62 protein-coding genes and 1 tRNA gene (2 of these 63 only partly in view) are annotated in these 53,385 nt (G+C 62.1%); 29 read left to right on the plus strand and 34 right to left on the minus strand.

Annotated features, from left to right (window positions below; genetic code table 11):
- From ACI5KX_RS05475 to leuC, 8 genes are all read right to left on the minus strand, one after another.
- Positions 1–218 carry the beginning of an NUDIX hydrolase gene (locus ACI5KX_RS05475; RefSeq protein ID WP_406809667.1) on the minus strand. The gene continues 571 nt to the left of window position 1, outside the view, so only the first 218 of its 789 coding nucleotides appear in the window; its start codon is at positions 216–218; the stop codon falls past the left edge of the window.
- Positions 219–622: 404 nt separating this feature from the next.
- Positions 623–955 carry a Grx4 family monothiol glutaredoxin gene (gene grxD, locus ACI5KX_RS05480; protein WP_406809668.1) on the minus strand — a complete coding sequence of 111 codons (333 nt, stop codon included), beginning with the start codon at positions 953–955 and terminating at the stop codon, positions 623–625.
- Between the two features lie 39 nt (positions 956–994).
- Positions 995–1,228: a BolA/IbaG family iron-sulfur metabolism protein gene (locus ACI5KX_RS05485; protein WP_406809669.1), complete on the minus strand. Its 234-nt coding sequence runs from the start codon at positions 1,226–1,228 to the stop codon at positions 995–997.
- A gap of 4 nt (positions 1,229–1,232) precedes the next feature.
- A complete protein-coding gene (locus ACI5KX_RS05490) occupies positions 1,233–1,556 on the minus strand; it encodes a DUF1476 domain-containing protein (protein ID WP_406809670.1) in 324 nt (107 codons plus the stop codon).
- Positions 1,557–1,629: 73 nt separating this feature from the next.
- The gene (locus ACI5KX_RS05495; RefSeq protein ID WP_406809671.1) at positions 1,630–2,628 is read right to left on the minus strand and encodes an NADPH:quinone oxidoreductase family protein; all 999 of its coding nucleotides are present in this window, start codon (positions 2,626–2,628) and stop codon (positions 1,630–1,632) included.
- A 14-nt stretch (positions 2,629–2,642) separates the two neighbouring features.
- A complete protein-coding gene (leuD, locus tag ACI5KX_RS05500) occupies positions 2,643–3,242 on the minus strand; it encodes a 3-isopropylmalate dehydratase small subunit (protein WP_406809672.1) in 600 nt (199 codons plus the stop codon).
- 10 nt (positions 3,243–3,252) lie between these two features.
- Positions 3,253–3,420 carry an isopropylmalate isomerase gene (locus ACI5KX_RS05505; RefSeq protein WP_406809673.1) on the minus strand — a complete coding sequence of 56 codons (168 nt, stop codon included), beginning with the start codon at positions 3,418–3,420 and terminating at the stop codon, positions 3,253–3,255.
- A 41-nt stretch (positions 3,421–3,461) separates the two neighbouring features.
- The gene (gene leuC / locus ACI5KX_RS05510; protein WP_406809674.1) at positions 3,462–4,892 is read right to left on the minus strand and encodes a 3-isopropylmalate dehydratase large subunit; all 1,431 of its coding nucleotides are present in this window, start codon (positions 4,890–4,892) and stop codon (positions 3,462–3,464) included.
- Between the two features lie 121 nt (positions 4,893–5,013).
- Here leuC and ACI5KX_RS05515 point away from each other — a divergent pair, with 121 nt between their 5' ends.
- The 3 genes from ACI5KX_RS05515 to ACI5KX_RS05525 all read left to right on the plus strand — a co-directional run bounded on the left by ACI5KX_RS05515 (position 5,014) and on the right by ACI5KX_RS05525 (position 6,786).
- A complete protein-coding gene (locus ACI5KX_RS05515; RefSeq protein ID WP_406809675.1) occupies positions 5,014–5,418 on the plus strand; it encodes an acyl-CoA thioesterase in 405 nt (134 codons plus the stop codon).
- Between the two features lie 76 nt (positions 5,419–5,494).
- Entirely contained in the window at positions 5,495–6,292 is a 798-nt protein-coding gene (locus ACI5KX_RS05520; protein ID WP_406809676.1) for a fatty acid desaturase, read from the plus strand.
- Positions 6,289–6,786 (plus strand): sterol desaturase family protein, encoded by a 498-nt coding sequence (locus ACI5KX_RS05525; protein ID WP_406809677.1) that lies wholly within the window; start codon positions 6,289–6,291, stop codon positions 6,784–6,786. Before ACI5KX_RS05520 ends, ACI5KX_RS05525 begins: the two co-directional genes overlap by 4 nt.
- Here ACI5KX_RS05525 and ACI5KX_RS05530 read toward each other — a convergent pair whose 3' ends face one another.
- From ACI5KX_RS05530 to ACI5KX_RS05590, 13 genes are read right to left on the minus strand one after another with little or no spacing between them, the layout of a single operon-like run.
- The gene (locus ACI5KX_RS05530) at positions 6,787–7,134 is read right to left on the minus strand and encodes a YbaN family protein (RefSeq protein WP_406809678.1); all 348 of its coding nucleotides are present in this window, start codon (positions 7,132–7,134) and stop codon (positions 6,787–6,789) included. It lies immediately after the preceding gene.
- Between the two features lie 13 nt (positions 7,135–7,147).
- Positions 7,148–7,558: a SufE family protein gene (locus tag ACI5KX_RS05535; protein ID WP_406809679.1), complete on the minus strand. Its 411-nt coding sequence runs from the start codon at positions 7,556–7,558 to the stop codon at positions 7,148–7,150.
- A 50-nt stretch (positions 7,559–7,608) separates the two neighbouring features.
- Positions 7,609–7,866, minus strand: coding sequence for a hypothetical protein (locus ACI5KX_RS05540; RefSeq protein ID WP_406809680.1), 258 nt, complete (start codon positions 7,864–7,866; stop codon positions 7,609–7,611).
- Entirely contained in the window at positions 7,863–8,192 is a 330-nt protein-coding gene (locus tag ACI5KX_RS05545) for a hypothetical protein (protein ID WP_406809681.1), read from the minus strand. The genes ACI5KX_RS05540 and ACI5KX_RS05545 overlap by 4 nt, the downstream gene beginning before the upstream one ends.
- Positions 8,189–8,464 (minus strand): hypothetical protein, encoded by a 276-nt coding sequence (locus ACI5KX_RS05550; RefSeq protein ID WP_406809682.1) that lies wholly within the window; start codon positions 8,462–8,464, stop codon positions 8,189–8,191. Before ACI5KX_RS05550 ends, ACI5KX_RS05545 begins: the two co-directional genes overlap by 4 nt.
- The gene (locus tag ACI5KX_RS05555; protein ID WP_406809683.1) at positions 8,464–8,766 is read right to left on the minus strand and encodes a hypothetical protein; all 303 of its coding nucleotides are present in this window, start codon (positions 8,764–8,766) and stop codon (positions 8,464–8,466) included. Before ACI5KX_RS05555 ends, ACI5KX_RS05550 begins: the two co-directional genes overlap by 1 nt.
- Positions 8,766–9,131 carry a hypothetical protein gene (locus ACI5KX_RS05560; RefSeq protein WP_406809684.1) on the minus strand — a complete coding sequence of 122 codons (366 nt, stop codon included), beginning with the start codon at positions 9,129–9,131 and terminating at the stop codon, positions 8,766–8,768. Before ACI5KX_RS05560 ends, ACI5KX_RS05555 begins: the two co-directional genes overlap by 1 nt.
- Entirely contained in the window at positions 9,128–9,451 is a 324-nt protein-coding gene (locus ACI5KX_RS05565; protein ID WP_406809685.1) for a hypothetical protein, read from the minus strand. The genes ACI5KX_RS05560 and ACI5KX_RS05565 overlap by 4 nt, the downstream gene beginning before the upstream one ends.
- On the minus strand, positions 9,451–9,777 hold the full coding sequence (locus ACI5KX_RS05570; protein WP_406809686.1) for a hypothetical protein: 327 nt from the start codon (positions 9,775–9,777) through the stop codon (positions 9,451–9,453). Before ACI5KX_RS05570 ends, ACI5KX_RS05565 begins: the two co-directional genes overlap by 1 nt.
- 31 nt (positions 9,778–9,808) lie before the next feature.
- Positions 9,809–10,183: an envelope stress response membrane protein PspC gene (gene pspC, locus ACI5KX_RS05575; RefSeq protein ID WP_406809687.1), complete on the minus strand. Its 375-nt coding sequence runs from the start codon at positions 10,181–10,183 to the stop codon at positions 9,809–9,811.
- Positions 10,180–10,482 (minus strand): envelope stress response membrane protein PspB, encoded by a 303-nt coding sequence (gene pspB / locus ACI5KX_RS05580; RefSeq protein WP_406809688.1) that lies wholly within the window; start codon positions 10,480–10,482, stop codon positions 10,180–10,182. The genes pspC and pspB overlap by 4 nt, the downstream gene beginning before the upstream one ends.
- Positions 10,483–10,485: 3 nt before the next feature.
- Positions 10,486–11,451 carry a phage shock protein PspA gene (pspA, locus tag ACI5KX_RS05585; protein WP_406809689.1) on the minus strand — a complete coding sequence of 322 codons (966 nt, stop codon included), beginning with the start codon at positions 11,449–11,451 and terminating at the stop codon, positions 10,486–10,488.
- Between the two features lie 8 nt (positions 11,452–11,459).
- Complete coding sequence (locus tag ACI5KX_RS05590; protein WP_406809690.1) at positions 11,460–11,660, minus strand: hypothetical protein; 201 nt, start codon at positions 11,658–11,660, stop codon at positions 11,460–11,462.
- Positions 11,661–11,845: 185 nt separating this feature from the next.
- Here ACI5KX_RS05590 and pspF point away from each other — a divergent pair, with 185 nt between their 5' ends.
- From pspF to ACI5KX_RS05650, 12 genes are all read left to right on the plus strand, one after another.
- On the plus strand, positions 11,846–12,898 hold the full coding sequence (gene pspF / locus ACI5KX_RS05595; protein ID WP_406809691.1) for a phage shock protein operon transcriptional activator: 1,053 nt from the start codon (positions 11,846–11,848) through the stop codon (positions 12,896–12,898).
- A gap of 91 nt (positions 12,899–12,989) precedes the next feature.
- Entirely contained in the window at positions 12,990–13,304 is a 315-nt protein-coding gene (locus tag ACI5KX_RS05600) for a hypothetical protein (protein WP_406809692.1), read from the plus strand.
- A 265-nt stretch (positions 13,305–13,569) separates the two neighbouring features.
- Complete coding sequence (locus tag ACI5KX_RS05605; protein WP_406809693.1) at positions 13,570–14,718, plus strand: S8 family serine peptidase; 1,149 nt, start codon at positions 13,570–13,572, stop codon at positions 14,716–14,718.
- Between the two features lie 168 nt (positions 14,719–14,886).
- Positions 14,887–15,735 carry a hypothetical protein gene (locus tag ACI5KX_RS05610; RefSeq protein ID WP_406809694.1) on the plus strand — a complete coding sequence of 283 codons (849 nt, stop codon included), beginning with the start codon at positions 14,887–14,889 and terminating at the stop codon, positions 15,733–15,735.
- A gap of 195 nt (positions 15,736–15,930) precedes the next feature.
- The gene (gene rimP, locus ACI5KX_RS05615; protein WP_406809695.1) at positions 15,931–16,509 is read left to right on the plus strand and encodes a ribosome maturation protein RimP; all 579 of its coding nucleotides are present in this window, start codon (positions 15,931–15,933) and stop codon (positions 16,507–16,509) included.
- Positions 16,509–18,167 (plus strand): transcription termination factor NusA, encoded by a 1,659-nt coding sequence (gene nusA, locus ACI5KX_RS05620; protein ID WP_406809696.1) that lies wholly within the window; start codon positions 16,509–16,511, stop codon positions 18,165–18,167. Before rimP ends, nusA begins: the two co-directional genes overlap by 1 nt.
- On the plus strand, positions 18,148–18,933 hold the full coding sequence (locus ACI5KX_RS05625) for a DUF448 domain-containing protein (RefSeq protein WP_406809697.1): 786 nt from the start codon (positions 18,148–18,150) through the stop codon (positions 18,931–18,933). Before nusA ends, ACI5KX_RS05625 begins: the two co-directional genes overlap by 20 nt.
- Positions 18,934–18,950: 17 nt before the next feature.
- Positions 18,951–21,467 (plus strand): translation initiation factor IF-2, encoded by a 2,517-nt coding sequence (infB, locus tag ACI5KX_RS05630; protein ID WP_406809698.1) that lies wholly within the window; start codon positions 18,951–18,953, stop codon positions 21,465–21,467.
- A gap of 12 nt (positions 21,468–21,479) precedes the next feature.
- A complete protein-coding gene (locus ACI5KX_RS05635) occupies positions 21,480–21,920 on the plus strand; it encodes a PaaI family thioesterase (protein WP_406809699.1) in 441 nt (146 codons plus the stop codon).
- Positions 21,920–22,465: a DUF1697 domain-containing protein gene (locus ACI5KX_RS05640; protein ID WP_406809700.1), complete on the plus strand. Its 546-nt coding sequence runs from the start codon at positions 21,920–21,922 to the stop codon at positions 22,463–22,465. The genes ACI5KX_RS05635 and ACI5KX_RS05640 overlap by 1 nt, the downstream gene beginning before the upstream one ends.
- Positions 22,466–22,469: 4 nt before the next feature.
- Positions 22,470–22,880 carry a 30S ribosome-binding factor RbfA gene (gene rbfA / locus ACI5KX_RS05645; RefSeq protein ID WP_406809701.1) on the plus strand — a complete coding sequence of 137 codons (411 nt, stop codon included), beginning with the start codon at positions 22,470–22,472 and terminating at the stop codon, positions 22,878–22,880.
- Positions 22,873–23,364, plus strand: a complete 492-nt coding sequence (locus ACI5KX_RS05650) for a GNAT family N-acetyltransferase (protein WP_406809702.1) — start codon at positions 22,873–22,875, stop codon at positions 23,362–23,364. The genes rbfA and ACI5KX_RS05650 overlap by 8 nt, the downstream gene beginning before the upstream one ends.
- A 4-nt stretch (positions 23,365–23,368) precedes the next feature.
- On the opposite strand, the gene ACI5KX_RS05655 is transcribed toward ACI5KX_RS05650, so the two are convergent.
- Positions 23,369–23,956, minus strand: a complete 588-nt coding sequence (locus ACI5KX_RS05655; protein ID WP_406809703.1) for a YceI family protein — start codon at positions 23,954–23,956, stop codon at positions 23,369–23,371.
- A gap of 76 nt (positions 23,957–24,032) precedes the next feature.
- The gene (locus ACI5KX_RS05660) at positions 24,033–25,625 is read right to left on the minus strand and encodes an AbgT family transporter (protein ID WP_406809704.1); all 1,593 of its coding nucleotides are present in this window, start codon (positions 25,623–25,625) and stop codon (positions 24,033–24,035) included.
- Between the two features lie 176 nt (positions 25,626–25,801).
- Between ACI5KX_RS05660 and ACI5KX_RS05665 the strand changes: the two genes are divergently transcribed.
- On the plus strand, positions 25,802–26,377 hold the full coding sequence (locus ACI5KX_RS05665; RefSeq protein ID WP_406809705.1) for a thymidine kinase: 576 nt from the start codon (positions 25,802–25,804) through the stop codon (positions 26,375–26,377).
- 32 nt (positions 26,378–26,409) lie between these two features.
- On the plus strand, positions 26,410–27,129 hold the full coding sequence (locus tag ACI5KX_RS05670; protein ID WP_406809706.1) for a site-2 protease family protein: 720 nt from the start codon (positions 26,410–26,412) through the stop codon (positions 27,127–27,129).
- On the opposite strand, the gene galK is transcribed toward ACI5KX_RS05670, so the two are convergent.
- Genes galK through ACI5KX_RS05690 form a run of 4 tightly spaced genes read right to left on the minus strand, consistent with a single transcriptional unit; the run spans position 27,126 to position 32,845 of the window.
- Positions 27,126–28,166, minus strand: coding sequence for a galactokinase (gene galK / locus ACI5KX_RS05675; RefSeq protein WP_406809707.1), 1,041 nt, complete (start codon positions 28,164–28,166; stop codon positions 27,126–27,128). The two genes, ACI5KX_RS05670 and galK, sit on opposite strands and share 4 nt — an antisense overlap.
- Positions 28,159–29,229: a galactose-1-phosphate uridylyltransferase gene (locus ACI5KX_RS05680; RefSeq protein ID WP_406809708.1), complete on the minus strand. Its 1,071-nt coding sequence runs from the start codon at positions 29,227–29,229 to the stop codon at positions 28,159–28,161. Before ACI5KX_RS05680 ends, galK begins: the two co-directional genes overlap by 8 nt.
- Entirely contained in the window at positions 29,226–30,716 is a 1,491-nt protein-coding gene (gene glpD / locus ACI5KX_RS05685) for a glycerol-3-phosphate dehydrogenase (protein WP_406809709.1), read from the minus strand. Before glpD ends, ACI5KX_RS05680 begins: the two co-directional genes overlap by 4 nt.
- Complete coding sequence (locus ACI5KX_RS05690) at positions 30,713–32,845, minus strand: alpha-galactosidase (protein WP_406809710.1); 2,133 nt, start codon at positions 32,843–32,845, stop codon at positions 30,713–30,715. The genes glpD and ACI5KX_RS05690 overlap by 4 nt, the downstream gene beginning before the upstream one ends.
- A 62-nt stretch (positions 32,846–32,907) precedes the next feature.
- Here ACI5KX_RS05690 and ACI5KX_RS05695 point away from each other — a divergent pair, with 62 nt between their 5' ends.
- The 6 genes from ACI5KX_RS05695 to ACI5KX_RS05720 all read left to right on the plus strand — a co-directional run bounded on the left by ACI5KX_RS05695 (position 32,908) and on the right by ACI5KX_RS05720 (position 40,149).
- On the plus strand, positions 32,908–34,401 hold the full coding sequence (locus tag ACI5KX_RS05695; RefSeq protein ID WP_406809711.1) for an SLC5 family protein: 1,494 nt from the start codon (positions 32,908–32,910) through the stop codon (positions 34,399–34,401).
- Positions 34,398–35,321 carry a tRNA pseudouridine(55) synthase TruB gene (truB, locus tag ACI5KX_RS05700; protein WP_406809712.1) on the plus strand — a complete coding sequence of 308 codons (924 nt, stop codon included), beginning with the start codon at positions 34,398–34,400 and terminating at the stop codon, positions 35,319–35,321. Before ACI5KX_RS05695 ends, truB begins: the two co-directional genes overlap by 4 nt.
- A gap of 12 nt (positions 35,322–35,333) precedes the next feature.
- Positions 35,334–35,603 carry a 30S ribosomal protein S15 gene (gene rpsO, locus ACI5KX_RS05705; RefSeq protein ID WP_406809713.1) on the plus strand — a complete coding sequence of 90 codons (270 nt, stop codon included), beginning with the start codon at positions 35,334–35,336 and terminating at the stop codon, positions 35,601–35,603.
- Between the two features lie 381 nt (positions 35,604–35,984).
- Positions 35,985–38,261: a polyribonucleotide nucleotidyltransferase gene (gene pnp / locus ACI5KX_RS05710; protein ID WP_406809714.1), complete on the plus strand. Its 2,277-nt coding sequence runs from the start codon at positions 35,985–35,987 to the stop codon at positions 38,259–38,261.
- A 69-nt stretch (positions 38,262–38,330) separates the two neighbouring features.
- Complete coding sequence (locus ACI5KX_RS05715; protein ID WP_406809715.1) at positions 38,331–39,011, plus strand: spermidine synthase; 681 nt, start codon at positions 38,331–38,333, stop codon at positions 39,009–39,011.
- 79 nt (positions 39,012–39,090) lie between these two features.
- Positions 39,091–40,149, plus strand: a complete 1,059-nt coding sequence (locus tag ACI5KX_RS05720; RefSeq protein ID WP_406809716.1) for a methyltransferase domain-containing protein — start codon at positions 39,091–39,093, stop codon at positions 40,147–40,149.
- Positions 40,150–40,161: 12 nt separating this feature from the next.
- Here the strand turns inward: ACI5KX_RS05720 and ACI5KX_RS05725 are convergent, their stop codons facing one another.
- From ACI5KX_RS05725 to ACI5KX_RS05735, 3 genes are all read right to left on the minus strand, one after another.
- On the minus strand, positions 40,162–41,091 hold the full coding sequence (locus ACI5KX_RS05725) for a YdiY family protein (RefSeq protein ID WP_406809717.1): 930 nt from the start codon (positions 41,089–41,091) through the stop codon (positions 40,162–40,164).
- A 1-nt stretch (position 41,092) separates the two neighbouring features.
- Positions 41,093–41,620: a DUF1993 family protein gene (locus ACI5KX_RS05730; RefSeq protein WP_406809718.1), complete on the minus strand. Its 528-nt coding sequence runs from the start codon at positions 41,618–41,620 to the stop codon at positions 41,093–41,095.
- 69 nt (positions 41,621–41,689) lie between these two features.
- Positions 41,690–42,376, minus strand: coding sequence for a GcrA family cell cycle regulator (locus ACI5KX_RS05735; protein WP_406809719.1), 687 nt, complete (start codon positions 42,374–42,376; stop codon positions 41,690–41,692).
- Positions 42,377–42,453: 77 nt separating this feature from the next.
- Between ACI5KX_RS05735 and ACI5KX_RS05740 the strand changes: the two genes are divergently transcribed.
- Positions 42,454–43,353 carry an ABC transporter permease gene (locus ACI5KX_RS05740; protein ID WP_406809720.1) on the plus strand — a complete coding sequence of 300 codons (900 nt, stop codon included), beginning with the start codon at positions 42,454–42,456 and terminating at the stop codon, positions 43,351–43,353.
- A gap of 12 nt (positions 43,354–43,365) precedes the next feature.
- Here ACI5KX_RS05740 and hspQ read toward each other — a convergent pair whose 3' ends face one another.
- Positions 43,366–43,746 (minus strand): heat shock protein HspQ, encoded by a 381-nt coding sequence (gene hspQ, locus ACI5KX_RS05745; protein WP_406809721.1) that lies wholly within the window; start codon positions 43,744–43,746, stop codon positions 43,366–43,368.
- Positions 43,747–43,928: 182 nt separating this feature from the next.
- Between hspQ and ACI5KX_RS05750 the strand changes: the two genes are divergently transcribed.
- The 4 genes from ACI5KX_RS05750 to ACI5KX_RS05765 all read left to right on the plus strand — a co-directional run bounded on the left by ACI5KX_RS05750 (position 43,929) and on the right by ACI5KX_RS05765 (position 51,045).
- Positions 43,929–44,018, plus strand: a tRNA-Ser gene (locus ACI5KX_RS05750).
- Between the two features lie 299 nt (positions 44,019–44,317).
- On the plus strand, positions 44,318–45,979 hold the full coding sequence (locus tag ACI5KX_RS05755; protein WP_406809722.1) for a BCCT family transporter: 1,662 nt from the start codon (positions 44,318–44,320) through the stop codon (positions 45,977–45,979).
- Between the two features lie 359 nt (positions 45,980–46,338).
- Complete coding sequence (locus ACI5KX_RS05760) at positions 46,339–49,005, plus strand: TonB-dependent receptor (protein WP_406809723.1); 2,667 nt, start codon at positions 46,339–46,341, stop codon at positions 49,003–49,005.
- A gap of 78 nt (positions 49,006–49,083) precedes the next feature.
- Positions 49,084–51,045 (plus strand): sulfotransferase, encoded by a 1,962-nt coding sequence (locus tag ACI5KX_RS05765; protein WP_406809724.1) that lies wholly within the window; start codon positions 49,084–49,086, stop codon positions 51,043–51,045.
- Here the strand turns inward: ACI5KX_RS05765 and ACI5KX_RS05770 are convergent.
- Positions 51,042–51,380, minus strand: coding sequence for a tRNA-binding protein (locus tag ACI5KX_RS05770; RefSeq protein WP_406809725.1), 339 nt, complete (start codon positions 51,378–51,380; stop codon positions 51,042–51,044). The two genes, ACI5KX_RS05765 and ACI5KX_RS05770, sit on opposite strands and share 4 nt — an antisense overlap.
- A gap of 68 nt (positions 51,381–51,448) precedes the next feature.
- Between ACI5KX_RS05770 and ACI5KX_RS05775 the strand changes: the two genes are divergently transcribed.
- A complete protein-coding gene (locus tag ACI5KX_RS05775) occupies positions 51,449–52,675 on the plus strand; it encodes an MFS transporter (protein WP_406809726.1) in 1,227 nt (408 codons plus the stop codon).
- 56 nt (positions 52,676–52,731) lie between these two features.
- On the opposite strand, the gene ACI5KX_RS05780 is transcribed toward ACI5KX_RS05775, so the two are convergent.
- The gene (locus ACI5KX_RS05780; RefSeq protein WP_406809727.1) at positions 52,732–53,070 is read right to left on the minus strand and encodes an ArsR/SmtB family transcription factor; all 339 of its coding nucleotides are present in this window, start codon (positions 53,068–53,070) and stop codon (positions 52,732–52,734) included.
- A protein-coding gene (locus ACI5KX_RS05785; RefSeq protein WP_406809728.1) for a peroxiredoxin crosses the window boundary here: on the minus strand, positions 53,067–53,385 show its 3' portion. Its footprint extends 338 nt past the window's final position; the window shows 319 of its 657 coding nt (coding positions 339–657); its start codon lies off the right edge, out of view; its stop codon occupies positions 53,067–53,069. The genes ACI5KX_RS05780 and ACI5KX_RS05785 overlap by 4 nt, the downstream gene beginning before the upstream one ends.

Genomic DNA, 53,385 nt, shown 5'->3' on the forward strand with positions numbered 1-53,385 from the left:
GGTGTCATCGCATCGGCAAATTCGCCTGCAACTTTCTGTCCCAGCTCGAAATCCGCCGGATCCACCCGGCCACCGGGAAAGACCGCCATCCCGCCCGCGAACACCATGTCGCGCGAGCGCACTGTCATCAGCACTTCGGGCGGACCGCCCGAGGTTGCGTTGCGGAAAATGACGATGGTTGCGGCGGGAATCCCTTCGCGGGCGGGTTCACTAGACATAGGGCAATGTGATGCCGCTTGGGCGAGCGCTTGCCAAGTGGGTTTCGAGTTGAAACTGCTGGTCTGTGCCCTGTCGGGCTACTTTACACCTTTGGAAGTTTTTACGTTCCATAAACCATCGAACCCCTTGGATTTGCTGAATTCCGGCAGTTTGGCACGGGTAGTGCATCGCATTGGGCAGCCCAAGTGGTCTTCGAAACGAGGTTTGGCCTTCCTGGTCTCTGGGTCCGACCTCCCCGTAATAAAGAACCGCCCTGCCTTGGTCAGCAGGGCGGTTTCTTTTTGGGTGTCTCATTTTTCGCATCCGGTCCGGGGTGCGATTTCTTGGCTCATGCGATCTGAAGGTCGCATCGCAGCAAGCGGGCGGTCGCCCTTGCCGCTTCTGCACAGCCGATTGCCCGAAATTAGCTCTCCGCTTTGGCGACGCCCTGTTCATCGAGCATCTGTTGCAATTCGCCGGCTTCGAACATTTCCATCATGATGTCGCTGCCGCCGACGAACTCGCCTTTGACGTAGAGTTGCGGGATCGTCGGCCAATCGGAATAGCTCTTGATCCCCTGACGGATTTCCATGTCCTGCAGCACGTCGACGCTCTCGTAAGCAATGCCGCAATGGTCGAGGATCGCGACTGCGCGGCTCGAAAAACCGCATTGCGGGAACAGCGGGGTGCCCTTCATGAACAGGACGACATCGTTGTCGCCGACGAGGGTGGAAATACGGGTGTTGGTGTCAGCCATGATTTGTGCGGCCTTTGGTATGATTCATCTGCTGGAGAGTTACGTGGGAACCACGGTGGTGACTTGCAAGGCGTGCAGTTCGCCGCCCATGCGCCCGCCGAGCGCAGCATAGACCAGCTTGTGCTGCTGGACGCGGTTCTTGCCAGCGAATTGCGGCGCTTCGACCCGGACGGCCCAGTGATCGTCGTCACCGGCCAGATCGGTCAGTTCGACCACCGCGCCGGGCAGTGCCTCGGCGATGGCGGATTCGATATCGGCTCGCGACATCGGCATCGGATTAGCTGTCGCTCATGAATTGGCGCTTGGCCTCGATGTTCATCTCTTCGAGCTTTGCGCGAATGTCGGCTTCGGACACGTCGCACTCGGAAGCGGTGAGGTCGCCGAGCAGCTTGCGGATCACGTCTTCATCGCCCGCTTCCTCGAAATCGGCCTGCACGACCGCTTTCTTGTAGGCTTCGGTTTCCTCCGGGGTGAGGCCCATCAGGCCCGCAGCCCATTCGCCGAGCAACCGGTTGCGGCGTGCGGCGACCTTGAAAGCGGTCTCTTCGTCCATGGCGAACTTGGCTTCTTCAGCGCGTTCGCGATCCTTGAAATCGGTCATCTATGTCCCTCCGAAAATGCTACCCTCGAAATAGGGTCCGGGTGCGCGCCGGGCAACCCGACATGCGAGCAATTTAATCCATGGTGACGACGAGTTTGCCGACGGCCTGGCGGTTTTCGAGCTTGGCGATGGCATCGCCGGCGCGTTCGAGCGGGAAGGTTTCCGACACCAGCGGATCGATCTTTCCCGCTTTCATCAGGTCGAACAGCTCGACGACCTGCTCGCGGAACTTCACCGGCTCGCGCGCGGTGAAGGCGCCCCAGAAGACGCCGCAGATGTCGCAGCTCTTGAGCAAGGTGAGGTTGAGCGGCATCTTCGCGATCCCGGCGGGGAAACCGACCACGAGGAAGCGACCCTCCCAAGCAATCGAGCGCAGCGCGGGTTCGGAATACTGCCCGCCAACGATGTCGTAGACGATGTTCGCGCCTTCGGGGCCGCACGCGGCCTTGAAGGCGTTGGCGAGTTCTTTCGAGGCGGCTTTGTCCATCTCGCCCTTGGGATAGATCACGACGTCGTCCGCGCCCGCCTGCTTGGCAACCTCACCCTTTTCCTCGCTCGAGACGGCCGCAATGACGCGTGCGCCGAACGCCTTGGCGAGTTCCACGGCAGACAGGCCAACGCCGCCTGCCGCGCCGAGGATCAGGACGGTATCGCCTTCCTTGATGTGGCCGCGGTCCTTGAGACCGTGGATCGTCGTGCCGTAGGTCATGAGCAGCGATGCGGCCTTTTCGAACGGGACGCCGTCGGGGATCGGGAACATCCGGCCTGCGGGCACGATCACCTTCTCGGCGAGCCCGCCATTGCCGATACCGGCCATCACACGGTCGCCGACCTTGAAGTCCTCGACGCCTTCGCCGACCGCCTCGATCACGCCGGCAAGCTCGCCGCCCGGGGCAAAAGGGCGCGGCGGCTTGAACTGGTAGAGGTCGCGGATGATCAGCGTGTCGGGATAGTTGATCGCGCAGGCTTTCACCGCGACCAGCACTTCGCCCTTGCCGGGGGTTGGGGTCTCGACCTCGTCGAGCGTGAGGGTTTCGGGGCCGCCGACTTCGTGGCTGCGGAGGGCTTTCATGGCTGGATTCTCCCTTAGATTGCTGTGCCTTGGGCAAGCCAGCCTCGTGCACCGGCGCGGGCTTGCTCGAATTTTCCGATCGCCGCTTCGCTTTCGAGCGTGAGCGACACTTCGTCGAGACCGTTCAGCAGGCAGTGCTTGCGGAACGGATCGATATCGAAGGTGAAGCGGTCCTGGAACGGCGTGGTCACCGTCTGGTTCTCTAGATCGACGGTGATCTTATGGCCTTCGCGCGCGACCTCCATCAGCCGGTCGACCGCCTCCTGCGGCAGCACCACCGGGAGAATGCCGTTCTTCACGGCATTGCCCGAATGGATGTCGGAGAAGCTCGGCGCGATCACCACCCTTATGCCGAGATCGAGCATCGCCCAGGCGGCGTGTTCACGGCTCGATCCGCAGCCGTAGTTGTCGCCTGCCAGCAGGATCGGTGCGCCCTTGTAAGCAGGGTCATCGAAAACGTTGTCCGGGTCCTGCCGGATGGTTTCGAATGCGCCTTCGCCCAGGCCTTCTCGCGAAATGGTCTTGAGCCATTTGGCCGGGATAATGATGTCGGTGTCGACATTCTTCGCGCCGAAAGGGATGGCGCGGCCGGTGACCTGCGAGAGCGCTTCCATGCCGTACCCCTCAGTCGGTCTCGGGCGGCTCGACGGAAGGGATGGTTCCGGTCAAGCCGTTCTCGTCCGCCTTCTTCTTGAACCGCTTGCCAGCATAGAGCAGCGCAGCCGCAATCGCAGCGGAGCCGATGGTCGCGGCTGCGCCGATGGCGGCCTTCTTCTTGGTGTCTTTGGTCATAATCTCTCAATGCGCTCGGTAGAGCGCCGTTTCAAGGGAAGTCAGGTAAACTCGCGCACATCTGCGAGCCGCCCCGCGACTGCCGCCGCCGCGGCCATGGCGGGGGAGACGAGGTGGGTGCGCGCGCCGGGGCCCTGACGGCCGACGAAATTGCGGTTGCTGGTCGAAGCGCAGCGTTCGCCCGGCGGGACCTTGTCGGGGTTCATACCGAGGCAAGCCGAGCAGCCCGGCTCGCGCCATTCGAATCCGGCCTCGAGGAAGATACGATCGAGGCCTTCTTCTTCGGCCTGCCGTTTGACCAGCCCCGACCCCGGGACGACGATTGCCCAGCGGACATTGTCGGCTTTCTTGCGGCCTTCGAGCACCTTGGCAGCAGCGCGCAGGTCTTCGATCCGGCTGTTGGTGCAGCTGCCGATGAAGATGTTCTCGACTGGGATGTCGGTCATCTTCATGCCCGCTGTCAGGCCCATGTAATCGAGGCTTTTCTGTGCGGCGGTGCGCTTGCTCGGATCGGCAAAGCTGTCGGGCGAGGGAACGGTGCCGCCGATCGGCACGACATCTTCGGGGCTGGTCCCCCAGGTCACGGACGGCTGCACTTCGGAGGCGTCGATCGCCACCGACTTTGCGAACTCCGCGCCCGGATCGCTGTGCAGCGTCTTCCAATAGGCAACCGCGCGATCCCAATCGTCTCCCTTGGGCGCCATCGGGCGGCCCTTGAGATAGGCGAACACGGTTTCATCGGGCGCGATCAGGCCGGCGCGCGCTCCTGCCTCGATGCTCATGTTGCAAACGGTCAGACGCTGCTCGACGCTCATCTGCTCGAACACAGTGCCGCGGTACTCGATCACGTATCCGCTACCGCCCGCCGCGCCGATTACGCCGATGATGTGGAGGATCAGGTCCTTTGCCGTAACGCCGGGGCCGAACTCGCCTTCGACCCGGACCTCCATCGGCTTCGAGCGCTGCAGAAGCAGCGTCTGCGTGGCCAAAACGTGCTCGACCTCGCTGGTGCCGATCCCGAAGGCAAGCGCGCCGAGGCCGCCGTGGCTGGCAGTGTGCGAGTCGCCGCATACGATGGTGGTTCCGGGAAGCGAGAAGCCCTGCTCGGGACCTACGACATGGACGATCCCCTGCTCGGCGTCTGCATCGCCGATGTAGCGGATGCCGAAATCGGGCGCGTTCTTTTCCAGCATCGCGAGCTGTTGCGCACTCTGCGGATCGGCGATGGGAATCTTGCCGCCCGACGCATCGCGGCGCGCGGTGGTCGGCAGGTTGTGATCGGGCACCGCTAGCGTCAGTTCGGGTCGGCGCACCGGGCGACCCGCCATCCGCAGCGCCTCGAATGCCTGCGGGCTGGTGACTTCATGGACGAGATGCCGGTCGATATAGATTATCGCGGTCCCGTCCTCGCGGGTTTCAACGACGTGATCCTCCCAGATCTTTTCGTAAAGTGTGCGGGGTCTGCTGGCCATGGCGAGAAAGTGTTCCTTTGCCGAGCCGATTAGCGGCCTTGGGGCAACACTGGCAAGCCGATGGTGAAAAGACCTGCATTTCGTCATGGAAACGTAAGCACTTTGCGCCTAACTTACACTCATGTCAGCAACGAATCCGTTCCGTCACCCGATCAAGGTCGTTCCCGAAGACATCGATTTCATGGGGCATGTGAACAATGCGCGGTATCTGAACTGGGTTCAGGACGCGGTGCTGGCACACTGGAACAAGCTCGCTCCGGCAGAGGAAGTTGCCAGCAAGGCGTGGGTCGCGCTCAAACACGAGATTACCTATCGCAAGCCCGCCTTCCTCGAGGACGACGTGATCGCCAACACCGTGCTCGAACGTTTCAAAGGGCCGCGCGCTTTCTATCGCACCGTGATCCAGCGCGGCGAGGAAGTGCTGGCCGAAGTGCAATCGAGCTGGTGCTGCATCGATGCGGAAACGCTGCGCCCGGCAAAGATCGGCGAGCATCTGCGCGAGTTCTTTTTTCCCGACAGCGAATAGGTCTGCGCCGGTTGGAGCGCAAAACCTTTCACGCTATACGCAACCGAACCGATGGTTCGAGCGTTCTTTGCCTGAAATGACACCGCACTTCTCGCTTCCCGGCCGCCACGCGCAGGCCTCGATCGGCCTTGCGCTCGCCGCGCTGATCGCGGGCGGCTGGTTGGGTATCCACGCTTACGCCATGTTCGTGTTCGAACTGACATGGGCCAACCTGCCCCTGGCGCTGGCAATGGCGGTGGTGCAATGCTGGCTTTCGGTCGGGGTGTTCATCGTCTGCCACGATGCGATGCATGGCAGCCTTGTACCCGGAAAGCCGCGGGCGAATTCCGCGATCGGGACAATCCTGCTGTTCCTCTATGCGGGCTTTGCCTGGAGGAAGCTGCGCGACGCGCATTTCACCCATCACAAGCTTGCCGGGCATGAAGGCGATCCCGACTTCGACGAAAACAATCCGCGGGATTTCGCGCGCTGGTACGCGACCTTCTTCAAGCGCTATTTCGGCTGGCAGTCGCTGCTCTACGTGCACACCGTGGTCGGGATCTATTGGCTGGTGATCGGCATTCCGATGGTTCAGATCGTGTTGCTCTACGGCGCACCCGCGCTACTGTCTTCGCTCCAACTGTTCTACTTCGGTACATTCCGCCCGCATCGCCATCTCGATGATGGGCACGAGCAGGAATTCATCGACCGGCACAACACGCGGAGCGATGAATTCGCGACTCTGGCCAGCCTCGCAAGCTGTTTTCACTTCGGATACCACCTCGAACACCACCGCCGACCCGACGTGCCGTGGTGGGCCTTGCCCGCCGCCAAACGCGCCGGAGTGGGCGAAGCGGTTGAACCGCGCGCGCAAGAGAGTAAAATCACGGCATGACTTGGTTCGAAGCCGTAGCAATCGTTGTCGCCGCCGTGGTGTTCATGGAGTGGTGGGCGTGGTTTGCGCACAAATACATCATGCACGGCTTCGGCTGGGCGTGGCACCGCGACCATCACGAGCCACATGACAACACCTTCGAGCGCAACGACCTGTTCGCAGTCGTATTCGGCACCATAAACGCTGCGATGTACATCTTCGGTTCGCTCTATTGGGAATGGCTGTGGTGGGCGGCGGTCGGCATCTCAATCTATGGCGTCATCTACACGCTCGTCCACGACGGCCTCGTCCATCAGCGCTACTTCCGATGGGTCCCCAAGAAGGGCTATGCCAAGCGGCTGGTGCAAGCGCACAAGCTGCACCACGCGACCATTGGCAAGGAAGGCGGGGTCAGCTTCGGCTTTGTACTCGCGCGCGATCCGCAGAAGCTCAAGGCTGAACTGAAAGCCCAGCGCGAATCGGGCTTGGCGGTCGTCAGGGACGCGCAGATCTGATCACTCGTTGCGGGTCCAGATCCAGCCGCCCGCGATGACGAGTATGGCTATCGAAACAAGGTAATACGGCCAGCCGAGCGTGTACCACGTGAAGCCGATACCCATCGTCATGGCGGCGATGGCGATAAGCTTCGTCTTGCGGCTGATTGCGCGGCGTTCCTGCCAATCTCGGACCTGTGGGCCGAAATAGTGATGGTCGAGGATACGCTGTTCCAGCCGGGGATTGCTGCGGGCAAAACAGAACACCGCAACGATCAGGAAGGGGACGGTGGGCATCAGCGGCAGAACCGCGCCCGTCACGGCTAGCGCCAGCGCGATCGCACCTCCTACAAAGTAAAGCGGGCGCATACGGCCGAGCCCTCTATTCTGTGGCTGCGATCCGCGTGGCATGTTCCTTCACCAGCGCGATCATGTTGGGCACCCCCTGTGTGCGGTTGCTCGAAAGCTGGTTCTGGAGATCAAAGGGTTCAAGCGCGGCTCTGACGTCCATTGCCGCAACTTCGCTTGCGGGCTTGTCCTGAACCGCAGAAATGACGAGCGCGACGATCCCCTTGGTGATCGCGGCGTTGCTGTCGGCGAGGAAGTGCAGCGTGTCATCGCTTGTCGTGGGGTACACCCACACCGCCGCCGAGCATCCGCGCACCAGCGTCGCATCGGTCTTGAGCGCATCGGGCATATCCTCGAGCTCGCGGCCTAGCTCGATCAGCAGGCGATAGCGTTCGTCGCCTTCGAGGAATTCATATTCTTCGAGAATGTCGGAGAGGGTTCGCATGACGCGCTATGTAGGGGCAGCGCGCGTCATGTCCAGCGGGGGAAGGCGGGTTAAAGCTCCACCCCGCTGGCGATAGCTTCGAGCTTCTTGATGCGCTCTTTGAGGTCAGCCATTTCGATCCGCGCCGCACCAACGCCCGCGCCGCCTTCGATTTCAGGTGCGGCTGCATTGGAGGAAGCCTGTCCTCCGCGCTCCAGCTGCTCGCGCTTCAACTCAAGCCAGCCCTGCCATGCCTTCAGCAGGGCATAGGCGACGACGCTGAGGCCAACGAGGCAGGTCGCGGCGATAACAAATACGGGGTCCATCATTCGCTCATTTCCTCCCTATCTTTCGAGGAACGCCGCGCGATATCGCCGCGCAAGCTTTCGATTTCCTGGGCGATCCGCTGCGCCTTGCGCGCCTCGGAACTGTTTTCATCGGTTGCGATCCGTTCGAGCACCTGCACGCGTTCGCGCAATTCCTTGAGTTCGGCAGAGTCGATTTCGTCCTGGTCGGCGCTCGGATCGAGATCGCTGCCGACGTGGTTGATCCGCTCGATCAACGCGTGGTTCTCGCGCCGCAGCCGCTGCACACGGCCGCGCTCGTAGATCCACAGGACTACAAAAACGATCAAGGCGATGCTCATCCAGCTCATTGCGAAGCGTTCTCCAGCCGGTCCTGCTGCTGCGGAGCGCTGCGCAGGGCTTCGATCTCATCGGCGAGGCCGATCGACTGATCGGTTGCGATCCGTTCGAGCACGCGAACGCGTTCCTCGAGCTGGTCCGGATTGGCTTCACCCGAGCCCGTATAGCGCTGATCCGCTTTCCTACGGCGCAGGATGAAGAACATGCCTGCGCCACCGGCGACGAGCGCAAGCCCCGCCATCTGCAGCGCGTCCATGACGAGGGGAGTATCCGCTCCGAACATCAGGCGCGCTCCTTCGATTTCTCGTGCGAGATGGCACGGTCGCGCAGCGCCTCGATCTCGTCGGCCAACAGTTGGCCGCGATCGGTGGCGAGGCGTTCGAGCACGCGCAGACGATCTTCGATCATCTCGGTGCGGTCGGCGATCGCATTCACCTGGGTGCTATTGGCATTTCTTGCCGCACCGATCCCGGCTTGCGAGCGCTTGTAGTCGAGCACCTTCGATACGATGCCGTTCACGCTTAGCCCGACGATCGAAAGCAGGATGATCGAGCCGATTACGGCAATAAGCAGGTCCATATCCATCAGGCACTCCCTTCATCTTGCCGGTGCTCGAGCGAACGCTCGCGCAGCTTGTCGATTTCGCTGCCGAGGTGGTAGCCGCTATCTGTCACGATCCGTTCGACATTGGCGAGCCGGTCCTTGACCGAGCCGAGTTCGGCGCGCAGCTCGGCATTCTCCTGGGTGAGCAGGGTGACGCGTTGCTTGGCTTCGTTATCGGTGCTGGGTTTCAGCGACTGGCCCCACATCCCTTCGAGCGGGTAGCCGTGCTTTATCTTCAGCCGCGTGGTGTGGATCCAACCGGCAATCCCTGCGGCGCCGAGCGCCAGGCCGCCGCCGACGATCCACGGGAGGTGCGGGGCAAGATTGGCTGCTGCATCGATGCTCATGCTTTTTCCTTCGTTTCAATGTCGAGAGGGGTACCGGTGTCACGGGCGGGCTTGTCGCGCAGCGCCTCGATTTCATCGGCCAGCGAATATCCGCGGTCGGTCACGATCTTCTCGAGCACCACCATGCGGTCCTGCATGGCGTCGAGCTTGTCGTGCAATTCGCGGTTCTCGGCTTTCAGCTGCTTCACCTTCTTTTCGTCGGAGCGCTTCGATTTGCCGCCCCACTCGTCTTCAAGGTCGTATCCGTATTTCGCCCGGATCCAGTTATTGATGATCCAGCCGCCGGTGCTGATCGCGACAATCGCAATGATCCAGTCCATCACACGCGCTCCTTGTTGTCGACGTCCAACTGGACGCCGCTGTCGCGGTCTTCGACTTCGCGGGTGTCGCGCAGCGCCTCGATCTGGGTGGCGATGTCGTAGCCGCGATCGGTGACGATGCGTTCGAGCACCTGCACGCGGTCTTCGAGCTTCTGCACCTGGCTCGAATACTGTGCGGCCTTTTCGGCGGTAGCCTTGGCAGTCGTGTCGATCTGCATCTCGGCGATCTTCTGTTTGTGCTTGGTCCACACGCTCGTGATGGCGATGCCGCAGCCCATGATGATCGCGACGATTGGAATGAACACTCCGATTATGCCCGGATCCATCTCACTTTCCTCCCTAATCGTGTCAGTCGGCTCAGCGCAGTCGCTCGATTTCGGCGGTCAGGCGCGGGTTGTTGCTGACGTAATGCGTTTCGACGGCTGCCAGCCTGCGATCGATGTCGCGGAAGTTGGCGCGGATTTCGCGGGCGGTGCGCTTCGGGCTCTGCCGCACGCGCTGCCAGTACTTCTGTTCGCTTTCGTCGCGATAGAGGTGCGGCGGCTTCTTGCTCATCAGCATGCCGGCAGCGAAGTAGGCCAGGATCGGCCAGCCAAGGCCGATGGTCAGCGCGATCATGCCGAGGCGGATCCAGAGGACGTTGACACCGGTGTATTCCGCGATGCCCGAGCAGACGCCCATGAGCTTGCCATTGGCTTTGTCGCGATAGATCGTTGTGCGGGGCGAATTCATTGCTGGGCTCCCTTCTTCTCGGCGAGCAGTTCCTCGAGCTCGCGCAGTTGCTGGTTGTCGGTTTCGCGGTCGGCCGTGAGGCGCTTGACCGGGCTGAAGGACGGGTCGTCGGATGCGACCAGGCGCTCGACCGTGTCCATCCTCTCGTCGAGGCGCTTGGCGAGGTTGTAGAGTTCCTCGAGCAGGACTTCATCGTCGGAAGTAATGGTCGCGGATGTTTTCCATTTCGTGATGTAATGGAGGATGATCCAGATGGTCCCCATGATGAACAGTGGGACGAAGATCACTTCGGGTTCCATGGCTTAGTCCTCCTTCTCGGCGCTGTCGGGCTTGCCGAGCGCTTTTTTCATTTCTGCGAGTTCGTCGTCGATCGCGTCGGCACCTTCGAGCGCGGCGATTTCGTCCGAAAGTGATGGCGGGCTGTCTTCCCCGATCGAAATCGCATCGGCGCGGCCTTCGGCGTAATCGACGCGGCGTTCGAGCTGGTCGAAGCGCGAAAGTGCCTCGTCGGTCCGCTCGGTGCTCATCAGCGTGCGCAGCTTGACGCGGTTCTCCGCGCTTTCGAGCCGGGCGGCTATGGCCGTCTGACGGCTGCGGGCCTCGCGCAGGCGGTGCTGCAGTTTGGAAATATCTTCCTCATAGGCGCGCAGCGCATCGTCGAGCACCGCGATTTCGGTCTTGAGCTGGTCGGCCATGCCGCTGGCCTTCTTCTTTTCGACCAGCGCCGCACGGGCGAGATCTTCGCGGTCTTTCGACAAAGCGAGCTGCGCCTTGTCGGCCCAGTCGGCCTGGAGCTTGTCGAGCTTCACGACGTGGCGATGCATTTCTTTTTGATCGGCGATGGTGCGCGCCGCGCTCGCCCGGACCTCGACCAGCGTCTCCTCCATCTCGAGGATGATCATGCGGATCATCTTCTGCGGGTCGTCCGCCTTGTCGAGCATGTCGTTGAAGTTCGCGGCAATGATGTCACGGGTGCGGCTGAAAATGCCCATAAAGGCTACTCCATCTAGAAACGGGTTGGTCGCGCTCTTGCCCGACTCGGCGTCGCGATCATCGCGACGAGATTGCGTCGGGGTGGGGCTGCGGCGCAAGGCTTCGATTTCGGCATCGAGGCGAGAAAGCTTGGTGGGGCGCAACAGCGAACCCGATCCCGTGTGGGCCGAAGCGGTGCTGCCATCCGGGCGCGCAGGGGCAGTGGCGCCGGTTGCAGCCTTTGCGGGGGACTTTGCCCGCTCCGGCCCGAGGGGATTGGTTTCGCGCTTGCTCACGAGCACGCTCAAGCGATCTCGACCGAGACGACGCCGATGGCGTGCGGCTGGGTCATCGCCGCAGCTTGCGCCTCGCTGGCATCGAACTGCGTGGTCACGACGACCATCGCGCTCATTGCCACGATACTGGCGAAAGCGGCCTGGCCTAGCTTGCTGGTCCAGAAGCTCTTGGCCCAGAAATCCTTTACGAACGACACGCTCTTGTACATCGTCTTGGTCCCTCTTGGTCTTGGCGGGATCCCGTTGCGGGAGAGCCTCGCCGGTCTCGCAAGGTATTCTGCAACCGCCGTGCCAAACTCCGAAAATGGCGGAAATCCGAGGGTTTTCGATGACTGACAGATGAACGTATTGGTTTCTATTGCCAACCATTGGGAATTTTCACTATATATCGGCCATGGAACGCGAAAATCAGTTCATCGGCCAGTCCGGCGCCTTCCTCGACGCGGTCGAGCGAGCTTCGCGGGCCGCCCCGATGAGCCGCCCCGTGCTCGTCATCGGCGAGCGGGGCACGGGCAAGGAGCTCATCGCCGAACGTCTCCACCGCCTTTCGACCCGTTGGGACGAGCCGCTCGTTACGATGAACTGCGCGGCGCTGCCCGAAACCCTGATCGAAGCCGAATTGTTCGGCCACGAAGCGGGGGCGTTTACCGGTGCTACCAAAGCGCGAGCCGGAAGGTTCGAGGAAGCCGACCGGGGCACTTTATTTCTCGACGAACTGGGTACTCTGTCGATGGGCGCACAAGAACGCCTGTTGAGGGCCGTCGAATATGGCGAGGTGACGCGCATCGGCGCCTCGCGCCCGATCCGGGTCGATGTCCGGATCGTCGCCGCCACCAATGACGACCTGCCCGCACTCGCCAAGAGCGGCGAATTCCGCGCCGACTTGCTCGATCGACTGAGTTTCGAGGTTATCACCTTGCCGCCGCTGCGCGTACGTGAGGGCGATGTGATCGTGCTGGCCGAATATTTCGCGCGCCGGATGGCAGCGGAGCTCGACTGGCACAATTGGCCAGGCTTTGCACAGCATGTCATGGAACAGCTCGAGAATTACGAATGGCCCGGCAACGTTCGCGAATTGCGCAATGTGGTCGAACGTGCGGTCTATCGCTGGGACGATCCCGATACGCCGGTCGCACATGTCCAGTTCGATCCCTTCGACAGCCCGTGGAAGCCCGAGGCCCCTCCGCACCGTAAAGCCGAAGTCGCACCGGCTGCCTCCGCTCCGGCGGCCATTGGGCCAATGGGGCCTGTCCCTCCCGCTGTCGATTTCGAGCAGGTGGACGATCTGCGCGCCGCAGTCGATGCGCACGAACGCTCGATCGTCGAGCATGCGCTTGGCAAGCACCGCTGGAACCAGCGGCAGACGGCAAAGGCGCTTGGCCTCAGCTACGACCAGCTTCGCCACGCGATCAAGAAGCATGGCCTGATGGAAGAAGCCGACGGTTAGGCACAACTCCTTGTTTACCGTTGCAGTTTAATGCTTTCGCCAGCGAACGGGTCACCTGATCCGTTCCGTCCGCCAGCAAAGAGGGTGTGGGATGCGGATTATCGGCGACGTGATTGACAACGTGTTCAGCAGCATCAGGCTGGTCTTCCTCCTGATTTTCGGCGCGGTCGTTCTGTTTGGCCTCTTCATGACCGTGGGCGCGTCCTATGTTGCGCCCCAGGTGGCCGATTCTGCGGCAGAACGGATCGAGCGGCTCGGCAACGAAGCGATCAAGGCGGAGGTCGAAGCCAAGCTTGCGCGTGAGATGGGCAAAGACGGCTGGGGCTACGATTCAGCCCGCAGCGTCGATCGCGGGTCGTTGAATGACGAAGGCGAGGCACAAGGCGGTTGGGGCGAAGAAAACTAGCCAGGATTGGCTTCCGGGCACAATTTCCGAGTTTTCAGACAAGACAAGCGGTGCGCATTGCGCCAAAACGTATAGTATTTGCTGGAAGTATTCGGAAATCGATAGAATTCGTCGTGAGCTTCGGGTCATCGCGAAATATTCACAGCTTTAACCCCTTCGACTTGTGCTTTGCGAAACGCGGGTTAAACCTTCCCTCAGGCCAATAGCGCCGGGGGCGTTCGCCATGGGGTTGGCGATTTGCCTCTTACCACGGAGGAGAAGGTTCTTGGGACTGAAAACAAAGAAGATTCTGGCAATCGGTGTCGCATTCGGAGGGCTGGGGATGGCTCTCGCATCGCCAGCGCAGGCGCAAGGAAATAGCCCGCGCGCAGGCGAAAAAATCCCCAACAGCTATGTTTGCGTCTTCAACAAGCAGGATGTCGCGCGCGGCAATGTCCGCGCCGAGGCCGCGCGGCTCAACAATGCGAATGGCGGCCAGCTGAAGCGGGTCTACAGCAATACCATTCGCGGGTTCTCGACCAATATGAGCGCCACAGCGGTTGAACGCATGGAGCGCCTGTCGCCCAATATCGCCTATTGCGAGCAGGACCAGGTCGTCACTACCCAGCAGGGCAAGGGCAAGAAGCCTGGCGGCGGCGGTGGCGGCGGGAGCGATCCCGCACAGGAGACCCCGTGGGGTATAACCCGCGTCAACGGTGGAGCCGCGGGAACTTTCGGCACCGCTTGGGTGATCGATAGCGGTATCGATCTCGACCACCCCGATCTCAACGTCGACACAACCCGTTCGTTCTTTGCAGTCGGCCGCGACGCCGACGACCAGAATGGTCACGGAACTCACGTTGCCGGTACGATCGCCGCGAGAGACAACGCGATCGGCGTCATCGGCGTCGCTCCGGGCGCTCCGGTAGTTTCGGTGCGCGTGCTCGACCGCCGCGGATCGGGTTCGATTTCGGGCGTGATCGCCGGCGTCGATTATGTCGGTGCCAATGGCAGCAACGGCGATGTCGCCAATATGAGCCTTGGCGGCGGGGTCAGCACCGCGCTCGACCAGGCCGTAGTGGCAGCCTCGCAGAGCGGCGTGAAGTTCGTGCTCGCAGCCGGCAATGAGAGCCGCGATGCGAACCTCAGTTCGCCCGCTCGCGCCAACGGCCCGAACGTCTACACGATCTCGGCCTTTGCTCAGGGCGACGTGTTCGCGAGCTTCTCGAACTTCGGCAATCCGCCGATCGATTACGCTTCGCCGGGCGTGGCCGTGCTGTCGACCTGGAAAGACGGCGGCTACAACACCATTTCGGGCACCTCGATGGCGGCTCCGCACTTCGCTGGCATCCTGCTTCAGGGCGCTTCGACCAATGACGGCACTGTCTCGGGCGACCGCGACAGTAACCCAGACGTGATCCGCATCGTCCAGTAAGGGGCGAAGCCGAACCACTTCGAAAGGGCCCGGTTCGCGCCGGGCCCTTTCTTGTTGAGCAGGTGAATCGCGCGTTCACGATATTCGTCAGCCCTATCCCTTCAACCGGCGGTAGCGCTTTGCGTTCACACCTTGGCCGAACCGGTACTCGGTCCGAGGGGGACAATCATGAAAAAATTCGCAACGCGCAGCCTTGGCGTGTCCACCGCCATTCTCGCAATCGGTATCGCCGCAGCTCCGCTGTTCGCGCACCACCAATGGTCGACCTACGCCTGGGCGTCGGACAGCGTGAATCCGATTACGCCTGCGGTGGTCGACAACACCGACAGCCGCTGGAACGGCCATGTCAGCCAGGCTGTGTCTGATTGGAACAAGTCGGGATGGATCGACTCGGGGCTCGAATACGGCAACAATTCGAGCTGCGGGATGACCACCGGCACGATCCAGGTCTGCAACGACGACTATGGCGCGAATGGCTGGCTGGGGATCGCGACGATCGCGCTGCGCAACGGGGTGATCACCGCCGGATCGACCAAGCTCAACGACAATTATTTCAACCGCGATCGCTATAACAACTACACCTGGCGTCAGCTCGTCACCTGCCAGGAGATCGGCCACGATTACGGGCTGGGCCATCAGAACGAGGATTTCAGCACCGACGAAACGACGTCGTGTATGGAATACACCAGCCTGCCCGAGGGCAATGAGGGGCCCGATGCGCATGATTACGATGAACTCGCTCTGATGTATGGTGCGGGCACCGGCGGCGGAGGCGGCGGCACCAAGGGTCCCAAAGGCGGCAAAGGTGGAGGCAATGGCGGTGGCAAGGGCGGCGGCAAAGGCAAGAAAAGCAGCCGGACCGCGCTCCCCGGGGTCGGCAACACACCGGTTTCGTGGGGCAAACCCACGGCCTTCTTGCCCAACGGAAAGCCGTATCGCTTCATTCGGTCGTCGGGCAACTACACATATATCACCCACGTAACCTGGACACCCGATCGCGACCATCACGATCATTGATCTCAAGCCAATTGCGCTCTGTCGAGTGCAACGGGGGAGGGTCCGGTTCGCGCCGGGCCCTTTTTCGTTGCAATTGCGCAAGGCCGCGCCTATCTGACGTTCATCCCGACATTGTCGATACAAGTTTGGATGCTGGCGCCGCGAGGGGCCGGCCCGGATCGGCTTTGTCACACTTGAAGACTACTACGGAACTCGATGACCGACATCGCACACCTGACGGACCTGATCGAACCAGAAGCCAAAGCGCTCGGTTTCGATCTCGTGCGCGTGCAGATGATGCCGTCCGAAGCGGGCGATGGCGGGCAGGCTCTGCAGATCATGGCCGAGGACCCGGCGACGGGCCAGCTTGTGATCGAACAGTGTGCCGCGCTTTCGCGCCGCGTGTCGGATATGATCGACGCACGCGAGGAAGCGGGCGAGGTTCTGGTCGAAGGTGCGTATCACCTCGAAGTGTCCTCGCCCGGCATCGACCGGCCGCTGACGCGCGATAAGGATTTTACCGACTGGGCCGGGCACGAGGCGCGGATCGTCATGACCAAGGGCTGGTCGGGCGATGAAAAGGGCCAGCGCGTGTTCAAGGGCGAACTCGCCGGCCTCGAAAACGGCAAGGTGCAACTCGCCGACGCCAAGCTGGGCGGGGTTGAACTCCCGCGCGAACAGATCCACACGGCAAAGCTCGTCCTGACCGACAAGCTGATCGCCGCCACCAAACCCATCGACACCACCGGTGCCGAGGACATTGTTGAAGACCTAGAAGAAAAGGCAGACGACTGATGGCCAGTGCCATTTCCGCCAACAAGGCAGAATTGCTTGCAATCGCCAACGCGGTCGCTTCGGAGAAAATGATCGACAAGTCGATCGTCATCGAGGCGATGGAAGAGGCGATCCAGAAAAGCGCTCGCAACCGCTACGGTGCGGAGAACGACATTCGCGCCAAGCTCGACCCGCAGACCGGCGACCTGACGCTGTGGCGCGTCGTCGAAGTGGTCGAGGAAGTCGACGACTACTTCAAGCAGGTCGATCTCAAGCAGGCGCAGAAGCTGCAGGAAGGCGCACAGATCGGCGACTTTATCGTCGACCCGCTGCCGCCGGTCGATCTCGGCCGGATCGATGCGCAGTCGGCCAAGCAGGTGATCTTCCAGAAGGTCCGCGATGCCGAGCGTGAGCGCCAGTTCGAGGAATTCAAGGATCGTGCAGGCGAAGTGATCACCGGCGTGATCAAGTCGGTCGAATTCGGCCACGTGATCGTCAATCTCGGCCGCGCCGAAGGCGTGATCCGCCGCGACCAGCAGATCCCGCGCGAGGCCGCGCGTGTCGGCGAGCGTGTCCGCGCGCTGATCACCAAGGTCGAGCGCAACAACCGCGGCCCGCAGATCTTCCTGAGCCGCGCGCATCCCGATTTCATGCGCAAGCTGTTCGCGCAAGAGGTCCCCGAAATCTACGACGGCATCATCGAGATCAAGGCCGCCGCACGCGATCCGGGCAGCCGCGCCAAGATCGGCGTGATCAGCCACGATAGCTCGATCGACCCGGTCGGTGCCTGCGTCGGCATGAAGGGTAGCCGTGTGCAGGCTGTCGTGCAGGAACTGCAGGGCGAAAAGATCGATATCATTCCGTGGTCGGAAGACACCGCGACCTTCGTCGTCAACGCGCTCCAGCCGGCCACCGTCAGCCGCGTGGTGCTCGACGAGGAAGAAGGCCGTATCGAAGTCGTCGTTCCCGACGACCAACTGTCGCTTGCCATCGGTCGCCGCGGTCAGAACGTCCGCCTCGCCAGCCAGCTGACAGGTCACCAGATCGACATCATGACCGAGGAAGAGGCTTCCGAGAAGCGTTCGAAGGAATTTGCCGAACGTTCGAAGATGTTCGAAGAAGAGCTCGACGTCGATGAAACGCTTTCGCAGCTGCTGGTCGCCGAAGGCTTCGCGATGCTCGAAGAGGTCGCCTATGTCGAACTGGCCGAACTCGCCAGCATCGAAGGTTTTGACGAAGAGCTCGCCGAAGAACTTCAGAGCCGTGCGATCGAAGCGCTCGAGCGCCAGGAAGCAGCACACCGCGAAGTGCGCCGCGAACTCGGCGTCGAAGATGCGCTGGCCGAAATCCCGCACCTCAACGAAGCGATGCTGGTCACACTCGGCAAGGCGGGTATCAAGACGCTCGACGATCTTGCCGATCTTGCGACCGACGAACTGATCGCCAAGAAGCGCGAAGCGCCGCGTCGCCGCAACAATGCAGACGGTCCGCCGATGCGGCGCCCGCAGCGCGAACAGGACAAGGGCGGTGTGCTTGGCGAATACGGCTTGAGCGAAGAGCAGGGCAACGAGATTATCATGGCTGCCCGCGCGCACTGGTTCGAAGACGAAGAGGAAGCTCCGGCACCTGCCGAGACGACCGACACGCAGGAGGCCGCCGATGCGGACTCCACCCAATGAGCGCCTGACGTCCGACATCGCTGAAGCGCCCAGCTCGCCGAAGACCGACAAGGCTTCCGGGAGCGAAAGGCGCTGCATCCTTTCCGGAAAGACCCATCCGCGCGAGTCTCTCGTGCGGCTGGCGATTTCGCCCGAAGGCGTGGTCCTGCCCGATCCGGGAGCGAAAGCACCCGGCCGCGGCGCGTGGATCGCGCCCGACCGCGCTGCCCTTGAAGCTAGCATGGCCGATGGCCATTTCAGGCGGGCGCTGATGCGCGCGTTCAAGGGCGGCCCTGAAGGATTTCAGCTTTCCTACTCGGACGAGCTGCCGCAGCAGGTCGAGATGGCCCTCACCCGCCATCTCTCCGACCGGCTCGGCCTGGAATTGCGGGCGGGAAACATCGTGCTCGGGTCCTCCCGGATCGAGGAACAGGCGCGTTCCGGGCGCATCGCATTGCTTTTGCACGCCAAAGACAGCAGTGCAGACGGACGCAAACGGCTCGACCAGGCATGGCGGGTCGGATGCGAAATCGAGGGATCGGGTGCGCGCGGGACAGTCTTGCCACTGGACCGCAACACGCTTTCCGTGGCATTGGGCCGCGAAAATACCGTCCATCTGGGCGTTTCGGGGCGTCCCGACGATCTCGGGAAAGCCAAGCCGGCGCACGCGGCAACCCGTGTGGCGCAGGCGGTGGGTCGCCTTTCGGCCTATGTCGGCGGGGCTCCCGCCGATAATGAAACTCTCAGCCAGCCGACCGGCATGGCGGACGATGAAGTGAATATTTGAAGGACTGACGAGCTAGAATGAGCGACGATAAAGAAAAACGCACCCGTAAACCGCTGGGCCTGAAAAGGGCGGTCGATGCAGGCGAGGTCAAGCAGACCTTCAGCCACGGCCGCACGAACAAGGTCGCGGTCGAGGTGAAGCGCCGCCGCAAGCTCGTCAAACCGGGCGAGACGCCCGCACCCGAGCCCACGCCGGAACCGGCTCCCGCGCCTGCGCCTGCGGCCAAGAAGGAAACGCCCAAGAAGGCTGCGCCCAAGAAGCCGGCCGCTTCGGACGAGACACCGCAAGAACGCGTCGCCCGCCTCCAGCGCGAGGCCGAGGAGGAGCGCCTGCGGCTTGCCGAGGAAGCGCGCAAGCGCGACGACAAGAAGGCCAAGCAGGAAGCCGAACAGGAAAAGAAGCGCGCCGAGGAAAACCGCAAGGCCGAGGAAGAGGCCGAAAAGCGCGCAGCCGAAGAGAAGAAGGCCGAAGCTGAGGCAAAGGCCGATGCGAGCGCAGCGGCAGAAGTAGACGATTCACCGACCGCAGCTCCGCGTAAGTTCACCCCGGTTGCCCGGCCCGAGCCCAAGCGCCCGGAAAAGAAGAAGCGCGAAGACAAGCGCTCCGAGAAGCCCGCGACTGGAGGCAAGGACAAGCGCCGGTCGGGCAAGCTCACCGTCACCAAAGCCCTGAACGAGGACGAAGGACGCCGCGCGCGTTCGCTCGCCGCGCTGAAGCGCGCGCGCGAGAAGGAACGCCGGATGCAGGGCGGCCCGTCAAAGCCGCGCGAAAAGCAGGTCCGCGATGTCGTAGTGCCCGAAGCCATCACCGTCGGCGAGCTTGCCAAGCGGATGGGCGAGAAAGGCGCGGACCTCGTGAAGGAACTGTTCAATCTCGACATGATGGTCACCGTCAACCAGACGATCGACCAGGATACGGCAGAGCTGCTGGTCGAGCAGTTCGGCCACAACATCCAGAAGGTTTCCGAAGCGGATATCGACATTGTCGCCGATGAGGATGTTGACCCGGAAGAGACGCTCAAGCCGCGTCCGCCGGTCGTCACCATTATGGGCCATGTCGACCACGGCAAGACTTCGTTGCTCGATGCGCTGCGTGGCACCGATGTGACCAAGGGCGAAGCCGGAGGCATCACCCAGCACATCGGCAGCTATCAGGTGAAGACCAAGAGCGGCGGAAAGATTACCTTCCTCGATACGCCAGGCCACGCCGCGTTCAGTGAAATGCGTGCGCGCGGTGCCAACGTCACCGACATCGTGGTGCTGGTGGTCGCGGCGGACGATGGCATCATGCCGCAGACGATCGAAGCCATTAATCACACCAAGGCTGCAGGCGTCCCGATGATCGTCGCGATCAACAAGATGGATAAGCCCGAAGCGGACCCCAACAACATCCGCAGCAGGCTGCTCGAGCACGAAGTCATCGTCGAGGAAATGTCGGGCGATGTGCAGGACGTCGAAATCTCGGCCAAGGAAAAGACCGGCCTCGACGAGCTGATCGAGAAAATCGAATTGCAGGCCGAACTACTCGAACTGAAGGCTCGCCCCGATCGCGATGCCGAAGCGACGGTGATCGAGGCGCAGCTCGACAAGGGCCGCGGCCCGGTCGCCACCGTGCTGATCACGCGCGGGACGCTGAAGCGCGGCGACACCTTCGTCGTCGGCACCGAGAGCGGTCGCGTTCGCGCGATCGTCAACGACCAGGGCAAGCAGATCAAGGAAGCCGGCCCCTCGATGCCGGTCGAAGTGCTGGGCCTCGGAGGCGTGCCGTCGGCCGGTGATCAGCTGACTGTGGTCGAAAACGAACAGCGCGCCCGCGAGGTTGCCGAATACCGCCAGGAAAAGGCGACCGAGAAACGTACCGCGCTTGCTCCGACCAATTTCGACACGATGTTCAACAATTTGCAGTCCAACGTCATCGAGTGGCCGGTATTGGTGAAGGCCGATGTTCAGGGTTCGGTCGAGGCGATCGTCTCGGCGCTCCACAACATCTCGAATGACGAGATCAAGGTCCGCGTCCTGCATGCAGGAGTCGGCGCGATCACCGAAAGCGACGTGACTCTCGCGGCCGCCTCGGACGCACCGATTATCGGCTTCAATGTCCGACCCAACGCCAAGGCACGCGAACTGGTCAAGCGCGACAACGTGCGGATGATGTATTACGACGTCATCTATCACCTCACCGAAGAGGTGGCGAAGGAGATGGCGGGCGAGCTCGGTCCCGAGCGGATCGAGACCGTTGTCGGTCGTGCCGAAGTCAAGCAGGTCTTCCCTGCGGGCAAGAAGGACAAGGCCGCGGGCCTCCTCGTCGTGGACGGGGTTATCCGCAAGGGTCTCCACGCGCGCCTCACCCGCGAGGATGTTATCGTTTCGGCGACGACCATCGCATCGCTGCGGCGCTTCAAGGATGACGTGGACGAAGTTCGCGCGGGTCTCGAATGCGGCGTGGTGCTGGAAGACACGAACGACATCCAGGCCGGCGACAACCTCGAAGTCTTCGAAGTCGAGGAGCGCGAGCGGACTCTCGAAGTCTCGTAAAAGGGGCGCCACGTGGCCAGCGAACCGTATTTTCCGGAGGATGCGGGGGGATCCCCGCATTCGTCGCTGCTCGGCTCGGAATTCGTCTCTTTCGATGAAGACACGCTGACCGCGACGATGCGCTTCACCGTAAAGCGCGAGATGACAACCTGGCGCGGCGGCGTGCAGGGCGGGCTTGTCGCGGGCTATCTCGACGATGTGATGGGCTATGCCTTCGTCGCCGCGACCCGGGGCGAACAGGCACCGCTCAACCTCGAATTGTCGATGAGCCTCATCCGGCTTATCCCGGAAGGCGCAACCATCATCGGCAAGGGCCGGGTCGTAAAGGCCGGACGGCGCGTGGTCTTCCTCGAAGGCGAATTGCTCGCCGAGGACGGCACGATCCATGCCCGCGCAACCTCGACCGCAATCCCCACGCCTCGCCCGTCGCCGACCGAAACGGGGATGGTCTGATGCCGCGCTATCTGGCGCTTCTCGGCAGCATCAATATCGGCGGAAACCGAGTGAAAATGGCGGCATTGAAGGCGGTTCTCGCGGAGGAAGGATTCCGCGAGGTGGAGACAGTCGCAGCGAGCGGCAACGTTATCGTCACAGACCGCAGGCAGGCGAGCACGCTTGAAAGGCGGCTGGAGGAAATCATATCCGCCCGCTTCGGTTTTCGGAGCTGCGCCATGGTCAGGACCCGCGACGAGGTTTGTGCCGCCATCGACGAAAACCCCTTCCACGGCACTGGCCCGGAGCATGGATCTGACAGGATGGTGCACTCGATCTTCCTGAGCGAACAGCCCGAGCAAGCGCGGTTCGATGCGCTGCTTGACGAGCACAAGGGCAAGGGCAGCGAACGGCTCGCGCTCGGTGACCGGGTGCTGTATCTGGATTACGTTCACGGTGTCGGTGTGTCCGATTTGTCGAGCAAGTTTCTCGAACGCAGGCTCGGTTGCAAAGGCACCGCCCGAAACATGAACTCGCTCAAGAACATCCTTGCAAAGATGGACTGAACGTATGGCCAAACGCGATCCCTTTACCGCCGAACAGCATTCGGTCCGCGTCCTCAAGGTGGGCGAGCGGGTGCGTCACATCCTTTCCGAACTGCTCGCGCGGCAGGAGGTCCATGACGAGATTGTCAGCTCCGCCAATATCGCGGTGACCGAGGTGCGGATGACGCCCGACCTGCGCAATGCGACGGCTTATGTGAAGCCGCTGCTCGGCGCGGGCGAGGACGATGTGGTCCATGCGCTCAGGCAGAACACCGCCTTCCTCCAGCGCGAGGTTGCCAAGCGGCTTGGCCTCAAATTCGCGCCCAAGCTCAAGTTCCGCAAGGACGAGAGCTTTGCCGAGGCTGACCGGATTGAGGCGCTATTGCGCGATCCGAAGGTGGCACGCGACCTCGACGGCGACAGCGACGATGACTGATGCGGCCGGATGGTCGCTGCGGACATTCCGCTCCGGAGATCTCGGCCACATCGCTGCGCGCCAAGCTGCGCTTTACGATGAACATTGGGGCTGGGGCCGCCCGATGGAGGCTATGATCTACGACATTGCCGGGCGTTTCCTGCGCGACTTCAAGGACGGGCGCGAGCAATGCTGGGTCGCCGAGCGCGACGGGCAGATGATGGGCGGCGTATTCCTGTGCGAGGAAGACCGGGAGACCGCACGGCTGCGGTTGCTTTATGTCGAACCGGAAGCGCGCGGAATGGGGATCGGGATGGCGCTTGTGCGCCAATGCACCGCATTCGCCCGCGAGGCGGGATATGTCCGCATCGTGTTGATGACGCATGCCGTGCTCGACAGCGCTCGCAAGCTGTATGTCGCGGAGGGCTACACCCTGACCGGCAGCGAAGAGCAGGACGATTTCGGAAAACCCGAAACCACCGAGCACTGGATGCTCGAGCTTTAGATAATCAGCGCTGCGGAACCATCCGCGCGCGCATCCTGATGTCGACCTTGTTGCCGACGATCACCTGATAGCTCTTCATGCCGTACTCGCGGCGGTCGATCGTGGTGGTTGCGGTGAAGCTTACCGCCCCGCCGGCAGGCGCGGTCACCGGGTCGCTGTCGAAGGTAACGTCAAGAACTTGCGGCTTCGTCACCCCGCGTGCGGTGAGATCGCCCGAAACCGTCCCGCGCGTGGGCGATTTTAGCTTGAGCGATTTGCCGACGAAACGGATCGTCGGATACTTTTCGACCCAGAAGAACTTGTCGCCTTTGAGCCGCTTCAGGGTCGTCTCGTCCGATGCTTCAAGCGCGGCCGCATCGAAGGTCACGTCGATTACAGCGCGTTCGGGTGCGCCTGGCACGATCAGCACTTCGCCGCTCATCTTCGGAAAGCGTGCGGTCTTGCTGGCCAGGCCGAAGAAACCGACCTTGGCCGAAACGTCGCTCGCGTTTGAATCAAGCAGGTATTTTCGCGGCGCCGACGAATTGAGAGCAAGCGCAGCGGAGGCGAAAAGCGCCAGCAATGCGAACACGGCGTTTCGAATTATCGGCATCGCTACCTCTCCAATCCCTGCCTGTCCGAACGTGCGAGCGGGGCAGGGCGTTCCCTTCCCCGCTCACACTATACCATCAGCAGGCCCGTGGTGTGAATGTGCCGCTGATATCGGTGTTGGCGGACGGCACCTCGATGCAAACCCCGGCATCGGGACCAAGCGGAATATCCATCACGACCCACCCGATCGTCAGCGCGAGGCCCGAAAACATAAGCCCGACCGAGAACGGCAGCATGACCGCGGCGAGCGAGCCGAGACCGAACTGCTTGTCCCAACGCTGGCAGAAGATCAGGATCAGCGGGAAATACACCATCAGCGGAGTGATGATGTTGGTCGCACTGTCGCCGACACGGTAGGCGGCGGTCGCCATCTCCGGCGAGATCCCGAGCAGGATCAGCATCGGCACCATAACCGGCGAAATCAGCGCCCATTTCGCGCTCGCCGAACCGACGAACAGGTTGAGCAGCGCCGAGACAAGGATGATCGAGGTCAGCAGCAGCCATGCTGGCATGTCGGTGCTGCCGAGGAAGGCTGCGCCATGTACGGCAAGGATCAGGCCGAGGTTCGACCACGCGAACATCGCGACGAAATGAGCCGCGGCAAAGGCGAGCACGAGGTAGTATGCGAGATCCTCCATCGCGCCCGACATCATCTTCACGAGGTCACGGTGGTCACCGATCGTCCCGGCGGCCTTGCCGTAGGCCCAGCCTGCCAGCAGGAACAGAACGAAGAAAGCGGCGACGAGGCTGCGATAGAACGGGGTCATTTGCGCTTCTGCGCTCGCGCTCTCATCGATCAGCGGCGTGCCCGGGCCCCAGGTCATCAATACCCAGACTCCAACGACACCGAGCACGGCGAGACCTGCCATCTTCAGGCCTTTGCGCTCGGCATCGGTCAGCGGCCGGTCGCTGTCCTCGTCTTCTGCATCGACATGAGTCGCGTTGGCGGCGTTATAGGCGCCGAGGCGCGGCTCGATGATCTTGTCGGTGACGTACCAGATCACCGGCAGAAACACGAAAGTCATCGCGGCGATGAAGTACCAGTTACCCGCGATGTTCGCGGTCCAGTCGCCGAATACGGTTTCGACGCTGGCTTCGGTGATCCCGAACAGCAGCGCGTCGAGCTGGCCCGGAAGCAAGTTGGCGGAAAATCCGCCCGAGACGCCGGCAAAGGCGGCGGCGATACCCGCAATCGGATGGCGCCCGGCGGCGTGGAAGATGATCCCTGCGAGAGGGATCAGGACGACGTAAGCGGCATCTGCGGCGAGGTTGCCCATCATCCCTACGAGAACGACTATCGGGGTTAGGAGGGCCTTGGGTGCGTCGCGAACGCCCGCGCGCATCGCGGTGCCGAACAGGCCTGCGCGCTCGGCCACTCCCGCGCCCAGCATCACGACCAGCACGTATCCGAGCGGGTGGAAGTGGGTGAAGGTGGTCGGCATGTCGACCCAGAGTCTCTGGATGTTTTCCGCAGATAAGAGGCTTGTCGCGGTAATTACAGTCGCGGCGCCGGTCTCGGGATCGACCTCGGTCGGGTGCAATGCGGAAACGCCCGTCAGGCTCGCGATCACCGAGATGACGATCAGCCCGAAAATGAGCCAGAAGAACAGGAAGACCGGATCGGGCAGCTTGTTGCCGCTCCGTTCGATCCAGCCGAGAATGCCGGTCATGCCTTCAGATTTGCTTTCAGCCGAAGCCGCACTTGCCATCGCTTGATCCCCGTTGATTGCGAATGTTTGCAGCTGGCTAGCATTGCCGGGCGAGCCTGTCTGCCCTCTGAATGGCGTGGCTGTTGATGGTTTCGCGAGGGTCTGGTGCCTTTCCGTCGCCGCGGTTAGGCAGGCGTATGGCCAAGCTGTATTTCTACTTCTCGAGCATGAACGCGGGCAAATCGACCACGCTGCTGCAGGCCGATTTCAACTATCGCGAACGCGGCATGCGCACGATGCTTTGGACCGCCGAGCTCGATACGCGTTCGGAAGGGATGGTGCGCAGCCGGATCGGTCTGGAGGCACGCGCGCACCATTATCGCCCCGACACTGATATGTGGGAGGCGATACATTCCGCGCACCTCGCCGAACCGCTCGATTGCGTGCTTGTCGATGAGGCGCAGTTCCTGACGAGGGAACAGGTGTGGCAGCTGGCGCGGCTGGCCGACAAGGCGGGCATCCCGGTGCTTTGCTACGGCATCCGCACCGATTTTCAGGGCGAGCTGTTCCCCGGATCGGCGGCGCTGCTGGGGATCGCCGACGCGCTGGTCGAGCTGAAGGCGGTCTGCCACTGCGGGCGCAAGGCGACGATGAATCTGCGGGTTGATGCCGATGGCAAGCCGGTGGCGGAGGGCGCGCAGACCGAGATCGGCGGCAACGATCGCTATCTCGCGCTGTGCCGGAAACATTTCAGCGAAGCGCTGGGCAACTAGCGCGCGGTCGCACGCGTGCCTATCTACAGCCGATGGTAGATACCCTCATCCTCGCGCTGGTGCTGATACCGTGCCTCGTCGTCGCCATCGTGTTTCACGAGGTCGCCCACGGATACGCGGCGAAACGGCTTGGCGATCCGACCGCGAGCAATCTCGGGCGGCTCACGCTGAACCCGATTCCGCATGTCGATCCCGTCGGCACGCTGCTCGTGCCGGGGGTGCTCGCACTGCTCGGCGGGCCGGTGTTCGGCTGGGCCAAGCCGGTGCCGGTCAACAAGCGGCGGCTCGACAATCCGCGCTACGGAATGATGGCGGTCGCGGCGGCGGGTCCGGCAAGCAATTTCGTGATCGCCTTCGTCGCGGCGATCCTGTTCGGTCTCTTCGCTCCCGACGGAGCGACTTTCGGCAGCACGGCGAGTTCTGCGATGCTGATCGAGGATGCGGCGGGCGATTTCCGGCCGCTGACCACGATGCTGTTCTACATGATCCTGCTCAACGTGTTCCTCGGCATGTTCAACCTGCTGCCGATCCCGCCGTTCGACGGGTCGCATATCGTCGGCGGTCTCTTGCCTCGCAGCATGCAGGCGGGGTGGGAGAAGCTGCAGCAGATCGGCATGTTCCTGCTGATCGCGCTGATCGTGGCGAGCTGGGTGTTCGGCACAGGGTGGATCGCGCAGGTGGTGATGCCGCCGGTGATGTGGGCGGTCGAACAGTATCTGACGGTGGCGGAAGGGGTTGCGGGCCTGCTTTAACCACCCACCGCATCGATGAAGCGCGCTCGCGGATGGCGTGAAAGCAGCGCTTCGAGCCATTCTTCGCGCAGGTCCTTCTCGACACAGGCGACGATGCAACCGCCAAAGCCGCCACCTGTGAGCCTCGCGCCGACTGCCCCGAGTTCGACTGCGGAGGCCACCAGTGCGTCGATTTCGGGAAGCGACATTTCGAACAGGTCGCGCATCGAAGCGTGGCTTGCGTTCATCGCTTGACCGAACCTCTCAATGTGCCCGCCATCGAGCGCAGCGATGGCGGCGTGGACCCTTGCATTCTCGGTCAGGCAGTGAAGCGCGCGCTTCTTCGGTACCTCGTCGAGATCGCTGGCTTCCACCGTCGCAAGGTCGAGCAAGCACAAGTCCTCGGTCCCGAAATGGCGCTTGGCAGCGTCGCATTCCTCCTTGCGCGCGGCGTACCGCCCGTCGGTCAGTTTGCGGGTCAGGCCCGAATGCACCACCACCATTTCGTGGTTCGCGGGGAGCGGGACGACGCCATAGGCCATCGCCTTGGTGTCCAGCGCCATCGCGGTACCGGGCGTTGCGAGCGCGACCGCCATCTGGTCCATGATACCGCAGGGCACGCCCATGTAATTGTTCTCGACCCGCCGTGCGGCGATGGCGATCTCGATATCGCCGGGACCCTCCACCACCGCTTCGCGGGCAGCCTTGAGCACCGCTACGATCAGCGCCGCCGAGGAGGACAGGCCCGATCCTTCGGGAATGGTCGACACAATATCGATGGTCGCTCCCCCTTTGAGCAACCCCAGCGCATTCGCCTCGCGGATCGCGCCGACGCACGGGTCGGCCCAGTCGCCAACCGCATCGTCGGCCAGGTTGCGGATGGCAGGCGCATCGTAACCGTTGGAACTCACCGCGACCGTCGTATCGGCGCGAGGCATCAAGGTGGCCTCCAGCCCGACCGTCAGCGCTGCGGGCAGCACCATTCCGCCATTGTAATCGGTATGCTCGCCGATGAGGTTGACCCGTCCCGGTGCGCGGGCGGTGTAGAGCTCAGACATCGCGCAGAGCTCTTGCGGCGCTCTCGGGCATCACATCGACGGTGAAGGTGCCGCTGTGCTGCTCGACCGATGCAAGATACTTCACCCGACCCGGCGCGCGCAGCAACGGATAGAACTGCACGGTGAAGTGGAAGCCCGCCGAGCCGCCAGCAGGCGCGGCGTGGAACGCCATCATTGTCGCAGCAGGCTGCTCGAACAGCGCATCATAGCGCCTCGTGATCTCGCCGAGCCAGTCGGCCAGTGCTTCGAGCTCCTCGTCGGTGCAGTCCCACGGTCCCCGGCGAGCGACGCGCGGGGCGAGCCAGACTTCGTAGGGGAAGCGGGCGAAGCGCGGGACGAACGCGGCAATCCCGCCACTCTCGCCGATCCCGTATTCCGGCATGGCCGCCGCGATCTCGGCAGCGAGGTCGTACCCACCGGCAAAGGCTTCGATGGTGCGCTGCTGGACCGGGGGCACACGCTCGAAGCCGTATATCTGTCCGTGCGGGTGATGGAGCGTCACCCCGACCTCGTCACCGCGATTTTCGAACGGGAGCACGTACTTGCAACCCGCCCCGAACAACGCCTCGTAGCGGTCGATCAGCGCGGCGATCAGCACCTGCCGCCGGTCCGCGCCGAGCGTGTGCAGGCTGCCGCTGGCCTCTGGTCCGTAGACGACGACATCGCAGGCGCCGCGCGCGGGTTCTGTCGTAATCCCGGGCAGGTCGGCGGCCGTGTCGGCGCTAGGGTGAAAGGCGGCGAACTTGTTCTCGAAGATCGCGAGCTCGAAGTCTGCGAACGGGATTTCCGTCTCGGGACCGTCGGGCAGCGTCGGGGCAAGCGGGTCCTCTGCGCCGGACGGCTTGAAGGTACGCTTTTGCCGGTGCGCGGCGTAGACATTCCACTCGTCGCGCAGGGGATGGTGGCGGATTTCGCCTCCCTGTGCGATCGGGTCGGAGCTTTCAGCTTGGACGGGCAGCTCGTGCGGTTCGTGTCCGTAGAGGTACAGCATGCGTCCGTCGGCCTTGCGGTGATCGCGGCGATGCACAGGCTTGCCGCCGAGCGATCGGGCGAGGGCGGTCACTGCGCCATTTCCCTGGCGAACCAGTCTCGCACGAGTTCCTGGGCCTCTTCGTCGAGGTGCAACCGTAGCTTGCTGCGCCGCCACAGCACGTCTTCGGCGCTGCGGGCGAATTCGTGCTCGACGAGATATTCGAGTTCTCGAGCGTAGAGGTCGCCGCCCAAGTGCTGGCCGAGATCGTTGATCCCCTGCGCGTCACCCATCACCCGGTCGATCCGCGTGCCATAGGCGCGGAACAGCCTTCGGATGCTCTCGGGCGGGAACCAGTCATAGCGCGCCTGATATTCCGCGAGCTTCGCATCAAATTGCTCCGGAGCGAAATCGCCGCCGGGCAAGTCTTCTTTCGCCGTCCAAGCGTCCCCGGAAACACCCAGTTTCTCAAGCGCATGCGCGGCAAGCTTGCGATAGGTTGTAATCTTGCCGCCAAAGATCGAGAGCAGCGCGGGGGCGCCGCCGTCCGCGCCTTTGTCGAGTTCGAATACGTAATCGCGGGTTACGGTCGAATTGTCCGCCGACTTATCGTCGTAGAGCGGTCGGACCCCGGCATAGCTCGATACTGCACCTTCGGGCGCGATGTCGGTCTTGAGGTATTCGTTCGCCGCGTCGCAAAGATAGGCGGCTTCCTCTGCCGAGATCTCGATATCGTTTGGGTCGCCTTCGAACCCCTGGTCTGTCGTGCCGATCAGCGTGAAGTCACGCTCGTAGGGGATTGCGAAGATGATCCGGTCGTCGCGGTTCTGGAAGATGTAGCAGTGCTCGCCTTCGAACAGACGCGGGAAGATCAGGTGGCTGCCTTTCACCAGTCGCAGGTTTTCGTGGCGGGTCTCGGGGATCGCCCGGCCGAGCACAGAATCGACCCATGGTCCGGCAGCGTTGACAACCATGCGTGCGAAAACGGTGTGCTCCCCGCTCTCGTTGCGCAAGCTCGCAGTCCAACCATTCGTGCCACGCTTGAGCCCGGTACATTCGGTGCGTGTGCGGATGTCCGCGCCGCGTTCTTTGGCGTCGAGACAATTCAGAACCACAAGCCGCGAATCCTCGACCCAGCAGTCCGAATATTCGAAACCCGTCGTCAGCCGGTCTTCTAGGATTTCCGCATGCGGTGGCTGGCGAAGATCTACCGTGCGCGTCGGGGGAAGCAGTTTTCGCCCGCCGAGATTGTCGTACATGAGCAGGCCGAGCCGCAGCATCCACTTGGGCCGCAGGCCCGCATCATGCGGCAGCACGAAACGCAATGGCCAGATTATGTGCGGCGCGATGTTGAGCAGCCGCTCGCGCTCGATCAGGCTTTCGCGCACCAGCCGGAATTCGAGATGTTCGAGATAGCGCAGACCGCCATGGACGAGCTTTGTAGAAGCCGAGGAGGTGTGGCCTGCGAGGTCGTCTTTCTCGACGAGCAGCACCTTGAGGCCGCGCCCTGCCGCGTCGCGCGCGATGCCAGCGCCGTTGACGCCGCCGCCGACGATCAGGAGGTCGTAGTTCTCGCTCATTCAACGGCTTCTAGGTGATAGATCAGACAGGTGTCGGGCCAGGTAAGGGGCATTTGCAGGCCGTAGTGGATCAGCGCCGATCCCGCAAAGGGGCCTTGTTCGCCACCCATCGCATCGGGCCAGATGCATTCGAGCCGGTATCGCTTGTCCGGGTCGAGTCCGGCAAAGCGGATGCGCGGTGGCTGGGTGCCCGGATGCTGCTCGAGCACCGCGATCTGGAACAAGGCTTCGTCCTTATCGGGCGACACGGTGCCGATCCCGCCGATATGTGGCGGCGTTTCGAGCCGATGATAGTCGCCACCATGGATCAGACCGCGGTGCCGCTTGTGGAGCGCGATCGCCTTGGCGAGTACGGCCCGATCGGCCTCGCTTTCATCTGCGAGATCAAGCTCCATACCCATGTGACCGAACACAGCGGTTCCCGCGCGGAAAGCCATGTCGAAGCGCCTGCCCGTCGTGTGGCAGCGTTTGGGCCCGACGTGGTTGCCGAGCACCGGCAGGGGCAGGAAATGCGCCCCTCCGCGCATGATCGCGTGGCGATATCGCGCATCGTTGTTGTCGCTGGTCCAGACGCGGTCTGTGCGGGCGAGGATGCCGTAATCGGCGCGCGCGCCCCCGCTCGAACAGCTTTCGATGACGAGATCGGAATGCGCTGCGCGAATGCGGTCGATCAGGTCATAGAGCGCCCGGACCTGGTCATGGACGATCGCGCGCCCGTCCTGCCCGCCGGGGTGCTGGAGATCGCGATTCATGTCCCACTTGATGTAGGCGATGCCGAGTTCACGCACGAGCGCGTCGATCCGCTCGAACAGGTAATCGCAGACTTCGGGCCGAGTAAGGTCGAGCGGCAACTGGTTGCGCGAAGCGATGGGTTCGAGGCCCTCGACCCCGAGCACCCAATCGGGATGAGCGCGGTAGAGCTCGCTGTCGGGATTGACCATCTCGGGCTCGAACCACAGGCCGAATTCCATGCCGAGCGAGCGGACGTGGTCGGCGAGGGGTTTCAGGCCGTCCGGATACACGTCCTCGGCAACGAACCAGTCGCCGAGACCCGCGCGGTCGCTGCGGCGCGCCCCGAACCAGCCATCGTCGAGCACGAAGCGCTCGGCCCCCACGGCGGCAGCCCGTTCGGCGAGGGCGAACAGCTTTTCGGGCGAATGATCGAAATAGACCGCTTCCCACGTGTTGTAATGCACAGGTCGCGGCGCATCGGGTTGGGGCAGCCGCGTGCGGACGAAGCGATGCAGGCGGCGCGTGATGTCCCCGTAGCCTTGGCTCGACCAGCAGGCGTGGAGCATCGGGGTTGTGTAGGTTTCTCCCGGAGCGAGCTTGATTTCGCCTGGCAGGAGCAGCTCGCCCGCCTGGATCGAGGACGTATTGTCGGCCAGCCGGTCGACCCTCAGCCTGTGATTGCCGCTCCAGCCCAGGTGCAATGCGCAGGCCAACCCTTGTGCATCGCCGGTCGTCGGTGTCCCGAGGTACAGCCCGGGATAGCTGTCATGACTGGTTCTTCCGGCGCGGTTCTCGCGGAGGAACGAGCCGCGAACCAGATCGTGCATTTCCGTCTGGAATTCGCTTGCCCAGCGGCCGGTGAAGCTGGTCACTCGCGTCAGGCTCTCGTCTAGCGGCAAGCAGGCAGCCGCGCACCATTCGAGCCATAGCGAGACGTCGCCCTCGTTCCGAATTTTCGACGCGAAGGAGGCGACACCACTCTCCGGACCGAGTGTGATCGTGTGATCGGCGCAAATCCGGCTGGCTTCATCCCGAGTGACGATGGTGCAGGAATGCTCCTCCGAACGCACAATCGAAACTATGCGCGGATCGAGCGACCAATGCTGGCCGCCTGCATGCGCCAGCAGTCCGGGAGGAGAGGGGTGCCCTGTCCCGATCGCATTGAGCAATGAGAGCGCAATCGGTTCGGTCGGCCCTCCCGGAGCGTGCTGGCGCTTCGAGAGCAGGTCCAGTTCCACCGGGTCGACCGCGCCCAAATCCGGGCCCGCATAGACGATCTGCGCTCGCTCGCCTTCGCACAGATCGAGCACCAGCAAGGTTCCTCCGCCTGTCAGGCAAACATGTCGGGGAGAGGCGGGCTCGCTCTTCGTCATCGCCATCGCCATGCGTGAGTCCATCGGCTAGGACAACCCAAATCCGCCGCCGGATGCGGGACAAATCGGGAAGGATTTCAAGCGCAATGGTGCAGGTCGGCGTATTCTTCGCACTGATGGTGCTGCTTGCCGCGATGACGTGGCGCAAAGTCGCCGCTGCAAAGGCGGCCAGCCACGCTTCGGCCGACCGTGAGATTTTCCTGGCAGGGGGAGGGCTCAGCTGGTTTTTCGTCGCCGGCGCGATCACGCTGACCAATCTTTCGACCGACCAGCTTGTCGGAATGAACGGCAACCAGATGCTGCTGCTCGCATGGTGGGAACTTGCGGGGTTCGTCGGCCTGCTGCTGCTCGCCTTCGTGTTTGTGCCGATCTACTACCGCAACAATTGCACCACGATCACCCAATTGCTCGAGCAGCGTTATGACGGGGCGAGCATCCGCACGGTGATCTCCGCCCTCTTCCTGATGGGCAACTTCCTGATTTACCTCCCGGCCGTGATCTATTCCGGCGCGCTGTTCATGCAGACGCTGTTCGGGGTGGAGGCGCCGCTGGTGGTGGTCGCCGCGATCTTCGCGATTGTGGGTGCGGCCTACGCGATCCTCGGCGGCCTGCGGGCGGTGGCGGTGCTAGATACCTACGCCGGCGTCGGCATACTTGCGCTGGCGCTCGTCGTGGTGGTGCTGGCGATGCAGGCGGTCGGCTGGGACATTGCCGCGGGCGTGCCCGAGGATCGGCTGAGCATGATCGGATCGCTCGACAGCCCGATCCCGTTTCACACGCTCTTCACCGGCATGCTGTTCATCCAGATCTTTTACTGGTCGACCAACCAGAACATCACGCAAAAGGCGCTCGCCGCGCCAAACGTGAAAGAGGCGCAGAAAGGCGTGATCGCCGCTGCGGTCATTCGCGTGCTGATTGTTCCACCAATCGTCGTCATCCCCGGCATCGTCGCTTTCCAGCTGTTCGGCGATGTCGACGACCGGGCCTATGCGATGGTTGTCGGCGAGGTGCTGCCCGAATGGACCAGCGGCATGTTCGCTGCGATGATCGCGGCGGCGGTGCTGACGACCTATTCGGCGGTGATGAACGCGACGATCACGCTTTATTCGGTCGACTTCCATCGGCGGTTCTTCAATCCGGATGTCGATGTGAAACGGCTCAACCTGACGGTCGGAGTGATCGCGACAGCACTCTCAGTGGTGCTTGTGCCGCTTTATGCGGGCGCGGAGAGCATAATCAACCTGTTGCAGGAGCTGAACGGGCTGCTGTCGATGCCGATTCTCTCGGCCTTCATCGCTGCTCTCTTGTTCCGTAACATGGATGCGCGTGCGGCTGTGGCGGGCCTCGTCTGGGGCTTCGCGCTCTACGCCTTCCACACATTCTACCTCTACGTGCCCGAGAACTTCGGCGGCGTGACATGGTACGCGACAATTGGCCTGCCGTGGGTGCATTACATCGACGTGATGGTGTTCGTCCTGTTCAGCTCGGTGCTGGTGGCGCTGTTCACCAATCTTGCTGTGTTCGGCAACCGCGCGCAGCTTGTATTCCTCGGCGGCGATCCCCAGCCTGACGGAGCATGAGCGACACAAAACCCGCACCCCACGGATGGATCATCCTCGACAAGCCGCGCGGGCTCGGCTCGACGCAGGCGGTCGGTGCGGTAAAACGTAACCTTCGTGAAGGCGGCTATGCAAAGACCAAGGTCGGGCACGGCGGCACGCTCGATCCGCTGGCCGAGGGCGTACTGCCGATCGCACTGGGCGAGGCGACCAAGCTCGCCGGGCGGATGCTCGATGCGAGCAAGATCTACCATTTTACCATCCGCTTTGGAGAAGAGACCGAAACGCTCGATACCGAAGGCGAGGTGATCGACCGCAGCGATGTCCGACCATCCCTGCCCGAGATCGAGGCTGTCCTGCCGCAATTCACAGGAGCGATCGAACAGGTTCCCCCCGTCTATTCGGCGCTGAAGGTCGACGGGAAACGCGCCTACGACCGGGCAAGGGCGGGGGAGGAGGTCGAGCTCAAGAAGCGCGCCGTTACGATCCACGGCTTGAGCATCGCCGACATTCCTGACAGGCGCGACGAAATCACACTGACCGCCCATGTCTCAAAGGGCACCTACATCCGCTCGCTCGCCCGCGATATCGCCCGTGCCCTTGGAACTTGCGGTCATGTTACCTATCTACGTCGGACAAAGGCCGGCCCGTTCCTTCAGGAACAGGCGATTTCTCTGGACAAACTCAACGAAATCGGTAAGGGCGCGCCACTATCTGACCTACTCCTGCCGTTGGAGGCAGGGCTGGACGACATCCCGGCCCTTTCCCTCTCTCAGACAGACGCGCAGGCGGTCCGCCAGGGCCGGGTCCTGTCTGAACTGCCCCAACCATCCGGGCTCTATTGTGCGATGCTGGACAGCGTCCCGGTCGCGCTGATGGAAATTCAGGATGGGACGGCGAAGGTCGTCAGGGGTTTTAACCTTCCCGATGTCGCTGAGTAAGAGAGAAAATATATGTCGGTTACCGCCGAGCGTAAGCAAGAGATCATCAAGGATAATGCCCAGGCCAAAGGCGACACGGGCAGCCCTGAAGTCCAGGTCGCGATCCTCACCGAGCGCATCAAAAACCTGACCGAGCACTTCAAGTCCAACCACAAGGACAACCACTCGCGCCGCGGCCTTCTGATGATGGTCAACAAGCGTCGCAACCTGCTCGCATACCTCAAAAAGAAGGATGTCGAGCGCTACAACGCCCTGATCCAGAAGCTGGGTCTGCGTAAATAAGAGCTTTGCGAAGGGCGGCTCAAACGGGCCGCCTTTTTCGCATTCAGGAAGAGTTATACCATGAAAAAGCGTTACGTTTTTGCGCTTTTGATCGTGACAAACCTTCTTACTTTCGTCGCTACCGTCGCGACTTACAGCCCTGATATCTGCCGTATGGACGGAAATCCGTTTGATTGCGATGATTACTACCAGTTGACTGAGAGCGACAGTCCCTCCGGTTAAAAGTACCGGATTGAGGGTAAAAAATAGGGGCGAAGACTGCAATTCGGCGGTCTAGCCTCGGGGCATCGGAACTAAGCCCCGCACCGGACCGGGACGGCATACCCGGAAATTGTAGGCCCCGCGCAGCAATGAGGCTCCGCGGGTTCAAAAGGAAAATCAATGTTCGACACGAAAACCGTATCGCTGGAGTGGGGCGGAAAGACCCTCACTCTGGAAACCGGCCGCATTGCCCGTCAGGCTGACGGCGCGGTCCTCGCCACTTATGGCGAAACTGTTGTTCTTTGCGCGGTCACCGCTGCGAAGAGCGTCAAGGAAGGGCAGGATTTCTTCCCGCTCACCGTCCACTATCAGGAAAAATTCTCCGCAGCCGGCCGTATCCCGGGCGGCTTCTTCAAGCGCGAAGGCCGCGCGACCGAGAAGGAAACGCTCACCAGCCGTCTGATCGACCGCCCGGTTCGCCCGCTTTTCCCGGAAGGTTTTTACAACGAAATCAACGTCATCGCGCAGGTCTTGTCGTATGACGGCGAGACCGAGCCCGATATCGTCGCGATGATCGCAGCCAGCGCTGCGCTGACGCTTTCAGGCGTTCCCTTCATGGGCCCGATCGGCGCGGCCCGCGTCGGTTATGTCGATGGCGAATACGTTCTTAACCCCAGCGTCCAGAACATCTTCGAAGAAGGTCGCCTCGACCTCGTCGTTGCCGCCACGCAAGACGCGGTGATGATGGTCGAATCCGAAGCGAAGGAACTGTCCGAGGAAGAAATGCTTGGCGCAGTCATGTTCGCGCATGACGAGTGCAAGAAGGTTGTCGGCGCGATCATCGATCTTGCCGAGCAGGCTGCCAAGGATCCGTGGGACCTCGATCCGGTCGAAGACAAATCGGCCAAGATGGACAAGCTTCGCGCCGCCATCGGTTCGGACCTCGAAGCCGCTTACAAGATCACCGATAAGTCGGCACGCCAGGATGCCGTCAACGCCGCCCGTGAAAAGGCACGCGAAGCGTTCGCCGACCTCGCGGAGAGCGACCCGGCCGAATATCTCGGCACGCTCAAGCTGGTGAAAAAGCTCGAGAGCGAGATCGTTCGCGGCTCGATCATCAAGGACGGCACCCGCATCGATGGTCGCAAGCTCGATCAGGTTCGCCCGATCGAGGCGATGGTCGGTTTGCTTCCGCGCACGCATGGCTCGGCGCTGTTCACCCGCGGTGAAACGCAGGCGATCTGCACCACCACCCTCGGCACGAAAGACGCCGAGCAGATGATCGACGGGCTTGAGGGTCTCTCGTACAACAACTTCATGCTGCACTATAACTTCCCGCCCTATTCGGTCGGCGAAGTGGGCCGTTTCGGGTTTACCGGTCGGCGTGAAATCGGCCACGGCAAGCTTGCCTGGCGCGCCCTCCATCCGGTCATGCCGGATGCCGAGGAGTTCCCGTACACGATCCGTGTTCTCTCGGACATCACCGAGTCCAACGGTTCCTCGTCGATGGCTACCGTCTGTGGCGGCGCGCTGTCGATGATGGATGCAGGCGTTCCGCTGAAGCGTCCGGTTTCGGGTATCGCCATGGGCCTCATCCTCGAAGGCGACGACTTTGCCGTCCTGTCGGACATCCTGGGTGACGAAGATCACCTCGGCGACATGGACTTCAAGGTGGCCGGTTCGGAAGAAGGCATCACCAGCCTCCAGATGGACATCAAGGTTGCCGGCATCACCAAGGAAATCATGGAAAAGGCGCTCGAGCAGGCGAAGGCCGGACGTGCGCACATCCTGGGTGAAATGGCCAAGGCTCTCACCGGCGCCCGCACCGAGGTTTCGAAGCACGCTCCGCGTATCGAAACGATGCAGATCGACAAGTCGAAGATCCGCGACGTCATCGGCACGGGCGGCAAGGTGATCCGCGAGATCGTTGCCGAAACCGGTGCGAAGGTCGACATCGACGATGAAGGTGTGATCAAGATCTCGTCGAGCAACGCCGACGAGATCGAAGCGGCCCGCAAGTGGATCGAAGGCATCGTCGAGGAAGCCGAAGTCGGCAAGATCTACACCGGCAAGGTCGTCAATATCGTCGACTTCGGTGCGTTCGTGAACTTCATGGGCGGCAAGGACGGTCTCGTCCATGTCTCCGAAATGAAGAACGAGCGGGTCGAGAAGCCGACCGATGTCGTCTCCGAAGGCCAGGAAGTGAAGGTCAAGGTCCTCGAAATCGACAATCGCGGAAAGGTCCGCCTGTCGATGCGCGTGGTCGACCAGGAAACCGGCGAAGAGCTCGAAGACACCCGCCCGCCGCGCGAACCGCGTGGCGACAAGGGCGGCGGTCGTGGCGGACGCGGCGGAGATCGTCGCGGCGGTCGTGGTCGCGGCCCCAAGGGTGGCGGCAATCGCGACGGCGGTGGCAACGATGGCCCCGCAGCGATGCCGGACTTTCTGAAGGACTAAGTCTTTCGCATTGGACATCGGAAGGGGCCGCGGGCATGCCTGCGGCCCCTTTCTTTTTGGAGATCCGTTTTGCTTCCCCGCGAAACCCTGGCAACAGCCCAAATCCCTGGCGGCGAGGAACTGACACTCGTCAGTCACGGTGACGATTTCATCATCATGCTCGGTCGCGGCGAGCTGATGGGCACGCGCATGCAGTTTTCCGAAGAGCAACTCGCGGAGCTGACGCTGGCGCGGATCGACCGGCCCGCACCGCGCGTGCTGATCGGCGGATACGGCATGGGCTTCACCTACCGCGCAGCGCTGGCCAAACTGCCGGAGCGCAGCGAAGTGGTGGTGGCAGAGATCGTTCCGGAAATCCTCGAATGGGCCTCGGGGCCGTTGGCTCACCTTACCGGGGAATGCCTGAGCGATCCGCGCGGTGAGGTCGTGCTATGCGATGTCGCGGCGTTGATCGACGATGCCAATGACGGGACTTGCGCGAAATTCGATGCAATCCTGCTCGACGTCGATAACGGTCCCGACGGCATTGTGCGCGACGCCAACGACCGGCTGTATACCCGCACCGGGCTCGCCAAGGCGAAGGATGCGCTCAACCCGGGCGGAATTCTCTCCGTCTGGTCTGCTGGCGGCGACCACAAGTTCACCCGGCGCCTCAAGGATGCCGGTTTCGAGGTCGAGGTTCGCGAAGTCCGCGCCCGTCCCAATAACAAGGGGCCGCGCCACACGATCTGGTTTGTCCGCAAACCGTGATATTATGGCGTATCGCGGCGAGTCGGGGCCGCTGAGAAAATCCGATGTGGGTCGCACGTTTGGAACGGGAGAACGTGTGATGAGCGAAGTCGATATGCATCAACTCGAGACGCTGGCTGGCAAAGTCATCGGAGACGTGGCCGGTGCGCTGAGCCTCTACATGGCTTATATCGGCGATCAGGCGGGCCTATTCGATGCGATGGACGCCGCAGGGCCTTGTACGGCCGAGCGACTGGCCGAGAAGACCGGGCTCAACCCAAAATACCTGCACGAATGGCTGGGCTCGGTTTCGGCCGCCGGATATGTTACTTTCGATCCTGCAAGCGAAACCTTCAGCCTTTCGGAAGAACAGGCTCTCGTGTTCGGCCGCGAAGGCCAGCCCGCCTGTATGCAGGGTTTCATCATGGCGGTGGTTTCGCAATATGAAGAGAACGACAAGGCGGTCGATATCTTCAAGTCGGGCAAGGGCCGGCCATGGGGAGACCATTCGCAGTGCCTGTTCTGCGGAACCGACCGCTTTTTCCGCCCGGGTTACATGGCAAACCTCGTCGACAACTGGATTCCGGCGCTTGCCGGGGTCGAGGACAAGCTCAAGTCGGGTGCGAAAGTTGTCGATGTCGGCTGCGGGCAGGGCTCGTCAACTATCCTGATGGCGGAGGCCTATCCCCAATCGAATTTCGTCGGCATAGACTACCACGCGCCGTCGATTGAGGAGGCGCGCCGCAAAGCGCATGCAGTGGGCCTGGAAAACGTCGAATTCGCTGTGGCGACTGCACAGGATTATCCCGGGGACGGGTTCGATTTCGCCTGCATCTTCGATGCGCTGCACGATATGGGCGACCCGGTTGGGGCGGCCAGGCATGTGCGTGAAAGCCTCAAGGATGACGGCACGTTCATGCTCGTCGAGCCGATGGCGGGCGACAGCATGGCGGAAAACATGAATCCGCTCGGGCAAATCTTCTATGCCTTCTCGACCACAGTCTGCACTCCCAATTCGTTGTCGCAGGACGTCGGTCTGGGGCTAGGTGCGCAGGCCGGTCAGGAGCGTCTAACCGAAGTGCTGCAAGAGGCAGGCTTCAGTTCGGTCGAACGCGCGGCGGAAACGCCCACCAACATGGTGCTGGAAGTGACGGCGTAGGGCAATGCAGTCCTAGAAGTCGTAGATCAGCGTTACCCGACTCAGCGTATCGGTTTTCACCGCGCCGGCAGGCGGATCGGTGTCGTGCTCGACCGCGTAAGACAGGCGGACTTTCAGATCGTCAGCGATCCCGGCCTGAAGGCCTGTTTCGGACAGGAATGTGCTCGATCCTTCCTGCACGAACGCGCTCGCGTTTTGCGTAAGCGCGAGATTCTCGGCGATCTGCCAGTCGAAATCGAGCTCTGCGAGGCCGGCGAGATTGCTTTCCGTGAGCCCGCCGATCCGCTCGGTGCGGCGCCACGCCGGTCCTGCTTTGACTGACAGGCTCATGTTCTCCTCGACGATCACGTCGTAGCCGAGACCGCCCGAAACCGAATAGCGCGCGGAAAATCCCTGAAACCGGTCCCGTTCATATTGCGCCAGCGCATAAGCGAACAGGCGGTCGGAAATCTTGTAGTTGGGTTCGTAGCGGGCCTGGAATTGCTCGCGCGTGGTGGCGCCGTTCGACCGTTGGTAATCGACGCGGCCGGTCAGCTTGTGGCGCCAGTCGATCCCCTCTCGTTTCAGCGCAAGACCGGCGGTGATCCCGGTGTTCGAGGAATTGCCGGTCGAACGGAACGCGCCAAGTTCGCCTTTCCCCGACCAGTTTTCGAACAGTCCTGCGGTCCGGATGGCTTCTTCCTTGGCTGCAGCATCCGCCTCGGCCTTGGCGGCGAGGTCGGTTTCGTACGAGGCGAGGATCGCATCGATTTCGGCCGCATCTCCGGGATTGGTTTCGCGCGCCAGCTCGATCACCGTGCGCACCTTTGCCTCGTCACCCGACGCAATGGCGGCATCGATCATCGCGCGCACCGGTTCGGGAAGTTGGGCGAACGCCGGGACGGGCGTGGAGAGGGCGGCTGCCGCAGCGCAGGCGGCAAAAAACGTCTTTGATTTAAGCATTTTAACTCCCGATAACGCGCAGCGGTCCCATGAAATCCATCTTTCCGAGCGGCATGCCTTTCATGCGCAGGATGTCGTAGAAGGTGGTCGCGTGGAAAAAGAAGTTCGGCTGGTTGAAGCTCAGCAAGAAGTTCTGCCCGGTCATCTCCATCAGTCGCTTACCGCCAAGGATAAAGCCGACCGTTTCGCCGGCAACCGCTTCAAGCTCTTCCGGCGTGATCGCGTCGAGCTGCGATTGCGCGTCGGCAATCATTGCGCGCATCGCGACCCAGCTATCGGGAATATCGGTGAAATCGGGGGTGAATCCGCCGGTCTTGTAAAGGTTGATAGCATAGCCCGAATGCACCCAGCAGGCGCGCACGTGCCAGGGTAAGGTCCACATGTTCTCGGCTAGCTTGGCCTCGATCAGCTCAGCGTCGTCGAACCCGCTGTCGCTGGCATAGCCTTCGGCCTTGTCGACCAGCTTCGCCATCCCGGCAAGGATCTGCTGCGCGGTCGGGACGAAGGCATCGTGGAGCGTCACGGGCATCGGGAATCTCCTGGGCAAGAGGAAAGGCCCGGTTGCTTGGGAGCAGCCGGGCCTGTCGGGTTCGGTTGGTCAGCGGACCCGCGGGCCGCCGAACGGCAGCGGGGGCGGGGGACGGCGTGCGCCGCGCGGCAGCTGCGCCTGATACGCCCGCCCGCAATGCTCCACGCAATAGGGGAAGCCCGGGTTCACCGCGACGCCGCAGAAGTGGAAGTCCGGTTCGCCGGGATGGCCCATCGGCCAGCGGCAGACCTTGTCCGACAGATCGAGCAGGCTCGTCTTGTCGGCGATTTCGGGACTCGGCTTCGCGGGCACGAGGCGACGCGGCGGCGCGGGCGGAATCGGTGGCTGCTGGTCGCCGGGGCCCTGACGCTGGAACCCGCCCGGGCCGATAGAGACGATCTTGGGCAGGTCGGGCGTCGGGTTGGGCACAGGCTGAGAAGGCGTGCCACCGTCCTTGGCCGGACCCTTCGCCGTAGCGGGCGCGGCCTTCGACGGCGCGGGCTTGGCCGCTGGTTTCGCGGCGGGCTTGGCCGCTGCCTTCTTGGCCGTGACGGTCTTCGGCGACGCCTTCTTAGCGGCCTTCTTTTTCTCGTTGGCTTTTACCGGGGAAGGACGGGATTTGAGCCCCAGCCTGTGCGCCTTGCCGATAACCGCGTTGCGGCTCACTCCGCCAAGTTCCTCGGCGATCTGACTGGCGGTGCTGCCGCCTTCCCACATCTTTTTGAGCGTTGCGATGCGCTCGTCAGTCCAGCTCATAAATCTCTGTTCCGTTCTCAACTGTGCACTGGCGCCCGGCTTGCCAGCTTTCCGGCAAAGCCCTAGGCGGCGGTGACATGCAAAAGCAAGCCTCTCACGAACCTTCGGCCAGCCCGGTTTCGGACGCCGCTCCCGAAGGACAAGCAACCGGCGGGAGCTTCCGGTTTCCGCCGCGCGGCGAGCCGGTGATCACCGGTATCAATCGCGTCGGCCTGTTCGCGCTCTATATGAAGGAGGTAAGGCGGTTTCTCAAGGTGCAGACCCAAACGATTTGGGCCCCTGCCGTCACAACACTCCTGTTTCTCGTCATATTCACCGTCGCGCTCGGCCGTGAGGGTCGCGAAGTGCTCGGCGTGCCATTTGCGAGCTTCGTCGCTCCGGGGCTGATCGTGATGGGCATGATGCAAAACGCGTTCGCAAACTCCTCATTCTCGCTCCTGTCGGGCAAGATCCAGGGAACCATCATCGACCTGCTTATGCCCCCACTTTCCCCGGGCGAGCTGATGACCGGCATCGTTGCCGCGGCGGTGACACGCGCGATCGCGGTCGGGTGCACCGTGGCGCTCGCGATGTTGCTGTGGCCGGGTGTGACGCTCAGCACCGCGCATGCCTGGGCGATCGTGTGGTTCGGCCTGATGGGATCGGTGATGCTTTCGCTGCTCGGACTCGGCACGTCGATATGGGCCGAAAAGTTCGATCACAACGCGGCGATCACCAATTTCGTGATTGCACCGCTTTCGCTGCTGTCGGGTACGTTCTACGTGATCGACAACTTGGCCCCCGCATTCCAGGCGGTGAGCCGCGCCAATCCCTTCTTCTACGTGATTTCGGGCTTCAGGTACGGCTTTCTCGGGGAGAGCGATATCGGCGGGCGAGGTGACGTCATGGCCGCAGCGATAGGCCTGGGCGTGTTCAACCTCGCCATCGCCGTGGCGGTCTATGTAATTCTGAAATCGGGATGGAAGCTTAAAAGCTAACCGGTCTCGCGATCAGTGCGTCAGCGAGCGGCGCATCCGGTAACGCCCGTCCTTGAACTGATCGAACAGCTGCGGGACGGTGGGGTGGTCGATCGGCCCCCCTTCGGAATCGGAAACGAGATTCCCCTGGCTGACATAGGCGACGTAGCTCTCGTCCTCGTTTTCGGCCAGCAGATGGTAATAAGGCTGGTCGCGCGGCGGACGGATGTCTTCGGGGATCGACTGGTACCATTCTTCGCTGTTGGCGAAGACCGGATCGATGTCGAACACGACACCGCGGAAATCGAACATGCGATGGCGAACGATCTCGCCGATGCCGAAGCGGGTGCGGGACTGGCGCGGCGCGATGATGGTGCGGCCCGCCTGCGTCGAAAAGAACTCTGCGCGTTCCATAGTCTGGAGAATATGGCTCTTCGCAGCCGCAAAACAAGCCACGCATAAGGGTGCGGGTGAGATATGCCCCGATTTTGTGGTCGATCGGGTCTTGGCAAGGCGCGGCGGCTGCGCTAACGGGCGCGCTCCCCAGTTGGCCGAAGCGCTACGGCGCTTGTCCGAATACGGGCTCTTTTCTAAGCGGAGAGGTGCCGGAGTGGTCGAACGGGGCGGTCTCGAAAACCGTTGTGCTCTCACGAGTACCGAGGGTTCGAATCCCTCCCTCTCCGCCATTGATTACCTCAGCACTCTATCCTGGTTTGAGGATCGTTTCGCGAGCGGGCGGAACAGGTCTGTTTGCGCAGCGTTCGATTGAAGTCACCACCGGCGCGTGCGGTTCTGCCAGTGCGGAGTGCGTGCCGCTGCCAATCGATTTCGAGGCGGCACGACGATTTGCATACACGACGAGGCTCTCTAAGGTGCACGAAATCCGAGTTCGCAGTCATTTCCCACCCACCTGAAGCAACCATCAGGAAGACCAATCACACATTCACCAGAGTCCGATGAGTCGGCGCTGCCTATCGCACCGCCATTGACCGAACTTCCGATCCAGACCCACGATCGCGGGTTCTATGACGGCTTCAGTCGCGAAGTCACGATTCCGTCCAAGATCATCGTTTCGCTGATCATCTTGTGGGCGATCTTCTTCCCGGTGAGCGCGATGGAGACGCTCGAGGCGGCGAACTCCACAATCATCTCGACCTTCGCCGGATGGTATGTCTATCTGGTTGCAGGGCTGGTGGTCGTGTCATTCGCGCTCGCGCTGGTACCGCAATCGGGCCGCTTGCGCATCGGTGCGCCGGAAGAGAAGCCGGAATTCTCACGGTTTTCCTGGTTCTCGATGCTGTTTGGTGCCGGGATCGGCATCGGCATGCTGACCTATTCCACTGGTGAACCGCTCGCGCATTTCAGCAACAACCCCGATATCATCCGTGGGCTGGTCGAGCCGCAATCGGTCGAAGCCGTTCGCCCGGCCTATATCTATACTTTTATACATTGGGGCTTCGCGGCGTGGTGCACCTATGCGTTGGTGGGGCTCGCGATTGGTTACGTGGCTTATCGCCGCAACCTGCCGCTGACGATCCGCTCAAGCCTCGTGCCGCTGTTCGGTTCGACCATGTCCGGTAAGGCCGGTCATGTCGTTGACATCGTGTCCGTCGTGGCGACGATCCTAGGCGTTGCTGTCACAATGGGCCTTGGCGTCGAGCAGTTCGTGGCAGGTCTCCACCGGGTGGGACTGGGCGACTGGCTCGTCGCAGCCGATGGAACTTCGTCGACAAGCGCGATCATCGTAGCGTTGCTGGTGCTTGTGGGCGCCTCGACGATCAGCGCGCTTTCGGGTGTCGGGCGCGGGATCAAGTGGCTTTCCAACCTCAACATGGGCCTCTCTTTCGGCCTGCTCATCCTCTTTGCAATATTCGGAGCGGGTTTCTGGGCGCTGGAGCTGTTGGGGGTGGGGCTGTGGGACTACTTCCGCACACTGCCCGCCAACGCTCTGACATTGTTCGGCAGCGAAGGCGGCGAAGTCGGAGAGGCTCTGGTCCAGTGGCAGCTCGACTGGTCGGTCTTCTACTGGGCATGGTGGATCGCCTTCGCGCCGTTCGTCGGCATGTTCATCGCGCGCATCTCGCGCGGGCGCACGATCCGCGAGTACCTGCTCGGCGTGGCACTGGTTCCTTCGCTGATGTGCTTCGTGTGGATGGCATTGATGGGCGGCACGGCGATCGATCTCGAGTTGTCGGGCGCGGCAGGCGGCGCGATCCTCGATACCGGCATATCGGGCCAGCTCTACGCGACGCTCGAGGTCATGCTGAACCCGGGCTTCGCGCTCGTCGTCTCGTCGCTCGTTGTGGTCCTGTTGATGACCTATCTCGTTACGTCGGCAGACAGCGCGATCCTGATCATCAACACGATCAATGGTGCCGGCGATGACGAGGGCAGCCGCCGGTACCACATCCTGTTCTGGGGTGCCGCGCTCGCCTTTATCGTGGGATCGATGCTCATCCTTGGCGGGATCGACGCGATCCGGATTACGATGATCATCGGCGCGCTGCCGTTCTCGCTCGTGGTCTTCGCAATGGCCATCTCCATCGTGAAGGCGGTGATCTACGACCTCATCCGGAAGCACCATGGGATCCCGACCACTGCGCAAGGGTGCGAGGAGTGGGATGGTCAAGTACAGGCCGCCGAATGACTTGTGGCATAATTTTGCCGAATACAAATAAAAGTTCAGGCGCACTTACGAAAAATAGTCCTTATCGATTTATATTTGTCAGTACTTTGGAGTGTTTGAGAAATACTATCAGAAAAGGATAAGTAAAAAACTCGCGATACTTTCCTATACTTCGCTCTTGGGATTGACGGTTATTAGACGATAACGCCGATTCTGTTGCAAAAAACACACGGTTTTGCTGTGTTCAGCCCCAATCTCACCTGATAGTGGGAACCCCTCTTAAGCCTATGCTTATATGTAGGTGTTCGTTTCAGAGGGCGAACGGCGCGCTTCGCGTCGTCCCCATCAAAGAAAACAATGCTCAAAAGGGGCCAATCGATATGAAGAATTTTGTTGTCGGCGCGTCGGCAAGCGCGCTCGCAATCGCGGTCGCATCGCCTGCCATCGCGCAGGATGCTGCACCGGAGCCACAGCCGCAGGCACAGACGCCAAAGCAACGTGGCGGTGTGAAGACGATCGTCGTGACGGCGCAGAAGCGCAGCGAAGACCTGCAGGATGTTCCTGTTTCGGTTTCCGCCATCGGTGCGGAAGAGCTCGACGAGCTCAACATCGACACCTTCGAGGATTACCTCGAGCAGCTCCCGACCGTCACAGCGGGCGGTAGCGGCCCTGGCCAGAGCACGATCTACATTCGCGGTCTCGCGTCGACCACGCCGAACCTGACAACCGCAGGCGTTGCGGGCCTTGCTCCCAACGTTGCAACCTATCTCGACGAGCAGCCGCTCGCGCAGCCGGGTCGTAACCTCGATGTCTACGCCGCCGATCTCGAGCGGATCGAGGTCCTCTCGGGTCCGCAGGGTACGCTGTTCGGTGCAAGTTCGCAGGCCGGTGTTGTCCGCCTGATCACCAACAAGCCGAGCCTGAGCGGTTTCGACGCGGCCTTCTCAGCGGGTGTTTCGTTCACCAAGGGTGGCGAGTCGAGCTATAAGGCCGAGGCGATGGTCAACGTACCGGTCACAAACACGATCGCACTTCGCGGTGTCGTGTTCCTCGACGACCAGGGCGGTTATATCGATAACGTCCAGGGCACGCGCGACCTAACTGAAAGCGCACGTTTCCGTCCTGCGGGAACGGTTCGTTCGAATGGTGTGCCCGTCAACGCGAACCGTGCGGGTTTCCAGGCCGGTGCCGATCTTACCGACGTCACTTTCCTCGAGACCGATAACGCTGGGCTCGTGGAAGACGATTTCAACGACACCCAGTATTCGGGATTCCGCGCAACCGCGCTTTGGGAAGTCACCCCCGACTGGACCGTGACCGTTGCGCATACGCGTCAAAGCCTCGAATCCGATGGCGTGTTCTTCGCCGATCCGGAACTCGGCGGGCTCGATGATCTCGAAATCCAGCGCTTCGAGGAAGACCGTCTCGAAGACGACTTCTCGAACACCAGCTGGACGGTCGAAGGCCGTATCGCGATGCTCGATGTGGTCTACACCGGTGCCTACACCGATCGCGAGACCAACCAGCGGGTCGACTACACCGACTATCTCTTCGTCGGCCAGTATCTGCCGTATTACATCTGCGATGGCTCGGTGACCTATCCCGGCGCCGCCGATCCGAGCGGCACCTGTCAGCCGCCCAACCTGTATGTGACCTCGGACAGCAATACGACCGTGTTCACGCAGGAACTGCGCTTCAGCACTCCGGACGATTGGCCGGTGCGCGTGACCGCAGGCGGGTTCTACTCCGACCTCGAACTGGCCGAGCGCAACGACTTCGCCTATCCGGGCAACGTCGCCGCACAGCCGTTCGGGCCGTTCAAGCCGAACTTCCCGCAGACGACCGGTTACATCTCGGATCCGGGACCGTTCCCTGCGGACACCATCTTCCGCAACGACATCCTTCGGACCGACGAGCAGTTCGGCATTTTCGGTGAAATCAGCGCGGACATCGTCCCCGATCTTCTAACCGTCACGCTCGGTGCGCGCTATTACGACATCGAAGTCGATCTCGAGGGGAGCGCAAACGGCTCTTTCTGTAACAGCTTCAGCGCCACCGATCAGAACGCCTTCGGCACCGACATCAGTGACCTCTACAACGCCGACGGGCAGTTCACATTTATCGGGTCTTGCGATCCGAACCTGCGCCAAACGTTCAACCTCGGTGACACCATTGCCGACATCCAGGCGGCGGGTCTGAGCCTTGCCCAGGCAACGCAGGTGTTCAATGCGCTTCAGGCGCCCGACGTGGCGAAAGCGGACGGCACTATCCTGAAGGGTACGGTGACGCTGACCCCGACCGAGGACCTGCTGTTCTACGCGACCTATTCGGAGGGCTTCCGTCCCGGCCTGCTCAACCGCCCAGGCGGTGCGCAGGGGGCCAATGGCTTTACGGTGCCGTTCGAGCTCGCGACCGACGAAGTGAAGAACTACGAACTCGGGTGGAAACTCGATTTCCTCGACGGGCAGCTCCGTTTCAACGGCAGCGCGTTCTATGTCGACATCAGCAACCTGCAGACGACGATCTTCGATCCGAGCATCACCAACCTGTTCTTCTCGGACAATGCGGCGAATGCAGAGATCTACGGCGTCGAGGCGGACTTCACCTTCGCTCCGTATTCGATCCCGGGTCTCACCGTTGCCGGTGCCTTCTCGATCCTCGATACCGAGATCACCGAAGTGTTGACGCCGACCGACGACGTGGTCGTGGGCGAGGAACTGGCCTTCGCACCGGGCTTCCAGGGCAACCTGCGCGTCCGTTACGAATGGGATCTGACCAACACGCTGGAAGCCTATGTCCAGCCGCAGGTTGCCTATTCGGCTTCGAAGTTCACCGATATCATCGAGATCAACAAGATCGAGCTCGATAGCTACACGACCTTCAACCTCGCCGTCGGCGTGGCCAAGGATCAGTGGCGTGTCGAGGTGTTCGGCGAGAACCTGTCCGACGAACGCGCGCAGATTTCGGGCAACTTCGTCAACGATCGCCCGCGCATCACCACCAACCGTCCGCTGACGGTCGGCATGCGGGTCTCGTTCGACTATTGATTCGATCGATCGCGAAAATCACGATGGCGGGGGTGAGCTTGGGTTCACTCCCGCCATTTTCTTGTTAGGGCAGCACACATGACGCGCGAGGAACAGCTCAAATCGGCGCAACGGAAGATGCAGTCGGGCCAGTTCGATGCGGGACTTTCCGACGCACGTTCGCTGCTGGACGCCGACGCAAGCGACGGCGAGGCGTTGTATCTCGCTGCGGTCGCATGCCGGTATCTGAAGGACTTCGATGCGGCGAAGGCATTTCTCTCGCGTCTCCACGCAGCGATGCCCGAATACGGCCGTGCCTGGCAGGAGGAGGGGCACCTGGCCCTTGCGCAGGGGAACAGCGTCGCCGCGCTCGGTGCCTTCGCCCGGGCCACGCGGTTCAATCCTGCACTGGAGGCCAGCTGGCGCGAGCAGGCGCGGCTCTATGGTAAAGCGGGTCAGGCCGCCGAGGCTCAGGTCGCAGCCGCCCAACATCAGCGTTTGGCGCGGCTGCCGCGCGAGCTACTCGCCGTAACCAACCATCTTGCCGAAGGCCGCTTGCTGCGTGCGGAGGAAATCTGTCGGCATTATCTTCGCCAAAATCCCAGGGACGTAGAAGGTATGCGGCTGCTCGCGCGGATCGGGATCGAGTTGGGCGTGCTCGACGATGCCGAGTTCCTGCTCGAAAGCGCGGTCGAATTCTCGCCCGACGATGTTCAGCTGCGGCTCGACTACATCGACGTTCTGCGGCGCAGGCAGAATTTCGAAAAGGCGCGCAAGGAGGCCGAAGCGCTGCATGCACGTGATCCCGACAATCCCCTGTTTCAGTCGCGGCTTGCCATCGAGAGCATGCAGACCGGCGACTACGATCGCGGACTCGAGCTGTTCGACAAGGTGCTCGAAAAACTGCCGCACGATCCGGCAAATCTCACCAGCAAGGGCCATGCGCTAAAGACCACCGGCGCGCGCACGGAGGCCGAGGACGCCTATCGCGCGGCCATCGCAGCCAAACCCGATCATGGTGATGCGTGGTATGCGCTTGCCAATCTCAAGACCTACGAATTTTCCGACGCCGAAGTCGCGGCATTGCGCGAACAATGCGCCCGGCCCGACCTCGCGTTCATGGACCGGGTCCACCTGTCCTTTGCGCTGGGCAAGGCGCTGGAGGATCGCGGCGACTACGAGGCGAGCTTCGGCCATTACGACGAAGGCAACGCGCTCAAGCGTGCGCAGACACGGTATTCCGCCGACAGCATGAGCGCTGAACTCGCCAAGCAGCGAGAATTCTGCACGCCGGAACTGTTCGAGAAACAGGCCGAGGCGGGCCACGATGCGCCCGATCCGATCTTTATCCTCGGTCTTCCCCGCGCGGGTTCGACTCTGCTCGAACAGATCCTCGCCAGTCATTCCCAGATCGATGGGACGCTCGAGCTGCCCAACATTCTCGCGCTCGCCCACCGTCTGCGCGGTCGGAAAGCGGGGCAGTCGCGCTATCCGGAAATCCTCCACGACTTGACCGGAGAGCAGCTGGCGAAATTCGGTGAGGACTTTATCGCCAACACCCGCATCCACCGACAGGGCGCGCCTTTCTTCATCGACAAAATGCCGAACAACTTCCGGCATATCGGCCTCATCCATCTGATCCTGCCGAATGCGAAGATCATCGATGCGCGCCGTGCGCCAATGGATTGCTGTTTCTCGGGCTTCAAACAGTTGTTCGCCGAAGGGCAGGAGTTTACCTACGGCCTGCACGAGGTCGGGCGCTACTATGCCGACTACGTCGATCTGATGGCGCATTGGGACGAAGTGCTGCCGGGCAAGGTCCTGCGGGTTCAGCACGAAGACGTGCTCGACGATTTGGAGGGGCAGACGCGGCGGATGCTCGACTTCCTCGAAGTGCCGTTCGAGGAAGCATGTCTCGAATTTCACAAGACAGACCGCGCGGTGCGCACCGCATCGAGCGAACAGGTGCGCGAACCGATCAACCGCAAGGGACAGGGGGCGTGGACGCCGTTCGAGCCGTGGCTCGATCCGCTTAAGCAAGCGCTGGGCGATCTCGTCTAGGCGAGCCTGGCGCCGTCAGGCACGTCGCCATCGGGCTTGGCGAGGACAATCGCGGCGCCTTCATCGGGAAAGCCCAGCACCAGGACTTCCGACATGAACGGCCCGATCTGACGCGGCGGGAAATTGACCACCGCCATAACCTTGCGCCCGATCAACTCTTCGGGAGAGTAGTGATCGGTAATCTGGGCGGAACTTTTCTTCTTGCCGATCTCCGGACCGAACTCGATCGCGAGCTTGATCGCGGGCTTGCGCGCCTCGGGGAAATCGCTCGCATCGACGACCGTGCCGCAGCGAATGTCGATCTTCATGAAGTGGTCGAAATCGATCTGGTCCATACCGTGACCTAACCGGCGCAAAGTTTCGTGTCGACATTCTCGCCATTCTGGCGATAGGCGAGCGAGATATGCTCGCTCCTCTCCTCTCCGTCCGGACGCTTCTGGCTGCGATCTTCCTGCTGATGGCGGGCAGCGGTTTCCTTTCGACACTGATCGCTGTGCGGCTTGAACAATCGGGAGCAAGTGCGCTCACGATCGGTATCGTCGGCACGGCGTATTTCGGCGGTCTGATGGCGGGATCGCTGAGGGTCCCCGCCATGATCGCCCAAATCGGGCATATCCGCGCTTTTGCCGCCTGCGTGACAGTATTCTCTGCCAGCAGTCTCGCCTATGCGCTCGCTCTTGATCCGATAACGTGGAGCCTCCTGCGCTTCATCGACGGAGTCGCCATCGCAGGTGTCTTCGTATGCCTCGAAAGCTGGCTCAATCGGCAGGCTGCGGCGCAATCGCGCAGCATGGTCCTCGCCGCCTACATGGTGTTTCTCTATGGCGGACAGGCGTTGGGCCAATTCCTTCTCAATCTCGGGCAAGACCGACCCGACCTCCCGTTCATGCTCTCCGCGATCCTTCTTTCGCTCGCTCTCCTTCCGGTCGTGCTGACACGGCTCGAACAACCGGCGGTGGAGGCGATTGCGCCCTTCTCCCTCAAACGTCTCTACAGCGCGTCGCCGCTCGGGATCGTGGGCGTGGTGCTCAACGGTGCGATCCTTGGCGCGTTCTACGCGCTCGGAGCGGTGTATGTGCAACGGATCGGCATGGAGCTTTCGCAGGTGGCCCTGTTCACGTCGTGCGTGATCGGTGGGGGAGTGGCGCTTCAAACCCCGCTCGGGCTCTTGTCCGACCGGTTCGATCGCCGGCGCGTGATCGTCGGCTGTTTCATGGCCGTCACAGCCATTTGCGCCGTGATGGCCTTCCTGCCCTTGCCGCAGATTGCTCTCTTTGCGCTGGGAGCGGTATTCGGCGGTTTCGCCTTTGCCCTCTATCCGCTCTGCGTCGCGCATTCGAATGACCACCTAGGCGAGAACGAGCGCCTCTCCGCAAGCAGCGGATTGGTTCTAGCCTATTCGGCCGGGGCGGTTGCCGGTCCGATGCTCGGCTCTGTCGGCATGACGGCATTCGGCGCGCCGGGTCTGTTCATGCTGATCGGCGGGCTCGCGCTGATCGGGACAGTGTTCGGCCTGACCCGGATGGTTGTCGCGGCACCGGTCGATGCCGAAGACCAGCAAGCCTATCGCGGCCTGCCGCGGACCAGCCCGATGGTCGCGGTCCTCGAAGTCGAAGCCGAGCGCGAATGAGGATCCGCAAGTTACGGGCTGTACCGAGGGAATAAGTCCCCCCTCTCACCCGCCGGTCAAGATATCCGAGCGAAATTGGCTGCGCCGGGAGCAGGTCGACGCGACGGCGCAGCGACAGGGGCCCTGTCGAGGAGCGCTCCTATCGCTTCGCTTACAGCCGACAGCTCTTCCGTGGCCAGTTTGTAATAGACCAGCTTTGCTTCCTTGCGGGTCTCGACCAGACCCGCCTTGCGAAGCACGCTCAATTGCTGGGAAAGCGCCGGCTGCCCGATCTTTGCGACGTCGTCGATCTCGCCGACATTAAGCTCGACACCGACCAGCGCGTTCAGGATGCGATAGCGCAACGGGTGCGCGATCGCCTTGAGCTGCTCGACCAGTGTTTCCTCATCGATCATTTCGTTTTCGCTCCCTTTTCGCGCAGGAACCACGATGTCTCGTCCTTGGCGGAATAGACTTCATCGAGATCGACGGTCGGGGCACGCAAGAGCTTCTCGCCCGGTCCCCAATTGGCCGGAGCCAGGCCGCCATCGGCATCGATGGCTTGCAGCGCATCGAGAGTACGGAGCATTTCGGAGGTCGATCGCCCGACGTTCGCGGGGTAACAGGTCATTGCGCGGATCGTGCCCGAAGGATCGATGAAATAGGTCGAACGGACGGTCGCGCTGTCGTTGTCCCCCGGCGCAACCATGCCGAAGGCGCGGCCGATCACC

This window comes from Erythrobacter sp. GH1-10 (assembly GCF_045363165.1).
Classification (GTDB): domain Bacteria; phylum Pseudomonadota; class Alphaproteobacteria; order Sphingomonadales; family Sphingomonadaceae; genus Erythrobacter.

What these genes read in the sequence shown, in the direction of transcription:
- ACI5KX_RS05775 (WP_406809726.1), top strand. Translation starts at nt 51,449, where the DNA reads ATGCTCGCTCCTCTCCTCTCCGTCCGGACGCTTCTGGCTGCGATCTTC.
- ACI5KX_RS05535 (WP_406809679.1), bottom strand. Translation starts at nt 7,558, where the DNA reads ATGCGAACCCTCTCCGACATTCTCGAAGAATATGAATTCCTCGAAGGC.
- ACI5KX_RS05780 (WP_406809727.1), bottom strand. Translation starts at nt 53,070, where the DNA reads ATGATCGATGAGGAAACACTGGTCGAGCAGCTCAAGGCGATCGCGCAC.
- ACI5KX_RS05525 (WP_406809677.1), top strand. Translation starts at nt 6,289, where the DNA reads ATGACTTGGTTCGAAGCCGTAGCAATCGTTGTCGCCGCCGTGGTGTTC.
- ACI5KX_RS05515 (WP_406809675.1), top strand. Translation starts at nt 5,014, where the DNA reads ATGTCAGCAACGAATCCGTTCCGTCACCCGATCAAGGTCGTTCCCGAA.
- ACI5KX_RS05770 (WP_406809725.1), bottom strand. Translation starts at nt 51,380, where the DNA reads ATGGACCAGATCGATTTCGACCACTTCATGAAGATCGACATTCGCTGC.
- ACI5KX_RS05720 (WP_406809716.1), top strand. Translation starts at nt 39,091, where the DNA reads ATGAGCGAAGTCGATATGCATCAACTCGAGACGCTGGCTGGCAAAGTC.
- ACI5KX_RS05560 (WP_406809684.1), bottom strand. Translation starts at nt 9,131, where the DNA reads ATGAGCATCGATGCAGCAGCCAATCTTGCCCCGCACCTCCCGTGGATC.
- ACI5KX_RS05565 (WP_406809685.1), bottom strand. Translation starts at nt 9,451, where the DNA reads ATGGACTGGATCATTGCGATTGTCGCGATCAGCACCGGCGGCTGGATC.
- ACI5KX_RS05760 (WP_406809723.1), top strand. Translation starts at nt 46,339, where the DNA reads ATGAAGAATTTTGTTGTCGGCGCGTCGGCAAGCGCGCTCGCAATCGCG.
- pspB (WP_406809688.1), bottom strand. Translation starts at nt 10,482, where the DNA reads ATGGAACCCGAAGTGATCTTCGTCCCACTGTTCATCATGGGGACCATC.
- ACI5KX_RS05730 (WP_406809718.1), bottom strand. Translation starts at nt 41,620, where the DNA reads ATGCCCGTGACGCTCCACGATGCCTTCGTCCCGACCGCGCAGCAGATC.
- ACI5KX_RS05505 (WP_406809673.1), bottom strand. Translation starts at nt 3,420, where the DNA reads ATGACCAAAGACACCAAGAAGAAGGCCGCCATCGGCGCAGCCGCGACC.
- grxD (WP_406809668.1), bottom strand. Translation starts at nt 955, where the DNA reads ATGGCTGACACCAACACCCGTATTTCCACCCTCGTCGGCGACAACGAT.
- truB (WP_406809712.1), top strand. Translation starts at nt 34,398, where the DNA reads ATGAGCGACACAAAACCCGCACCCCACGGATGGATCATCCTCGACAAG.
- ACI5KX_RS05660 (WP_406809704.1), bottom strand. Translation starts at nt 25,625, where the DNA reads ATGACCGGCATTCTCGGCTGGATCGAACGGAGCGGCAACAAGCTGCCC.
- galK (WP_406809707.1), bottom strand. Translation starts at nt 28,166, where the DNA reads ATGTCTGAGCTCTACACCGCCCGCGCACCGGGACGGGTCAACCTCATC.
- ACI5KX_RS05650 (WP_406809702.1), top strand. Translation starts at nt 22,873, where the DNA reads ATGACTGATGCGGCCGGATGGTCGCTGCGGACATTCCGCTCCGGAGAT.
- nusA (WP_406809696.1), top strand. Translation starts at nt 16,509, where the DNA reads ATGGCCAGTGCCATTTCCGCCAACAAGGCAGAATTGCTTGCAATCGCC.
- rpsO (WP_406809713.1), top strand. Translation starts at nt 35,334, where the DNA reads ATGTCGGTTACCGCCGAGCGTAAGCAAGAGATCATCAAGGATAATGCC.
- ACI5KX_RS05550 (WP_406809682.1), bottom strand. Translation starts at nt 8,464, where the DNA reads ATGTTCGGAGCGGATACTCCCCTCGTCATGGACGCGCTGCAGATGGCG.
- ACI5KX_RS05590 (WP_406809690.1), bottom strand. Translation starts at nt 11,660, where the DNA reads ATGTACAAGAGCGTGTCGTTCGTAAAGGATTTCTGGGCCAAGAGCTTC.
- ACI5KX_RS05540 (WP_406809680.1), bottom strand. Translation starts at nt 7,866, where the DNA reads ATGATGGACCCCGTATTTGTTATCGCCGCGACCTGCCTCGTTGGCCTC.
- leuD (WP_406809672.1), bottom strand. Translation starts at nt 3,242, where the DNA reads ATGGAAGCGCTCTCGCAGGTCACCGGCCGCGCCATCCCTTTCGGCGCG.
- pnp (WP_406809714.1), top strand. Translation starts at nt 35,985, where the DNA reads ATGTTCGACACGAAAACCGTATCGCTGGAGTGGGGCGGAAAGACCCTC.
- leuC (WP_406809674.1), bottom strand. Translation starts at nt 4,892, where the DNA reads ATGGCCAGCAGACCCCGCACACTTTACGAAAAGATCTGGGAGGATCAC.
- ACI5KX_RS05530 (WP_406809678.1), bottom strand. Translation starts at nt 7,134, where the DNA reads ATGCGCCCGCTTTACTTTGTAGGAGGTGCGATCGCGCTGGCGCTAGCC.
- ACI5KX_RS05485 (WP_406809669.1), bottom strand. Translation starts at nt 1,228, where the DNA reads ATGCCGATGTCGCGAGCCGATATCGAATCCGCCATCGCCGAGGCACTG.
- infB (WP_406809698.1), top strand. Translation starts at nt 18,951, where the DNA reads ATGAGCGACGATAAAGAAAAACGCACCCGTAAACCGCTGGGCCTGAAA.
- ACI5KX_RS05600 (WP_406809692.1), top strand. Translation starts at nt 12,990, where the DNA reads ATGCGGATTATCGGCGACGTGATTGACAACGTGTTCAGCAGCATCAGG.
- ACI5KX_RS05695 (WP_406809711.1), top strand. Translation starts at nt 32,908, where the DNA reads ATGGTGCAGGTCGGCGTATTCTTCGCACTGATGGTGCTGCTTGCCGCG.
- rbfA (WP_406809701.1), top strand. Translation starts at nt 22,470, where the DNA reads ATGGCCAAACGCGATCCCTTTACCGCCGAACAGCATTCGGTCCGCGTC.
- ACI5KX_RS05555 (WP_406809683.1), bottom strand. Translation starts at nt 8,766, where the DNA reads ATGGATATGGACCTGCTTATTGCCGTAATCGGCTCGATCATCCTGCTT.
- ACI5KX_RS05655 (WP_406809703.1), bottom strand. Translation starts at nt 23,956, where the DNA reads ATGCCGATAATTCGAAACGCCGTGTTCGCATTGCTGGCGCTTTTCGCC.
- ACI5KX_RS05735 (WP_406809719.1), bottom strand. Translation starts at nt 42,376, where the DNA reads ATGAGCTGGACTGACGAGCGCATCGCAACGCTCAAAAAGATGTGGGAA.
- ACI5KX_RS05725 (WP_406809717.1), bottom strand. Translation starts at nt 41,091, where the DNA reads ATGCTTAAATCAAAGACGTTTTTTGCCGCCTGCGCTGCGGCAGCCGCC.
- ACI5KX_RS05520 (WP_406809676.1), top strand. Translation starts at nt 5,495, where the DNA reads ATGACACCGCACTTCTCGCTTCCCGGCCGCCACGCGCAGGCCTCGATC.
- ACI5KX_RS05625 (WP_406809697.1), top strand. Translation starts at nt 18,148, where the DNA reads ATGCGGACTCCACCCAATGAGCGCCTGACGTCCGACATCGCTGAAGCG.
- glpD (WP_406809709.1), bottom strand. Translation starts at nt 30,716, where the DNA reads ATGAGCGAGAACTACGACCTCCTGATCGTCGGCGGCGGCGTCAACGGC.
- pspC (WP_406809687.1), bottom strand. Translation starts at nt 10,183, where the DNA reads ATGAATTCGCCCCGCACAACGATCTATCGCGACAAAGCCAATGGCAAG.
- ACI5KX_RS05495 (WP_406809671.1), bottom strand. Translation starts at nt 2,628, where the DNA reads ATGAAAGCCCTCCGCAGCCACGAAGTCGGCGGCCCCGAAACCCTCACG.
- ACI5KX_RS05640 (WP_406809700.1), top strand. Translation starts at nt 21,920, where the DNA reads ATGCCGCGCTATCTGGCGCTTCTCGGCAGCATCAATATCGGCGGAAAC.
- ACI5KX_RS05545 (WP_406809681.1), bottom strand. Translation starts at nt 8,192, where the DNA reads ATGAGCTGGATGAGCATCGCCTTGATCGTTTTTGTAGTCCTGTGGATC.
- pspF (WP_406809691.1), top strand. Translation starts at nt 11,846, where the DNA reads ATGGAACGCGAAAATCAGTTCATCGGCCAGTCCGGCGCCTTCCTCGAC.
- ACI5KX_RS05610 (WP_406809694.1), top strand. Translation starts at nt 14,887, where the DNA reads ATGAAAAAATTCGCAACGCGCAGCCTTGGCGTGTCCACCGCCATTCTC.
- ACI5KX_RS05740 (WP_406809720.1), top strand. Translation starts at nt 42,454, where the DNA reads ATGCAAAAGCAAGCCTCTCACGAACCTTCGGCCAGCCCGGTTTCGGAC.
- ACI5KX_RS05665 (WP_406809705.1), top strand. Translation starts at nt 25,802, where the DNA reads ATGGCCAAGCTGTATTTCTACTTCTCGAGCATGAACGCGGGCAAATCG.
- ACI5KX_RS05490 (WP_406809670.1), bottom strand. Translation starts at nt 1,556, where the DNA reads ATGACCGATTTCAAGGATCGCGAACGCGCTGAAGAAGCCAAGTTCGCC.
- ACI5KX_RS05765 (WP_406809724.1), top strand. Translation starts at nt 49,084, where the DNA reads ATGACGCGCGAGGAACAGCTCAAATCGGCGCAACGGAAGATGCAGTCG.
- ACI5KX_RS05690 (WP_406809710.1), bottom strand. Translation starts at nt 32,845, where the DNA reads ATGGACTCACGCATGGCGATGGCGATGACGAAGAGCGAGCCCGCCTCT.
- rimP (WP_406809695.1), top strand. Translation starts at nt 15,931, where the DNA reads ATGACCGACATCGCACACCTGACGGACCTGATCGAACCAGAAGCCAAA.
- ACI5KX_RS05670 (WP_406809706.1), top strand. Translation starts at nt 26,410, where the DNA reads ATGGTAGATACCCTCATCCTCGCGCTGGTGCTGATACCGTGCCTCGTC.
- ACI5KX_RS05570 (WP_406809686.1), bottom strand. Translation starts at nt 9,777, where the DNA reads ATGGATCCGGGCATAATCGGAGTGTTCATTCCAATCGTCGCGATCATC.
- hspQ (WP_406809721.1), bottom strand. Translation starts at nt 43,746, where the DNA reads ATGGAACGCGCAGAGTTCTTTTCGACGCAGGCGGGCCGCACCATCATC.